Annotated in this window: 58 protein-coding genes and 5 pseudogenes (1 of these 63 running past the window's edge); 40 read left to right on the top strand and 23 right to left on the bottom strand. The window is 60.5% G+C overall.

What is annotated here, in order from left to right; all coding sequences use genetic code 11:
* The 13 genes from NKH28_RS26685 to NKH28_RS26625 form a co-directional block, all read left to right on the top strand.
* Positions 1–1550 carry the 3' portion of a hydantoinase/oxoprolinase family protein gene (locus tag NKH28_RS26685; protein ID WP_352980810.1) on the top strand. 553 nt of this gene lie to the left of the window's left edge, so 1550 of the gene's 2103 nt are visible here — the last part of the coding sequence; its start codon lies beyond the left edge, outside the window; its stop codon occupies positions 1548–1550.
* A gap of 14 nt (positions 1551–1564) precedes the next feature.
* Positions 1565–3379, top strand: coding sequence for a hydantoinase B/oxoprolinase family protein (locus NKH28_RS26680; RefSeq protein WP_352542296.1), 1815 nt, complete (start codon positions 1565–1567; stop codon positions 3377–3379).
* A gap of 75 nt (positions 3380–3454) precedes the next feature.
* Positions 3455–4363 carry an aminotransferase class IV gene (locus NKH28_RS26675; protein ID WP_352542297.1) on the top strand — a complete coding sequence of 303 codons (909 nt, stop codon included), beginning with the start codon at positions 3455–3457 and terminating at the stop codon, positions 4361–4363.
* Positions 4364–4381: 18 nt separating this feature from the next.
* Complete coding sequence (locus tag NKH28_RS26670; RefSeq protein ID WP_352542335.1) at positions 4382–5146, top strand: SDR family oxidoreductase; 765 nt, start codon at positions 4382–4384, stop codon at positions 5144–5146.
* Between the two features lie 71 nt (positions 5147–5217).
* Positions 5218–5964: an SDR family NAD(P)-dependent oxidoreductase gene (locus NKH28_RS26665; protein WP_352980809.1), complete on the top strand. Its 747-nt coding sequence runs from the start codon at positions 5218–5220 to the stop codon at positions 5962–5964.
* Positions 5965–6825: 861 nt separating this feature from the next.
* Positions 6826–7059 (top strand): DUF6894 family protein, encoded by a 234-nt coding sequence (locus tag NKH28_RS26660; RefSeq protein ID WP_352542299.1) that lies wholly within the window; start codon positions 6826–6828, stop codon positions 7057–7059.
* Positions 7060–7295: 236 nt separating this feature from the next.
* Complete coding sequence (locus NKH28_RS26655; RefSeq protein ID WP_352542300.1) at positions 7296–8510, top strand: ROK family transcriptional regulator; 1215 nt, start codon at positions 7296–7298, stop codon at positions 8508–8510.
* Positions 8507–9766, top strand: a complete 1260-nt coding sequence (locus NKH28_RS26650; RefSeq protein ID WP_352980808.1) for a M20 family metallopeptidase — start codon at positions 8507–8509, stop codon at positions 9764–9766. Before NKH28_RS26655 ends, NKH28_RS26650 begins: the two co-directional genes overlap by 4 nt.
* 33 nt (positions 9767–9799) lie before the next feature.
* Complete coding sequence (locus NKH28_RS26645) at positions 9800–10861, top strand: substrate-binding domain-containing protein (protein WP_352472940.1); 1062 nt, start codon at positions 9800–9802, stop codon at positions 10859–10861.
* A 60-nt stretch (positions 10862–10921) separates the two neighbouring features.
* Positions 10922–11983: a substrate-binding domain-containing protein gene (locus tag NKH28_RS26640; RefSeq protein WP_352980807.1), complete on the top strand. Its 1062-nt coding sequence runs from the start codon at positions 10922–10924 to the stop codon at positions 11981–11983.
* Between the two features lie 35 nt (positions 11984–12018).
* On the top strand, positions 12019–12993 hold the full coding sequence (locus NKH28_RS26635; RefSeq protein WP_352542303.1) for an ABC transporter permease: 975 nt from the start codon (positions 12019–12021) through the stop codon (positions 12991–12993).
* Between the two features lie 12 nt (positions 12994–13005).
* Positions 13006–14205, top strand: a complete 1200-nt coding sequence (locus NKH28_RS26630) for an alanine racemase (RefSeq protein WP_352980806.1) — start codon at positions 13006–13008, stop codon at positions 14203–14205.
* A gap of 9 nt (positions 14206–14214) precedes the next feature.
* Positions 14215–14967, top strand: coding sequence for an ATP-binding cassette domain-containing protein (locus NKH28_RS26625; RefSeq protein ID WP_352458022.1), 753 nt, complete (start codon positions 14215–14217; stop codon positions 14965–14967).
* 104 nt (positions 14968–15071) lie between these two features.
* Here NKH28_RS26625 and NKH28_RS26620 read toward each other — a convergent pair whose 3' ends face one another.
* Entirely contained in the window at positions 15072–17462 is a 2391-nt protein-coding gene (locus NKH28_RS26620; RefSeq protein ID WP_352980805.1) for a thiamine pyrophosphate-binding protein, read from the bottom strand.
* A 128-nt stretch (positions 17463–17590) separates the two neighbouring features.
* Here NKH28_RS26620 and NKH28_RS26615 point away from each other — a divergent pair, with 128 nt between their 5' ends.
* Positions 17591–18064 (top strand): Lrp/AsnC family transcriptional regulator, encoded by a 474-nt coding sequence (locus tag NKH28_RS26615; protein ID WP_352542306.1) that lies wholly within the window; start codon positions 17591–17593, stop codon positions 18062–18064.
* 134 nt (positions 18065–18198) lie between these two features.
* On the opposite strand, the gene NKH28_RS26610 is transcribed toward NKH28_RS26615, so the two are convergent.
* Positions 18199–18639 (bottom strand): hypothetical protein, encoded by a 441-nt coding sequence (locus tag NKH28_RS26610; RefSeq protein ID WP_352980817.1) that lies wholly within the window; start codon positions 18637–18639, stop codon positions 18199–18201.
* Here NKH28_RS26610 and NKH28_RS26605 point away from each other — a divergent pair.
* Entirely contained in the window at positions 18545–18814 is a 270-nt protein-coding gene (locus NKH28_RS26605; protein ID WP_352980816.1) for a carboxymuconolactone decarboxylase family protein, read from the top strand. The two genes, NKH28_RS26610 and NKH28_RS26605, sit on opposite strands and share 95 nt — an antisense overlap.
* Positions 18815–19232: 418 nt before the next feature.
* Here the strand turns inward: NKH28_RS26605 and NKH28_RS26600 are convergent.
* Positions 19233–19647 (bottom strand): annotated as a pseudogene (locus tag NKH28_RS26600) (ATP-binding protein); the annotation flags it as partial.
* A 69-nt stretch (positions 19648–19716) separates the two neighbouring features.
* Between NKH28_RS26600 and NKH28_RS26595 the strand changes: the two are divergent.
* The 3 genes from NKH28_RS26595 to NKH28_RS26585 all read left to right on the top strand — a co-directional run bounded on the left by NKH28_RS26595 (position 19717) and on the right by NKH28_RS26585 (position 22165).
* Positions 19717–20013: a hypothetical protein gene (locus tag NKH28_RS26595; protein ID WP_352542307.1), complete on the top strand. Its 297-nt coding sequence runs from the start codon at positions 19717–19719 to the stop codon at positions 20011–20013.
* Positions 20003–20593, top strand: a complete 591-nt coding sequence (locus NKH28_RS26590) for a type II toxin-antitoxin system VapC family toxin (protein WP_352542308.1) — start codon at positions 20003–20005, stop codon at positions 20591–20593. The genes NKH28_RS26595 and NKH28_RS26590 overlap by 11 nt, the downstream gene beginning before the upstream one ends.
* 699 nt (positions 20594–21292) lie before the next feature.
* Entirely contained in the window at positions 21293–22165 is an 873-nt protein-coding gene (locus tag NKH28_RS26585; protein ID WP_352980804.1) for a ferritin-like domain-containing protein, read from the top strand.
* A 368-nt stretch (positions 22166–22533) separates the two neighbouring features.
* On the opposite strand, the gene soxR is transcribed toward NKH28_RS26585, so the two are convergent.
* Positions 22534–22959, bottom strand: coding sequence for a redox-sensitive transcriptional activator SoxR (gene soxR, locus NKH28_RS26580; RefSeq protein ID WP_502906666.1), 426 nt, complete (start codon positions 22957–22959; stop codon positions 22534–22536).
* 94 nt (positions 22960–23053) lie between these two features.
* Here soxR and NKH28_RS26575 point away from each other — a divergent pair, with 94 nt between their 5' ends.
* The 3 genes and pseudogenes from NKH28_RS26575 to NKH28_RS26565 form a co-directional block, all read left to right on the top strand.
* A complete protein-coding gene (locus NKH28_RS26575) occupies positions 23054–23776 on the top strand; it encodes an SDR family NAD(P)-dependent oxidoreductase (protein ID WP_352980802.1) in 723 nt (240 codons plus the stop codon).
* Complete coding sequence (locus NKH28_RS26570) at positions 23773–24897, top strand: S-adenosylmethionine:tRNA ribosyltransferase-isomerase (protein ID WP_352816244.1); 1125 nt, start codon at positions 23773–23775, stop codon at positions 24895–24897. The genes NKH28_RS26575 and NKH28_RS26570 overlap by 4 nt, the downstream gene beginning before the upstream one ends.
* Positions 24831–25102: pseudogene (locus NKH28_RS26565) on the top strand (type IV secretory system conjugative DNA transfer family protein); the annotation flags it as partial. The gene NKH28_RS26570 and the pseudogene NKH28_RS26565, both read left to right, overlap by 67 nt.
* Positions 25103–25325: 223 nt before the next feature.
* On the opposite strand, the pseudogene NKH28_RS26560 reads toward NKH28_RS26565, so the two are convergent.
* A pseudogene (locus NKH28_RS26560) lies at positions 25326–25976 on the bottom strand (OB-fold nucleic acid binding domain-containing protein); the annotation flags it as partial.
* Here NKH28_RS26560 and NKH28_RS26555 point away from each other — a divergent pair.
* The 4 genes and pseudogenes from NKH28_RS26555 to NKH28_RS26540 all read left to right on the top strand — a co-directional run.
* A pseudogene (locus NKH28_RS26555) lies at positions 25977–26090 on the top strand (elongation factor P); the annotation flags it as partial.
* A gap of 232 nt (positions 26091–26322) precedes the next feature.
* The gene (locus NKH28_RS26550; protein WP_352473011.1) at positions 26323–27363 is read left to right on the top strand and encodes a glycosyltransferase family 2 protein; all 1041 of its coding nucleotides are present in this window, start codon (positions 26323–26325) and stop codon (positions 27361–27363) included.
* Positions 27338–28030 carry a class I SAM-dependent methyltransferase gene (locus tag NKH28_RS26545; RefSeq protein WP_352980801.1) on the top strand — a complete coding sequence of 231 codons (693 nt, stop codon included), beginning with the start codon at positions 27338–27340 and terminating at the stop codon, positions 28028–28030. The genes NKH28_RS26550 and NKH28_RS26545 overlap by 26 nt, the downstream gene beginning before the upstream one ends.
* Positions 28008–28463, top strand: coding sequence for a GtrA family protein (locus tag NKH28_RS26540; protein ID WP_352828465.1), 456 nt, complete (start codon positions 28008–28010; stop codon positions 28461–28463). The genes NKH28_RS26545 and NKH28_RS26540 overlap by 23 nt, the downstream gene beginning before the upstream one ends.
* Here the strand turns inward: NKH28_RS26540 and NKH28_RS26535 are convergent.
* From NKH28_RS26535 to NKH28_RS26520, 4 genes and pseudogenes are all read right to left on the bottom strand, one after another.
* Entirely contained in the window at positions 28460–29092 is a 633-nt protein-coding gene (locus NKH28_RS26535; RefSeq protein ID WP_352980800.1) for a hypothetical protein, read from the bottom strand. The genes NKH28_RS26540 and NKH28_RS26535 overlap by 4 nt on opposite strands.
* Positions 29079–30236, bottom strand: coding sequence for a putative hexosyltransferase (locus NKH28_RS26530; RefSeq protein WP_352980799.1), 1158 nt, complete (start codon positions 30234–30236; stop codon positions 29079–29081). Before NKH28_RS26530 ends, NKH28_RS26535 begins: the two co-directional genes overlap by 14 nt.
* Before the next feature lie 41 nt (positions 30237–30277).
* The gene (locus tag NKH28_RS26525; protein ID WP_352980798.1) at positions 30278–30430 is read right to left on the bottom strand and encodes a hypothetical protein; all 153 of its coding nucleotides are present in this window, start codon (positions 30428–30430) and stop codon (positions 30278–30280) included.
* A 2-nt stretch (positions 30431–30432) separates the two neighbouring features.
* Positions 30433–30552 (bottom strand): annotated as a pseudogene (locus NKH28_RS26520) (phosphatidate cytidylyltransferase); the annotation flags it as partial.
* Positions 30553–30576: 24 nt separating this feature from the next.
* On the opposite strand from NKH28_RS26520, the gene NKH28_RS26515 reads away from it, so the two are divergent.
* From NKH28_RS26515 to NKH28_RS26505, 3 genes are all read left to right on the top strand, one after another.
* Positions 30577–30780, top strand: a complete 204-nt coding sequence (locus tag NKH28_RS26515; RefSeq protein ID WP_502898610.1) for a DUF6074 family protein — start codon at positions 30577–30579, stop codon at positions 30778–30780.
* Between the two features lie 106 nt (positions 30781–30886).
* On the top strand, positions 30887–31492 hold the full coding sequence (locus tag NKH28_RS26510) for a cupin domain-containing protein (RefSeq protein WP_352835337.1): 606 nt from the start codon (positions 30887–30889) through the stop codon (positions 31490–31492).
* Positions 31482–31970: a hypothetical protein gene (locus NKH28_RS26505; RefSeq protein WP_352503494.1), complete on the top strand. Its 489-nt coding sequence runs from the start codon at positions 31482–31484 to the stop codon at positions 31968–31970. Before NKH28_RS26510 ends, NKH28_RS26505 begins: the two co-directional genes overlap by 11 nt.
* Positions 31971–32190: 220 nt before the next feature.
* On the opposite strand, the gene NKH28_RS26500 is transcribed toward NKH28_RS26505, so the two are convergent.
* Positions 32191–35616: an acyl-[ACP]--phospholipid O-acyltransferase gene (locus NKH28_RS26500; RefSeq protein WP_352980797.1), complete on the bottom strand. Its 3426-nt coding sequence runs from the start codon at positions 35614–35616 to the stop codon at positions 32191–32193.
* 894 nt (positions 35617–36510) lie between these two features.
* The gene (locus NKH28_RS26495) at positions 36511–36855 is read right to left on the bottom strand and encodes a hypothetical protein (protein WP_352980796.1); all 345 of its coding nucleotides are present in this window, start codon (positions 36853–36855) and stop codon (positions 36511–36513) included.
* A gap of 208 nt (positions 36856–37063) precedes the next feature.
* Between NKH28_RS26495 and NKH28_RS26490 the strand changes: the two genes are divergently transcribed.
* The 4 genes from NKH28_RS26490 (at position 37064) to NKH28_RS26475 (ending at position 39342) form a co-directional block, all read left to right on the top strand.
* On the top strand, positions 37064–37240 hold the full coding sequence (locus NKH28_RS26490) for a hypothetical protein (protein WP_352835348.1): 177 nt from the start codon (positions 37064–37066) through the stop codon (positions 37238–37240).
* A gap of 98 nt (positions 37241–37338) precedes the next feature.
* A complete protein-coding gene (locus NKH28_RS26485; RefSeq protein WP_352835350.1) occupies positions 37339–37614 on the top strand; it encodes a hypothetical protein in 276 nt (91 codons plus the stop codon).
* Between the two features lie 276 nt (positions 37615–37890).
* Positions 37891–38400 carry a ferritin-like domain-containing protein gene (locus NKH28_RS26480; protein ID WP_352612666.1) on the top strand — a complete coding sequence of 170 codons (510 nt, stop codon included), beginning with the start codon at positions 37891–37893 and terminating at the stop codon, positions 38398–38400.
* Between the two features lie 567 nt (positions 38401–38967).
* Positions 38968–39342, top strand: coding sequence for a hypothetical protein (locus NKH28_RS26475; RefSeq protein ID WP_352980795.1), 375 nt, complete (start codon positions 38968–38970; stop codon positions 39340–39342).
* Between the two features lie 261 nt (positions 39343–39603).
* Here the strand turns inward: NKH28_RS26475 and NKH28_RS26470 are convergent, their stop codons facing one another.
* Entirely contained in the window at positions 39604–40002 is a 399-nt protein-coding gene (locus NKH28_RS26470; RefSeq protein WP_352980794.1) for a hypothetical protein, read from the bottom strand.
* A 255-nt stretch (positions 40003–40257) separates the two neighbouring features.
* Between NKH28_RS26470 and NKH28_RS26465 the strand changes: the two genes are divergently transcribed.
* On the top strand, positions 40258–41844 hold the full coding sequence (locus NKH28_RS26465) for a serine hydrolase (RefSeq protein WP_352980793.1): 1587 nt from the start codon (positions 40258–40260) through the stop codon (positions 41842–41844).
* Between the two features lie 446 nt (positions 41845–42290).
* Here the strand turns inward: NKH28_RS26465 and NKH28_RS26460 are convergent, their stop codons facing one another.
* The 7 genes from NKH28_RS26460 to NKH28_RS26430 form a co-directional block, all read right to left on the bottom strand.
* Positions 42291–42629 carry an RES family NAD+ phosphorylase gene (locus NKH28_RS26460; protein ID WP_352927981.1) on the bottom strand — a complete coding sequence of 113 codons (339 nt, stop codon included), beginning with the start codon at positions 42627–42629 and terminating at the stop codon, positions 42291–42293.
* A 110-nt stretch (positions 42630–42739) separates the two neighbouring features.
* Positions 42740–43423 (bottom strand): XRE family transcriptional regulator, encoded by a 684-nt coding sequence (locus NKH28_RS26455; RefSeq protein ID WP_352980792.1) that lies wholly within the window; start codon positions 43421–43423, stop codon positions 42740–42742.
* A 93-nt stretch (positions 43424–43516) separates the two neighbouring features.
* On the bottom strand, positions 43517–43636 hold the full coding sequence (locus tag NKH28_RS26450) for a helix-turn-helix domain-containing protein (RefSeq protein ID WP_352980791.1): 120 nt from the start codon (positions 43634–43636) through the stop codon (positions 43517–43519).
* Positions 43633–43863, bottom strand: coding sequence for a DUF1612 domain-containing protein (locus tag NKH28_RS26445; protein ID WP_352980815.1), 231 nt, complete (start codon positions 43861–43863; stop codon positions 43633–43635). Before NKH28_RS26445 ends, NKH28_RS26450 begins: the two co-directional genes overlap by 4 nt.
* An 842-nt stretch (positions 43864–44705) precedes the next feature.
* Positions 44706–44933, bottom strand: a complete 228-nt coding sequence (locus NKH28_RS26440; RefSeq protein WP_352980790.1) for a hypothetical protein — start codon at positions 44931–44933, stop codon at positions 44706–44708.
* Between the two features lie 179 nt (positions 44934–45112).
* Positions 45113–45745, bottom strand: coding sequence for an acyl-homoserine-lactone synthase (locus NKH28_RS26435; protein ID WP_352772138.1), 633 nt, complete (start codon positions 45743–45745; stop codon positions 45113–45115).
* A 73-nt stretch (positions 45746–45818) separates the two neighbouring features.
* Positions 45819–46568, bottom strand: coding sequence for an autoinducer binding domain-containing protein (locus NKH28_RS26430; protein WP_352685964.1), 750 nt, complete (start codon positions 46566–46568; stop codon positions 45819–45821).
* 130 nt (positions 46569–46698) lie between these two features.
* Here NKH28_RS26430 and NKH28_RS26425 point away from each other — a divergent pair, with 130 nt between their 5' ends.
* A complete protein-coding gene (locus tag NKH28_RS26425) occupies positions 46699–46914 on the top strand; it encodes a helix-turn-helix domain-containing protein (protein WP_023679380.1) in 216 nt (71 codons plus the stop codon).
* A gap of 28 nt (positions 46915–46942) precedes the next feature.
* Here the strand turns inward: NKH28_RS26425 and NKH28_RS26420 are convergent, their stop codons facing one another.
* Positions 46943–47245: a helix-turn-helix domain-containing protein gene (locus tag NKH28_RS26420; RefSeq protein WP_352980789.1), complete on the bottom strand. Its 303-nt coding sequence runs from the start codon at positions 47243–47245 to the stop codon at positions 46943–46945.
* A 104-nt stretch (positions 47246–47349) separates the two neighbouring features.
* Here NKH28_RS26420 and NKH28_RS26415 point away from each other — a divergent pair, with 104 nt between their 5' ends.
* The 6 genes from NKH28_RS26415 (at position 47350) to NKH28_RS26390 (ending at position 53020) form a co-directional block, all read left to right on the top strand.
* The gene (locus tag NKH28_RS26415; protein WP_352472978.1) at positions 47350–48141 is read left to right on the top strand and encodes an IclR family transcriptional regulator; all 792 of its coding nucleotides are present in this window, start codon (positions 47350–47352) and stop codon (positions 48139–48141) included.
* A complete protein-coding gene (locus NKH28_RS26410) occupies positions 48131–49324 on the top strand; it encodes a M24 family metallopeptidase (RefSeq protein WP_352980788.1) in 1194 nt (397 codons plus the stop codon). The genes NKH28_RS26415 and NKH28_RS26410 overlap by 11 nt, the downstream gene beginning before the upstream one ends.
* Positions 49321–50613 carry a threonine synthase gene (locus NKH28_RS26405; protein WP_352980787.1) on the top strand — a complete coding sequence of 431 codons (1293 nt, stop codon included), beginning with the start codon at positions 49321–49323 and terminating at the stop codon, positions 50611–50613. Before NKH28_RS26410 ends, NKH28_RS26405 begins: the two co-directional genes overlap by 4 nt.
* 168 nt (positions 50614–50781) lie before the next feature.
* Positions 50782–51528 (top strand): substrate-binding periplasmic protein, encoded by a 747-nt coding sequence (locus NKH28_RS26400; protein WP_352472981.1) that lies wholly within the window; start codon positions 50782–50784, stop codon positions 51526–51528.
* A gap of 107 nt (positions 51529–51635) precedes the next feature.
* A complete protein-coding gene (locus NKH28_RS26395; RefSeq protein WP_352542328.1) occupies positions 51636–52292 on the top strand; it encodes an amino acid ABC transporter permease in 657 nt (218 codons plus the stop codon).
* The gene (locus NKH28_RS26390; RefSeq protein ID WP_352819435.1) at positions 52289–53020 is read left to right on the top strand and encodes an amino acid ABC transporter ATP-binding protein; all 732 of its coding nucleotides are present in this window, start codon (positions 52289–52291) and stop codon (positions 53018–53020) included. Before NKH28_RS26395 ends, NKH28_RS26390 begins: the two co-directional genes overlap by 4 nt.
* Before the next feature lie 40 nt (positions 53021–53060).
* Here NKH28_RS26390 and NKH28_RS26385 read toward each other — a convergent pair whose 3' ends face one another.
* From NKH28_RS26385 to NKH28_RS26375, 3 genes are all read right to left on the bottom strand, one after another.
* Complete coding sequence (locus tag NKH28_RS26385) at positions 53061–54116, bottom strand: PLP-dependent cysteine synthase family protein (protein ID WP_352980786.1); 1056 nt, start codon at positions 54114–54116, stop codon at positions 53061–53063.
* Complete coding sequence (locus tag NKH28_RS26380; protein WP_502906667.1) at positions 54113–55012, bottom strand: GHMP family kinase ATP-binding protein; 900 nt, start codon at positions 55010–55012, stop codon at positions 54113–54115. The genes NKH28_RS26385 and NKH28_RS26380 overlap by 4 nt, the downstream gene beginning before the upstream one ends.
* 439 nt (positions 55013–55451) lie before the next feature.
* Positions 55452–55691: a hypothetical protein gene (locus NKH28_RS26375; RefSeq protein WP_352980784.1), complete on the bottom strand. Its 240-nt coding sequence runs from the start codon at positions 55689–55691 to the stop codon at positions 55452–55454.
* Positions 55692–55826 lie beyond the last annotated feature (135 nt).

Genomic DNA, 55826 nt, shown 5'->3' with positions numbered 1-55826 from the left:
ATGAGCGGCGTATCGCAGAACTGCTTAAGGAGCATCTACCGGATGTTCCATACACGCTCTCGCATCAGTTGAATCCAACCCTGCGCGAGTATCGTCGAGCTTCCGCGACCGTCATTGACGCCTCGCTGAAACCGCTGATGTTTAAGTATCTCGATGGCTTGACCAACAGGTTGCAAGACGCCGGTTTCAACGGTCGAACACTGATGGTTACCTCAAGTGGCGGCATCATGGATGCGACGGCAGTTGCACGGGCTCCGATCCACTCGATCAATTCGGGACCGGCGATGGCGCCCATCGCCGGCCGCTACTACGCAGAGCGCGATTTTGGCAATGCCATCGCGATTGTCGCGGACACGGGTGGGACCACCTTTGATGTCAGCCTGGTGCGTGACGGGCGCATCCCCTGGAGCCGCGAAACATGGATTGGCCAGCGCACACGTGGCCATATGACCGGCTTTCCATCTGTCGATATCAAGAGTATCGGCGCCGGAGGCGGCTCGATCGCATGGGTCGACAATGGCGGAATTCTGCAGGTCGGTCCGCAGAGCGCGGGCTCGACGCCGGGGCCCGTCGCTTACGGCCGCGGAGGAACCGAGCCCACCGTCACGGACTGCGCCTTGATCCTGGGTTATATCGATCCGGACTTCTTCCTGGGCGGCGCCATGGTCCTCGACCGGGAGGGGGCGACCCGGCAATTGCAATTGAAAGTCGCCGAACCGCTCGGCATCAAAGTTGAGGAAGCCGCTGCCGCTGTGTTGAGGCTTTCAACCGAAAAGATGGTCGGAGCGATCGAGGAGATCACGGTCAATCAGGGCATTGATCCCCGCTCGGCCGTCATGATCGGCGGCGGCGGCGCCGCAGGACTTAATGCAGTCGCAGTTGCCAGGCGCCTTCAATGCGCTGGTGTCCTCATTCCCGAAGCAGGTGCCGTAATGAGCGCGGCCGGGGCCCTGATGTCGGAGCTTTCGTCGGACTATGCGCAACTGCAGTTTACAACCAGCGACAGATTTGCGGCTGACAAGATCAACGAAGTTCTGGCAGAGCTACGGAAGCGATGCCTTGAGTTCGCGGAAGGGCCCGGCGCCGGGGCACTCGACTGCCACATCGAGTATTCCGTAGAGGCGCGGTATCCGCATCAGATCTGGGAAATCGACGTTCCTCTCCCGCTTGATCAGGTGAAGAGCGAAGGCGATTTGAAGCAGGTCACGGATGCGTTCCATGACACCCACCAGCGTATTTTCGAGATCAGCGACCGCAATTCCAATGTCGAATTCGTGACCTGGCGCGCCAAGGTCAGATGCAGACTGACTGATCGGGCCACCGGCACGCTCCCTCCTGAGGGTGATTTTGCCGGTGGTCGCGCAAAGCGGCCGGTTTACTTCACCGAACTCGGCTGGAGCGACGTCTCGGTTCATCGCTACGAAGCCATGCAGCCGGGCGAACCGGTTGCCGGCCCGGCCATCATCGAATCGTCATTCACCACCGTCGTGGTCGATCCGGGCACAGTCGCAGAACGCACGGCCAGCGGTGGCCTGCGTGTGACATTCTAAGGAGGCGCTTACCCATGTCTGAGCAAGTTTTGAAAAAGGCGCCTGACGGCGTTCAGATGGCGATGATTTCCAGCCGTATGGAGACCATCGCACGCAAGATGCAAAACACGCTTTTCCGAACCGCCCGCTCCGGTATCCTCAACACGGCCCATGATTTCTCATGTGTTGTTCTGACTGCTGACTGCAAGCTTCTGGCGGCTGCGGAAAGTCTGCCGAACCACACGCTCATCGGCCCTGATTTGATGTGCCGGGCGGTCCTCAAACACCATCCGATGCTCAAGCGCGGCGACTGTTTCCTTCACAACAGTCCATACGAGGGAAACTCCCACGCGGCCGACCACTGCATGATCGTCCCGGTCATCGACGACGAAGGCATCCTGCGCTTCTTCGTGCTGGCCAAAGCACATCAGGCGGACTGCGGTAATTCCCGCCCTTCCAGCTATCTGGCGGACGTGAAGGATCTGTATGAAGAGGGTGCCCTGATTTTTTCTGCGACGAAGATACAGGAAGACTACAAGACCAACGACGACATCGTGCGCATGTGTCAGGCCCGCATCCGGGTTCCGGACCAATGGTGGGGCGATTTTCTTGCGAGCCTTGGATCCGTCCGCATCGGCGAACGCGAACTGCTCAACCTCGGCCGCGAGATCGGCTGGCATATGCTTGAAGGCTATGCCGACCGCTGGTTCGACTATTCCGAACAAAAGATGATTGAGGCAATCAGGAGATTGTCTTCAGGACATGTCGTTTTGGTGTCTGCTCACGACCCGTTCCCCGGTATCCCGGAGGGCATTCCCGTCAAGGTGGACGTTGAAGTTGATACGCACGAGGCCAGGATCATTGTCGATCTGCGCGATAATCCCGATTGCCAGCCCTGTGGCCTCAATCTTACTGAGGCAACCGCCAAAAGCGCAGCGATGATCGGGATTTTCAACGGCATCCTCGATCACCGCGTTACCGCCAATGCGGGCAGCTTTCGACGAATTGACATTCGGGTTCGCGAAAATTGTTGCGTCGGCATACCGAGGCATCCGGCCTCTTGCTCGGTGGCGACCACCAATCTCGCCGACCATGTCACCAATCCGGTACAGCGCGCAATAGCCGAGCTTTCGGCTGGCTTTGGGCAAGCCGCGACCGGTCCAATCCAACCACCAGGAATGGGTGTCATCTCCGGGCGCGATCCCTACAACAATGACGAGCCCTTCATCAATCAAGTCCACATCGGCATTAGCGGTGGCGCCGGCACGCCGGTCACCGACGGCTTTCTGACCATGATCCATGCCGGCAACGCGGGCATGTGCCATATCGACAGTGTCGAAGTCGATGAGCTCCACCATCCAATCATCGTCTACGATCGCCATATTCTCGACGACAGCGAGGGAGCGGGCACGTTTCGCGGCGCGCCGTCGGTCTACAGTGAGTACGGCCCGTGGGGCGGAAACTCCTTGACGGTCCTCTATACCGCAGATGGTACCATCACGCCTGCCGCAGGCGCTCGCGGCGGTGGCCCCGGCGGTCTGTCCAGAGCGGCAATGCGCAAGGCCGATGGTTCGGTCGTCGATCTTCCCCCCTGCTACGGGGTCACTCTGCAGCCGGGTGAGCACATGGTCTCTCACTCCGCAGGCGGCGGTGGATATGGTTCTCCACGGGAACGCGATCCCGCGCGCGTGCTGCACGATCTTGCAGAAGGGTGGATCAGCGTGCAGCGCGCACGAGACATCTACGGAGTAGCCGTCAAGGGATCTCCCGAAGACGACAATCTTCAATTGGACATCGTCCAAACACGCATCCTGCGCGCCAGCCGGAGCGAACTGGCGGTGGCCGTTTAGCCCGGCCGATACGCCGGGTGTTTCTTGTCAGGCTGCCCGACAACGGGCACGATTTTCAGGTCAAGGAGAACTACGATGACAGACGTCGATTGGTCCGCTGGCGCGGCCTACATTGATGGTGAATTCATGCCTCTCAAGGATGCCAAGCTCGGTATCACCGAATGGGGCTACCGCCGGTCCGACGTTACCTACGATGTCGCGGGCGTCTACTACGGCGCATTCTTCCGGCTCGACGATCATGTCAAACGCTTTCGCACCTCGATGACGAAATTGCGGATGAATCCGAAGGAAAGCGACGAAGAGATCAAGAATATTCTCGCCGAACTGGTGCGGCGTACCGGGTTGCGCGAGGCTTATGTGGCGATGGACTGTGTCCGCTCCCGCCCGCCGCGCGGCGTGCCGCTTCATCCCATAAACGGCCGCAGTTATTTGATTTGCCATGTCATGCCTTGGGTGTGGGTATTCACCCCCGAGCAGCAGGAACGCGGCGTGCACGCAATGATCGCGTCCCCCCAACGGATTGCGCCGGAATCACTCGACCCGACAATCAAGAATTTCCATTGGGGCGACCTGACGCGCGGGAATTTCGAGGCGCACGATCAAGGCGCCGAAACCTGCATTTTACTGGATCGTGATGGAAACGTCACGGAAGGACCGGGCTTCAATGTCTTCGCCGTCATAGATGGCAAGGTCATCACGCCGAAACGCGGTGCGCTGGAAGGTATCACTCGAAGAACAGTTCTGGAACTGTGCGACGAGTTTGGAATTCGCTGTGAGGTCCGGGATCTCTGCCGCGACGAATTCGAAGCCGCCGACGAAATCTTTTTCTCGACTACGGCTGGCGGCATTATGCCGGTAAGCCGTCTTGGAAAAAGGATCCTGGGGAACGACCGACCGGGTCCGATTTCCGCGCGGCTGAGAACAGCTTTTTGGGACAAGCGGAAGGACGGCTGGCATGCGACGCCAGTGTCTTACGCTTCCTGATCGAAGAGCGAAATGCAGATGCGATGGCTTTTCGACCTCAACGGCAAGATTGCCCTGGTTACAGGCTCGGGCCAGGGCATTGGCCTGGCGCTTGCCCGTGGCCTGGCGGAGTGTGGTGCCCTGGTTGTCCTGAACGGTCGTCGTGAACAGTTGTTGAAGGACGCTGCCACAGACCTGCTCAAGGACGGTCTGTCGGTGGAGGTGGCGGCCTTCGACGTCACGGATGCCCTGTCTGCGCGACACGGGGTCGAGCGGATTGAGACCTCGATCGGTTCGATTGACATTCTCATCAACAATGCCGGCATCCAGCATCGATCAGCATTGGAGGATTTCCCGGAAGAGAAATGGGACGATCTTGTTCGAACCAATCTCTCCAGCATTTTCTATGTGAGCAAAGCCGTCGCCAAAGGCATGATAGGCCGCGGTCGCGGAAAGATCATCAACATCGCCTCTGTTCAGAGCGAATTGGCTCGTCCGGGTATCGCGCCCTACACGGCGACAAAAGGGGCTGTCAGAAATCTGACTCGAGGCATGTGTGCGGATTGGGCAAAACATGGTTTGCAGATCAATGCCATCGCGCCTGGCTATTTCAAGACGCCGCTCAACGAAGCACTTGGTCGGGACCCCGAGTTCTCCACGTGGCTGGAACGGCGCACGCCGGCCGGTCGATGGGGCAATGTTGAAGAACTCATCGGGGCTGCAGTGTTTTTCGCCAGCGACGCCTCCTCATTCGTCAACGGGCACACGCTCTACGTGGACGGTGGCATGACAGTGACGGTGTGAATGACTGGCCATGCTTGGGGCAAGCATGTCCTTTCGCTTCTCCATCATCCACAAAGTGGACGCGGATTCTCATGCAGGGAAGACATTCTCGAAGAAACTCAGCCTGCTACCCTTCGCTCAAGGGCAAGGTCATCTTTGTCACCGGAGGCTGCTCTGGTATTGGCGCAGCGCTGGTCCAAGGATTTTCCTGGCAAGGAGCTAAGGTAGCCTTCGTGGATATCGAGAAATCTTTGGCTGAGGCGCTTGTGACGTCCCTGTGCGAGCACGTATTTCCCCCGGTGTTCATCGAATGTGACATCCGCAATATCGATGCGCTCCAGATGACGATAGAGCGCATCAGGAGAGACCTCGGTGATATTTCAGTTCTCATCAACTATGTCGCCAATGACAGACGCGACAACAGGATGGCAGTCAACCTGCGGCCGATGTTCTTCGCTGCACAGGCTATTATCCCGCAGATGAAGCGTCTCGGAGGCGGGTCGATCATCAACTTTGGATCGTTGAGCGCGCGTACAGCGTCGAACATCCCCACATACATGACCGCCAAGGCTGGCGTGCACGGCCTGACAAAGGGGCTGGCTCGAGAACTTGGTCCTTTCAACATCCGGGTCAACACGCTTCTTCCGGGATGGGTGATGACGGAGAAACAGAGGCGCGCACATCCGACTCTGGAAGGAGAAGCCCAGATTGACGCGATACAGTCCATTCGAGCGCGCATTCGGCCCGAAGATATTGCAGCGATGGCACTGTTCCTGGCCAGTGATGATAGTGCGCTCTGTTCGTCGCAAGAATTCGTCGCAAATGGCGGATGGAGCTAGCCCTCTGCGCGGCGACTTCACGGTTCCAGTGTTACAAATCTGACAGGCTGAATTGCCGCAAATCGGCATCAGAAAGGCTGAAGGGCCTTTGCGAGACTGGCTCCGGCCCGCACTAAATCGTCGAGGCGGTTTGTTGGCGTATCGTGCTCGAGCACGAGACAGTCGATCTCGCTGATCTTGCACCCGATAGGCCCTTGTCATTGAGCACCATGATTTCGCCGACGATGATGGCGTTCTCGACGTCTACCGTTTTTTGGCACTACGGGCGACGTCGCGGTATTTCGACGTCCAGTCGACGTCGCGGCGGGTGGAGATGCGAACGCCGCCGGCGTCTATAACAATCTGGAGCGATAGCCGTCGAACTTGACCTCGTGAGACCACCCGTCGTCCTTCGGGCGGCTTGGCGACGAGCTTGCGTTCCATCGGCGGAATGAACCGAGCGGGCCGGAGCCGGCACTTACAATTTACGCACTTCTTCGATTCTAGGCGACCTGATTATATTAGCCATAACTAACAAAGATGATTCCGCACGTCGCTAGCAACAAAACGTTCAGCATCGCGTTGCAAATGAGCCAAGCCTTTGGAGGCACAAAATGGGCGACGACAACAGCAAGCGAGACTTCAGTGACCGCAACCGTGTCGGCGGATGAGTAGCTACGAGGTCGAATATTTCGCGCGGGAAACGGCGCTTCGCCAAGCCAGGTGAGCAAGCGATCAAGGCCTACGGCAAATAATCGCACTCGCCTGACCCAAGCCGCCAAGTCTTTACTCGATGCGAATGAGGCGTCGCGGCGGGGGCGTCTCACATAGACGAGGACATTTCCGACCGAGACCGACCAACTGAAATCGGCGTTATCGGCAATGCCGCGATATTTTTTCGACTTCGCAGATGCGAACGAACTGTACCCCGACGATCAAGGTACCGATCTGCCGGACGTCGAATCCGCCAGGCTCGAGGCAGCAAAGGCTCTGGCGGCGATAGTAAAAGACAAGGCGGACGGATCTAGCCGCGACTTTACGATGATCGTTCGCACCGAGACGGGCCAGGTTTTGCTACACGCTAGGATCAAATTCGAAATAGAGATGGCGCATTAGGGGCGGGGCGTCATAGAAAATACGAACGAGCGACCGTGTACCCTGCCAATCGTAATAGCGAGAGCACATACAAAACCAAGACCAACGCAACCACAGACCTGCTTTTCAGCGGGACGTTAGATCGCCAGCGCTGCTGTTTTTCCCCGGTGTACAAACCCCCTTTTTGAGCGGCCAGTTGACGGCCGTCGAAAATGATTATTAAGTTCGGTCATAGAACGAATTAATCGGAGCTGCTGTTGAACGACCTGCCGCGCATTTCTCGTCAGTTCTCGCAGCGCTCCGTCATGGAGGCGATCGTGCAAGGTGGGCCGATCTCGCGCGCTTCGATCGCAAAGCAGACCGGCTTGTCCAAGCAGACAATCTCCGAGATCGTCAGGACACTCGAGCAGGAAGGCTGGGTGCAGGAGACAGGGCGCACGAGCGGACATGTCGGACGCACGGCTGTCACTTACGAACTCGTATTTGACGCGGCCTACATCGCGGCCGTCGACCTCGGCGGCGCCAAAGTCCGGGTCGCGCTCACCGATCTTGCCTGCCAGATATTCGCGGAGGAAACGGCGCCGACCGATCCTCGGGGCGGACAGTTCATCGTCGACCAGATCGTGGATCTAGCGCTTCAGGCGGCCGAGAGGCACCGAATCTCGCGTACAAAGATAAGGCTGGCGGTGATTGGTGTTCCCGGTGCACCCGACAAGAAGACGGGCCGCGTCCTGCTTGCCCCGAATATTGCCGGCTTTGGCACGATGAATGTCGTTGGCGCTTTCGAGCACGCATTCGGATTTCATGTGGTGATCGAGAACGATGTCAATCTGGCGGTGCTCGGCGAAAACTGGCAGGGGTGCGGCCGGGGTATCGACAACCTCGCCTTCATTGCGCTGGGTACCGGTATCGGCAGCGGCCTCATGGTTGGAGGCAATCTGGTGCGGGGCGCCAGCAATGCAGCCGGCGAGATGGGCTTTTTGCCGATTGGCGCCGATCCATTCGCGCCGACATCGTTGCGCGCCGGCGCTTTCGAGCGCGTGGTCGCAACCAGCGCCATGGTTGAACGCTACGCAACGCTGACGGGCAACATCGTCAACGTGCCGACGATTTTCCACTGTGCATCCGCTGGAGACAGGCATGCCGCGACGGTACTTGACGAAACCGCGCGCTACCTCGCACAAGGCATTGTGGCCATAGCGGCAATTGCCAATCCGCAAAAGGTCGTCCTAGGCGGCTCGATCGGGCTGCGGCCGGAAATCCTGTTGCGCGTTAGGGACCTGCTGCCGCGCTGCTTCCCCTACCCTATCGCCGTTGAGGCCAGCGAACTCGGGTCGCGGGCAGCGCTCATCGGCGCTGCCGCGATCGGGCTCGGCCAGTTGCACAACACACTGTTCGGCGTCGACGCGCCCGACGGACGCATTTCGCTTCCCCCAGCCAGTTCGGCCGTGCTGCGCGAGGCCACGCTATGACCGCCTCAAAGGACATCACCACCCGCTTGCGCGCCGCCCTCGATTGGGACGCAGCGGTTGAGCTTCTGCAGGGGGCAATCGGCCGCGAAAGCATAACCGGTCACGAAGAAAACTTTGTCGCCTTCCTTGAAGACCGCATGCGCGTGCTTGGCTTGAGCGAAATTCGGCGTGCGGAATTCGCGCCCGGCCGGCCCAACCTCTGGGGTGAGCGCAAAGGTGCCGGCGCCGGCAAGCGGCTGCTCTTCATCGGCCACACCGATACGGTCCATGTCGAGGGCTGGCGCGAGCACTGGGCTGGCACCGCCAGGCAGGATCCGTTTGCCGCGCCAATGATCGACGGGCAGATCTGGGGCCGCGGCGCCGGCGACCTCAAGGCCGGCATCTGCTCCGCGCTGTCGGCACTCTCTCTGCTCGACACCGCCGACATCCAACTGGCCGGCGACGTTGCCTTTGCCTTCGTCGGCGACGAGGAGAGCGGCCAGCCTGGAACCGGCGTCTCCGCCGGCATCAAGGACTTCGTCGGCCGCATCGAGAAAGGCGAAGTCGTGGCGCCCGATTTCGTCGTCTATGTGGAGCCTACCCGCCTTTCGGTTTATCCGGCCCAAATTGGCTTCTTCATTACCGACATCACCATCACCGGACGATCAGCCTATTTCGGCGTACCCGAACTCGGCAAGGATGCCTTGCGTGCAAGCCACGCCGTCATGAGCGCGCTGTGGAAGCATTCGGAAGATGTTGCAACAAGAGCCGAGCACCCGCTGATCGGGCGTGGCTTCCTGCTGATCACCGGGCTTGCGGGCGGCGGCTACATCGCGGTGCCCGAACGCTGCACGTTGTCGCTGATCCGCAAGCTGTTGCCGGGCGAGTCGCTGGACGAGGCCGCCGCCGAAATCGAGGCAGTGGTGCGCGGCGCCGTCACCGATCCCGAAATCATGTTGGCGTTCGCCTATCCGGCAGGCCGCGATCATCCGCTCGGGGGTGACGCCGCCGAGATTGCACCTGACAGGCCGGAGGTCGGCGCTCTTGCTGCCGCCATGGCCCGATCGATGGCTGGTCGCGGCGCCATCGAAGGCGCGCCATTCTGGTCAGAGTCATCATTTTTCACCAACCGGCTCGGCATCCCCGCCGTGTACTGCGCGCCAGGCGACATTCGCAACTGCCACACCTTCAACGAACACGTCGATGTCGAGGAATATCTGGCCGGCGTCGTCGGCTTCGCCCGGTTCATGGTGGAGTATTGCGGCGTTACGGAATGAAGGACAACTGAGAGCGAAAATGGGAGAACTATCATGCTGATAGACAGACTTGTTGCTACAGCACTTGCAGGTAGCCTGATGCTCATGGCCGGTGGAGCCGGCGCACAGACAGTGGGACCGAGCGGCGAGACGGCGACACCCAGCGCCGAGGTTAGATTGTCGGATGCAGACCTGGCCGCAGTAAAGGAGAAGGGCTACAAGGCCGCGCTGCTGTGGCACACCTCCTCCGACTTCACCAATGCGGTCACGTCCGGTGCCAAGGATGAATTTGCCCGTGCCGGCATTCAAATCGTCGCCACCACCGACGCGGGCTTTGACGCCGCGCGCCAGCGCAGCGACATCGAAACCGCGCTCGCGGCGAAGCCAAACGTCATCCTGTCACTGCCCCTCGATCCGGTCACTTCGGCCGAGGCGTTCCGTCAGGCGCTCACCGACGGCACCAAGCTGGTATTCCTTTCCAATCTGCCGAAAGGCTACAAGCACGGAACCGACTATGCAGCCATCGTCACTGACGACCTGTTCCAGATGGGCAAGCAGGCGGCCGATGCACTGGCCAAGGCGCTCGATGGCAAGGGCAAGGTCGGCTACATCTTCCACGACGCCAGTTACTATGTGACGAACCAGCGCGACCAGGCTTTCAAGACAACGATCGAGAAGGATTATCCCGGCATCAAGATCGTCGCCGAGCAGGGGATCTCCGATCCGGCGCGGGCAGAAGAGCTGGCCAGCGCGATGCTCGTGCAGCATCCCGATCTTGACGGCATCTACGTCACCTGGGCCGAACCGGCCGACGGCGTGCTGTCGGCCTTGCGGGCAAGCGGAAACACCAAGACCAAGATTGTCACGCTCGACCTCGCCGAACCGGTGGCGCTCGATATGGTCAAGGGCGGCAATGTGACCGCACTGGTGGCCGACAAGGCCTATGAGCTCGGCCGCGCCATGGCCGCTGTCGGCGTCAAGGCGCTGCTCGGCCAGGAGACCCCGGCCTTCGTCGTTGCCCCGGCGCTTACCGTGACCAAGCAGAACGTTGCGCAGGGCTGGAAGGATTCGTTGAACCGCGACGCGCCGCAATCGGTGCTCGACGCGGCCAAATGACAGGGCAATGCCCGGCGGCCAATCAGGGCCGCCGACATCATAAAAACAAGGGGAACCGACATGCGCATAGCAATTGGAATGTTCTCGGCACTGGTAGCACTCGTCGCTGCCAACGCCTTCGCAGCCGAGGGCACCACCACGGGACCGAACGGGGAAAAGCCGACGCCGGCAAAGAGCGTCGTGCTCACACCAGCTGAGGAGCAGCAGATCAAGGTCGGCAAATACACCGCCGCGCTGGTCTGGCATGAGATGAGCGAATACACCAACGCGGTGAACAGCGGCGCCCAGGACGAGTTGAAGCGGCTCGGCATCACGGTCGTCGCTCAGACCGACGCCGGCTTTGATGCGGCCCGTCAGAAATCCGACGTCGAGACAGTACTCGCCAAAAGGCCCTCTATTATACTGTCCCTACCGGTCGATCCCGCAAGTGCGGCCACCGTCTATGATCCTGCGCGCCAGGCCGGCGTGAAATTGGGATTCGTCGACAATTCGCCGGCAGGCTACGTTCACGACAAGGATTATGTGACCATCGTTTCGGACGACCTTTTCCAGATGGGCAACAAGGCCGGGATCGCAATGGCCGACGCGCTCGGCAAGCAGGGCAAGGTCGGCTACATCTTTCACGATGCCGATTTCTACGTCACCAACCAGCGTGACGGAGCATTCAAGCACACGATCGAGCAGGACTATCCCGACATGAAGATCGTGGCCGAGGCCGGAATGGCCGACCCCGCGCGCAGCGAGGAAATCGCGCAGGCGATGATCACACAGCACCCGGACCTCGACGGTATCTATGTCACCTGGGCTGAGCCGGCGCTTAGCGTGCTGTCCACTTTGCGGGCGGCCGGCAACAGCCACACCAAGATCGTCACGCTCGACCTGAACGAACCGGCGGCACTGGACATGGTGAAAGGCGGCAACGTTGCGGCACTCATCGCAGACGAAGCCTACGACATCGGCGTGACGCTGGCGCGCGCCACGGCCGCCTCGTTGATCGGCAAGAAAGCCGCGCCGTTCATCGTGGTCGATTCCCTCGCCGTCACCAAGGACACTGTCAAGGACGGGTGGAAGCGGTCCCTCAACAAGGACGTGCCCGCGACCATCGCGGCCGCCATGAAATAGCGGCGGACAATGGCGCCCCGCCGGAGGAAGTGAGAATGTCGAGTGTCAACACCAGCCCCGGCCGGGCAGCGAGCTTGGTCAGCCGCTTCAACCTGCAGCAATATGTCGTCTATCTCGGATTTCTGGCGATCTTTCTGTTCTTCGCGATCGTACTGAAGGACAGCGGTTTTCTGACGGTCCGCAACCTGTCGAACATCGTGCTGCAGACGGCACCCGTGACGATCATGGCGATCGGCCTTGTCTTTGTCATGTCGGCTGGCGAGATTGATCTTTCGATAGGTTCGATCGTTGCCGTGGCAGCCCTTGCCGCCGCGGTGGCGATAAACGCCTACGGCTTGGTGGCTGGGGTGCTGGCCGGCCTCGGCGCCGGCCTGCTGATCGGCCTTCTCAACGGCGCCCTCGTGGCTTACGTCAAGTTGCCTTCATTCCTGGTAACGCTGGCGACGCTCGGGCTGTTTGCCGGCGTATCTCGCTCGATGACCGATTTGCGGTCGATCCCGGTCACCAACGACGCCTTCACCGGTTTCTTCGGCTCGGGTTCTTTGCTGGGTGTTCCGTCTTTGATCTGGTGGACGGTAATTGCCGTTGCGATCGCGCATCTCATCTTTCGCGAGACGCGCTTCGGCGCCCATGTGCTGGCCACCGGCGACAACAGCCGTGCCGCCAGTGTTTCCGGCATCAGCGTGGCGCAGATAAGGCTTGCCGTTCTGACCACAAGCGGCGGGCTCGCCGGCCTTGCCGGGCTGCTCTATGCGGGCCGGCTGCAGGCTGCGAAATACACGCTCGGCGAAACCGACCTTATGACGGTGATAGCGGCCGTCATTGTCGGCGGAACCCTGCTTAACGGCGGCAAGGGATCGATTGTCGGTGCGCTGGTGGGCTCGCTGATGATGGGCATGCTGAACAACGGCCTCATCCTGATGGGCCTGTCCGTCTCCGACCAGATGATCGTGCGCGGCTTGATCATTCTTGCGGCCGTCGCCGTATCGCTGCGCGAAAAGTCCCGTTGAAGGAGTTTTGTCATGTTCCTCGATGTTCTGCGGCGCCGCAATCCGAGCTTTATAGAAAGCGCCATGCGCCTGCACCAGGAAGGAAAGCTGCCGGCTAATTCCTATGTGCTCGACCTCGATGCCGTCGAAAGCAATGCCCGGGTCCTGAAGCGCGAGGCCGACCGGTTCGGCCTGAAGATTTTCGCCATGACCAAGCAGGTCGGCCGCGCCAGTTCGTTCTGCCATGCGCTCAAGCGTGGTGGCATCGATCAGGCCGTCGCCGTCGACATGGCCTGCGCACGGGCAACGCACAGAGCAGGCCTGAGGCTCGGTCATCTTGGCCACCTGCAGCAGATCGCAAGGCACGAGGCCAATGCGGCGGCCAAAACGTTCAGGCCGGACTATTGGACCGTCTTCAACGACACCAAGGCTGAAGAAGCCGCTGCCGGCGCAAGACTCGCCGGGTACACGCAAAACCTGCTTGCCCGCATCCGCGCCGATGGTGACGTTTTCTACCGCGGCCACGAAGGTGGTTTTGAGGCGGCCGATATCGCCGCGGTCGCCGAAAAACTGGATGGTCTCGACGGCGCACGGTTCGCTGGTATCACCACCTTCCCGGCGCTGTTGTTCGACCAGACCACGCGAACGGTCCTGCCGACACACAATCTGGCGACACTGGGCAGAGCTGCCGAAGCGCTCGCCAAGTCCGGCCGCAGCGACATAGAGGTGAACGCGCCCGGCACAACGTCGAGTGTCCTGCTTGGCGCGCTGGCCGAAACCGGCGCCACGCAATGTGAACCGGGCAATGGGTTGGCCGGCACCACCGCGCTGCACGTCATGGAGGATCTGCCGGAGCTCCCTGCCGTTCTGTATTTGACTGAGGTCTCGCATTTGTCTGGCGGCAAAGCCTACTGCCTGGGTGGCGGCTTCTATATCGATCCGATCTTTCCGGACTATGAGGTGAAGGCAATCGTGTCCGCAGAACCCACCACGGCTGCCGCCGCGCTCAGAAGCGTCGAGGTGCCGCCGCCTGCGGCAATCGACTATTACGCAATGATTGACGCTAGCGGCGCCAATGCGCCACGCCCCGGCGACACGGCGGTGTTCGGCTTTCGCGGCCAGGCGTTCGTGACCCGCGCCTACGTGGTCGGCATCTCCGGTGTCTCAAAGGGGGCGCCCCAGGTCGAAACGATCGAAAACGGTTTTGGCGAAACCGCTGCTTGGCCTGTCTAGGAGCAAGTGATGAACGCGACCACGACCGGCACGCCCCCTGTTTTGCAGCTGCGCGACATCCGCAAGAATTTCGGTGGCCTCACGGCAATCGAAAATTTCTCGCTCGAGCTCTATCCCGGCGAGATAGTGGCGTTGGTCGGCGATAACGGTGCCGGCAAGTCGACGCTGGTCAAGATCGTGACGGGGGTGCATGCTCCGACATCCGGGACGATCATCATCGAGGGGCAGGCGGTGGCAATGTCGAGCGCCACCATGGCGCGCGCCCACGGAATTGAGGTGGTCTATCAGGACTTGGCGCTCGCCGATCAGCAGACCGTCTACATGAATATGTTTCTTGGCCGCGAGCCGGTGAACCGCTTCGGCCTGCTCGACCGACGCCGGATGATCGACGACACCGAAAAGCTGGTGAAGGATCTCGACGTTCGCATCCCATCGGCTCACGCCACCATCCGCGATCTTTCGGGCGGCCAGCGCCAGGGCGTGGCGATCGCGCGCGCCACGCACTGGGCAAGCAAGCTGATCCTGCTCGACGAGCCAACCGCCGCGCTCGGCGTTGCCGAGACCGCCAAGGTCGAGACGATTGTTCTGTCGCTGAAGCAGCGCAATATCGGCGTGCTGATCATCAGCCACAGCCTCGACCAGGTGTTCAGGCTCTCAGATCGGATCTGTGTTCTGCGACGTGGCAAACAGATCGGCGTGCGCAAGACCAGCGAGACCGACAAGAACGAGATCGTCGCCATGATCACCGGGCTTCAGCACTAGCCCGGTCCGACAGAGGCGCGCCGTTCAGATATTGCGTTACCCGAGCAGCGAGTGGCATGATTTCAGATCCACGATCAGGCCTCGGCCACAGAATGTCGTCAGCATCAATCCAGCGCGCGCAGATGGCGGATGGGGCGCCCACCAGCAATCCGGTCGGCGGCTGTGGCTATGGAATTGGCGTCGATGCCGAAGTGGCGGTAAAGGTCGCCGATAGTCCCTGACTGGCCAAAATGCTCGACGCCGAGACTGCGCGTGCGATGGCCGTACACCGAACCCAGCCAGCCGAGTACCGCCGGATGACCGTCGGTGACGGAGACGATGGTGCAATGCGCAGGGAGATCGGCAAACAGCCTTTCGATATGACTCCTGGCGTGAACGAGGCCGCGTTCGCGCGCGCGACTTGCCGCTGTCCAGCCTGCGTTCAAGCGATCGGCCGAAGTCACGGCCAAAAGACCGACGTCGCGACGGTCCTCTGCCATCATGCCGATAGCTTCGATGGCCTCCGGCGCAACCGCGCCGGTATAGGCAACAATCACTTCGGCATTGGGACCCGGAGCCCGCAGCCAGTAGCCCCCGTCGATGATGTCCTGCTCGAGCTGTGGCATCATGGGACGAATGATCTGCTCGACCGGGCGCGTCGAGAGCCGCAGATAGACCGAGCCGCCGGTCTCGTCGCGCAGCCAGGTGCGCTCCGACTGAACGGCGTCGCCGTCGCGCTGCATATAATCCAGCGCAAAGCGCATGATGACGGCGAGCTCGTCGACGAAGGCCGGCTCGTAGGCCGCAAGCCCGTCCTGTGCCATCCCGATCAACGGTGTGGCGATCGACTGATGCGCTCCACCTTCCGGAGCCAATGTGACCCCGGATGGCGTGGCGACCAGCAGGAAGCGCGCATCCTGATAGCAGGCATAGTTGAGCGCATCGAGACCGCGCTGGATGAACGGATCGTAGAGCGTGCCGATCGGCAGCAGCCGTTTGCCGAAAATCGAATGCGACAGCCCAAGTGCCGACAGCAGGATGAACAGATTGTTCTCGGCGATACCCAGTTCGATGTGCTGGCCGGAGGGGCCGAATTCCCATTTCTGCGCCGAGGCGATGCGTTCGCTGCGGAAAGTGTCCGCAAGTGACTGACGCGCGAACAGGCCGCGCCGGTTGACCCAGGGACCGAGATTGGTCGAGACCGTGACATCGGGCGATGCCGTGACGATCGCGTCGGCGAGCGGCCCGCCAGCGCGCGCAATCTCGTCCAGAATTCTGCCGAAGCCGACCTGCGTGGAGACGCTGCCTTTGGCTTCCGCAACGAGACGACCGGGGACCACGATGCGCTGGGCGTGCCGGCGCCGCTGGCCCTTTGCCGCGAACGGAACGGCGTCGAGGAACCGTTGCAGCTCCAGATCTCCAACAGCCAATCCCTCGAAGGCGTCCCACTCCCGCCCGTCGCCGACCGACATCGAGGCACGAAGGACCGCCATCTGATCCCTGGTCATCAAGCCGGCGTGGTTGTCCTTGTGGCCGGCGAGCGGCAGGCCGAAGCCCTTGATCGTATATGCAATGAAGCATGTCGGTCGATCGTTGCCGCGTGCCGTCCCGAAGGCCTCGATCAGGCATGGCAGGTCGTGGCCGCCGAGATTGGTCATCAGCGCGGCGAGCTCGGCATCGGAGCGCCGGTCGAGAAGCGATGCCAGGCCCGGCTTGTCTCCGATGTCGGCGACCAGGCGCTTGCGCCAGGCGCCGCCGCCTTGAAACGTCAGCGCCGCATAGAGCTGGTTCGGGCAGGCCTCGATCCAGGCCTTTAGCGCCTCGCCGCCGGGTTCGGTGAAGGAGGCTTCGAGCAGCGAGCCATATTTCAGGATCACGACGTTCCAGCCGAAATTCCGGAAAATGTTTTCGAAGCGTTCCCAAAGGCCTTCGCGAACCACGGCATCGAGGCTCTGTCGGTTGTAGTCGACGATCCACCAGCAGTTGCGCAGGCCGTGTTTCCACCCTTCGAGCAGCGCCTCGAAGATGTTGCCTTCGTCCATCTCGGCATCGCCGATCAGCGCCACCATGCGGCCCTCGGGCATGCTTTCGTCGCGGGCGCCGAGATAATCCTGCACAAGCGAGGCAAACAGTGTCTGCGCGACGCCGAGGCCAACTGAGCCGGTGGAGAAATCGACGTCGTCGACATCCTTGGTCCGCGACGGATAGCTTTGCGCGCCACCGAAGGCGCGAAACCCTTCGAGCTTCTCCCTCGTCTGATTGCCCAGAAGATACTGGATGGCGTGAAACACTGGCGAGGCATGCGGCTTCACCGCGACCCGGTCGTGTGGCCTCAGCACCGAGAAATAGAGCGCGGTCATGATCGTCACCAGCGACGCCGAGGATGCCTGGTGTCCGCCAACCTTCAAGCCGTCCGTATTTTCCCGCAGGTGATTGGCGTTATGGATCATCCATGTCGACAGCCAGAGCACCTTTTTCTCCAGTGCCGAAAGTGCCTCCAGTTTTTGTTTGTCCATGCTGCAAGACTCCCGGTTGCGATGTCTCAATCCTAGGGCTGAGCAAAAGCCAATTGTCGCTAAACTTGCATGAGATTGGCAGCCGCGTTAGCTGGTTGTGCCAATATCAGCCAATGGAGTAACGTTCGATGCCAAAAGGTCGACTGGACAATATCGACCGAAAGATCATTGCCGCGCTGCAGGTCGATGGCAGGATGACGGCGCAGCAGCTTGCCGAGCGGGTCGGCCTTTCGGCCTCGCCCTGCGCCCGCCGGGTCCGCCTGATGGAGGATATGGGGGTGATCACCGGCTATGCCGCACTGATCGACCAGGATATGGTCGATCTGCCGATCTCGGTGTTTGCCTCGATCAAGCTTGAGCGCCAGCGCGAGAGCGAGCTGAACCGGTTCAACGCGGCAATCGCGCGCTGGCCGGAGGTGGTCGATTGCTATCTGATGACTGGCCAGCGCGATTATTTGCTGCGTGTGGTGGTGCGCGACCTGCACGCCTATGAGCGCTTCCTGAAGGAAAAGCTGACGCGGCTCGATGGCGTCTCCTCGATCGAGTCCAGCTTCGCGCTTGCCCAGATCAAGCGATCGAACCGGTTGCCGGTAGAGCCATGATCTTTTGGACGGACCCGCGTGTCGCAGGTCTTGCAGCAAGTGGGCAATATGGGTTCGGCACGCCTCAATACTGACTGTGATTTCTGGTATTTCCGCCGGCTGCAATTGGAGCTTATGCGTCATGATTGCGGCGATTAGATAAAGAATTTTTGTTGCGCCTGGCGAGCATCGTCTGCCTTCCGGCGCATCAGCCGCCGCCGCGCGGATTGCTCAAGAACCTGGCTGACCGCCAAAGCCAACCAGGCTGCAATGGCGCGGGACGTCCACCATTTGGCGGTCCTCTTCCGGGAAAACCGGTCAGAGGCGATCAGAAAAGTGCCGGTGCTGCTCGACATAGCGCGCCATGGCACTGGAGGGGTCTGCAGATTTTGCGCAACGAAGAACGCCGTCTTTCCGGTGCGACGGCGGAACGTCAACCCGGAAGGGACAAGGACAATGCGAGTTGAACCCAAGAAAACGAACCAGGCAGCTTCTGACGCTATGAATGCGCTTTGGGCGCTTGAACACGCGATCTGCAACTGTTGCCTCGAACCGAGTCTGATCGCGCTCGTAAGGATGCGCGCATCCCAGATCAATGGCTGCGCCTACTGCATTCATATGCACACAAGGACGCTCGCGCGCTCGGCGAGACGGAAGAGCGGGCTCTATCTGCTCGATGGCTGGCGCAGGGCAGATTCGCTGTACAGCGAGCGCGAACGCCGCCCTCGCCTGGACAGCGGCCCTTTAGTGACGAAGAGCTCGCCCAGCTGACCTTTCTCACCGGCACCACCAATCTCTGGGACCGTCTCGCTGTCGGCTTCCGATTGGTCCACCCGGAACGCACGAGGCCTACCGACATCAGCCAGGCGCGTTCCTCGTTTGAGCCGGCGAGCGCCAAAGCCCTCTTCATTGCAAACCATTTTCGTCAGGAAAAGGAACTCCAGGAGGAGAGCTGAAATGATTTCAAATCCGCGCCAGCGGGGCATCGCTCATTTTGAACGGCTTTTCGGCGCCGGAGCCGTCCAGGCTTCGCACGGGCTGCCCAGCTTGGAGCTTTCGACTTGCCGGCGGAGGATGGGAATGCGTTCCCCGACGCCGGGCACTCGCCGTCCTTTCGCGGTGTGTTTCTGACGGCCCGGCCGTTTACTTCAGTTTGCAGCCTCAACTCATCCCACGCCGCAGCAGCCAACTACGTGAGCTCGTGAATTGTAACGCCGGGAACAACAGTCTTGGCGATCTCGCACAGGTGCTGGTGATGCGTCAGATAAATCACCTGGCCAGCGCTTGCCATCTGACCAAACAACCTGAAAACCTCCTCGGACCGGAAATGGTCGAAGGTCATGATCTCGTCGGCAATGAATGGCACAGAGGGGTCGAAACTGGGCGAACTCGTAATATCCGGCAAGCCGCAGGGCCAGCTAGAGCTGAAAACGCGCACCCTTTGAGAGCGCGTCGGCGACCTTGGACTGCCCGTCGCGCTGCAATGCGATGAGGACTTCTCCGCCCTTCACGGGTTGGGTCGCAAGCCCCGAATACTGACCGCGCGCGATAAGTGCGAAAGCATCAGATGTCCGTTTGATCATGCCGGAGCGATGGTCCCGACGGCCAGCGGCTACTAAGCCTTGCCTATGCGTTCAACGCAATCTATATTCTGTTCAACACAGGAGGTTCTCATGGCTGCGCAGACACGGACGGCTGCAGAAAGCGAAGCAACGGTCGCATCGACCCGCAATAAACTTGTACTGGAGCAAGCGAAAGCCGCCGGCCTCCTCGGCGCCGCGAAGAATACCCGTCTTTCGGCGCGGGTGCCCGCGGAGTTGATCGAGGCGGCCAAGAAGCGCGCCCATGTCACCTCGGACACCGAGCTGTTGGAACTGGCGCTGTCGCGCCTGGCCCTCGAAGATGACTTTGGCGCCCGCCTGGTCGGACGTAAGGGCAGTATCCCGGCGGACATAGATCTTGGGGTTTGATCTTTCCGAAACGCTCCGATCGCTAAAGCCCCAAAAGCACAACGGAACGCTGAAGCGCAGGGCCGACGACGATCTCCCATGGGTTGCTGACGAACCTGCGATCGGGGGACCGCTGTTTCTGGATACGAGCGTCTATCTGGATGTCCTGCAGGGACGATCGCCGGTTGAAGTCGATACGCTGCTTACCTATCGCCGATGCCACCATTCCGCTGCCTGCCTGTCTGAGCTGACCCAAGCCTTTGGTCGGCTGGACCCTAAGCATGCATCCACAAAAGCTGTCCTCGAGACGATTGAAGCCACGGTAGAGGACATTCCGGACTACCGACTTCATGCACCGGACGATGCGATCTGGGGACAGGCCGGGGTCTTGGCTGGCTTGCTCTTCCGGCTGAGCAATCTGCCCAAGAGGGAGGGGCACGAGCGGCGCTTCCTAAATGACGCCCTCGTGTTCCTGCAGGCGCGTCAGTTGGGTGCGAGCGTGCTGACCGGCAACGTCCGCGATTTTGATTTCCTCACCCAGGTTCTGCCGACGGGACGGATCATCCTCTATCGAGCTCGGCCGGAACGGCGGTCATCATGAACGTCACGGTTGGTCCTCCTGTCGATATTCTTCACGAACTGGAACAGCTGGATCGGGGGCCGGCGACTGAGGTCAATCATCTGCAGAATACGCCGGCCTTTCTGGGTGTTGTGAAGCTGGGTCAAACTCGATACCCACATTAGATCCGGCTCTATTTGGCGGTTTTCGCTTGCCTTGGCGGCCCGCCAGCTAGGCTTGCCTGTCTCGTCCGTGGCCAGGGTTCCGGTTTGGCGGCGAGTGCAACCGGGATCGCGGACCGGCTTGATAACGCGACGAAAAGTACAGCGTCGAGGCGACTGCACCTCTGCCCGCTTTATCTGGCATCACACCTTCCGGCAATCTCGTTCGGTCCAAACCAAGTGCAGCGCTTTTCTGCGATCGAGCTTGAGCAGCTTTTTGATGTTCCGCAGCTTCACCGCGCGAATGAAAAGTGGTCGTTCGATAGCGGACGTTTCTCCCAGTTCCGACGCGGGCGTAGCTTATCCGGCTCATAATGTGTCACCTCAATGTCTAGACTCGAGGCTTGGTCACAAATAGTCGATGCCAACTCCGACGTTACGCGCCCAAAAAGCCATTGATCCGGAGCACGACCCCTGCAAAGTCCGACCTTTACAGGAACATTTCGCCTATGGCGGAGTTGGGCGCGTTGCCCGCGATAAGGTGCCAACGGTGGTCCCGGCGGACTTTTGGGAGGAAGCCATGATACGTGCCATCCCTTCACTCCACCTTTCCCGTCGCCGCGCATTGCAATTTGGGCTGGGAGCCAGCCTCGCCGCCACGACGGGCCTGGCGCCGGTTTCGCGCGCCTATGCCAAGGAGGAAGTGCAGGATGAGGACATTTTCCGCTTTGCGCTCAACCTGGAATACATGGAGGCCGAATATTATCTTCGCGGCACCACCGGAAAAGGCATCGACGCCGAGGATGCCGGTTCGAAACCCGGCGATGTCGTCGGCGGAAAGAAAGTGTCCTTCGAAACGCCCGCCATCGGCGAATTCATGCAGGAGGTTGCTGAAAACGAACTCGCGCATGTCCGGTTCTACCGCAAGACGCTTGCAAAGAACGCAGTCGACAGGCCGGCCATCGATTTCGATGCGGGGTTCAAGGCGGTTGCGGAGGCAGCGGGCCTCGGGCGGGACTTCGATCCCTTCGGCAACGAAACGAACTTCGTTCTCGGCGGCATGCTGTTCGAGGATGTCGGCGTCACCGCCTATGCCGGTGCGGCGACGGTTCTGAAGAACAAGGACTTCCTCGCAGCCGCCGCCGGCATATTGGCGGTCGAGGCCTATCACATGGGAATGGCGCGCTCCACTCTATACCGGAAGGGAGAGAAAGCCTGGAAGGCCGCCAACGCCGTCTCCGATGCACGAGACAAGATCGACGGGCCGGAAGACAAGGACCAGGGCATCCAGGTGAATGGCAAGGCCAATTTCGTTCCTTCGACGCCCGACGCGATCGCGTTCACCAGGACGCCGCAGGAAGTGCTGCGGATCGTCTATCTCACCGACAAGGACGGAGTGAGCAAGGGCGGCTTCTATCCGGAAGGGATGAACGGGACCCTGAAGAGCACCTGAGTCGCTCGCGACAGGCGATCGGATCGCCGGAAGAGATGCAGCGGGCCTGCGGACGGCACTGCTGGTACGGCTGCGCGACGATCACCAATCAAATCCGCCGCAGGAGTCTTACGCTCCCGGTTTGTCCATCCTAACGATGCCAACCCCGGCGGAGCGGGAGCCTTCCATCGCGTCGATTTTGAGCAGCTCTTGTTCTGACCCTTTGTTGACCGCGGTTTTGAGACAAATGCAGGAGCTGTCCGGTTCAGCGCGATTCCTGAATTGACATCAGGGCCGCCGCGCCCTGACCTTACCGGGGCCGCAGCGTCTCGCACTTGGCGAAGTCTTGCGCTGCCGAGTTCTGCAATAGGGACAGGCAGGCTGTCAACTCACCCCAGCCAATACCTCGGCCCCGGCCCCTTGCGTCCTGCCATATCGGCAGGGTTCGCAAGGCTACACCGGTCCATCGACAGGCAGCCGCAACCGATGCACTCGGTAAGCCCCGACCTCAGGCGCTGCAACTCGGCGATGCGCTGGTCGATGCGCTTGGTCCACTGGCCCGACAACCGCGACCAATCCCGACGCGACGGCACGCGATCGGCCGGCAACTTGGCCAGCTCGGCGCCGATCTCCTCAAGTGTCAGCCCAATTCGCTGCGCGAAGACGATGAAGGCGATCCGGCGCAGCACGGATCGCGGGTAGCGTCTGTGTCCCGAGCCGGCCCGCTCGGACACGATCAGCCCGCGCTCCTCGTAGAAGCGCAGGGCCGATGAGGCGACGCCGCTGCGCCGTGACACGTCGGTGATGGTCAGCATGGAACCCATGCATGAACCAAAGCACAATTCCCGCTTGACTTCAAGTTAACTTTAACTTGTAGCAAGAGGCATACGGATTAAGGGAGCACTGGCAATGCAGACGAATATCGAACTTCAGGGACTTCGCGTGGCGGTCACGGGCGGCACGTCCGGTCTCGGACTGGCGCTTGTGCGGCAGCTTGCCGCACAGGGTGCGTGCGTCGCCTTCGTCGCCCGCACCGCCGCGAACGTCGCACGCATCGCTGACGAGACGGGCGCGCACGGCGTTGTCGGCGACGTCGGCAAGAAGGAGGACACCTACTCGATCGCGCTACAGGTAACCGCGAGCCTCGGCGGGCTCGACGTCCTGATCAACAATGCCTCGAGCCTCGGCCCTGTCCCTCTGGCGCTCCTCGCCGATACTGAGTGCGAGGAGCTGGAAACAGCGCTCGCCGTCAACCTGGTCGGCGCGTTCCGGCTGACGAAGGCTCTTTTCGGTGCGCTTGCGGCGTCCGCGCGCGGCGGCCGTGGCGCGATGGCGATCAACATTTCCAGCGACGCCGCGGTGAACGCCTATCCCGGCTGGGGAGCATACGGCGCGAGCAAGGCCGCTCTTGCCCATCTGACGGCGATTTGGGACGAGGAGGCGAAAGCAGACGGCATCCGGCTCCTCGCACTTGACCCCGGCGATATGGACACCCCACTGCACGCGCTCGCGATCCCTGATGCTGATCCGGCGACCTTGAAGCGCCCCGAGGAGGCAGCTGCCGAGATCATCGAAAAGATGCTCGACGCGTTGCCGGTCCGCTCTACGCGTCTCGCCGGAGCACATGCATGATTGCCGCCGATCGTCCCGATCAGCGCTCCGCCAGGCTGTTCGTCGTCGAGGCGGACGGCACGATGCGCGACCTGCCGCGAGCTGGACTCGCGACGCTGTTCAACCCCGGCGATCTGGTCGTCGCCAATGACGCCGCGACCTTGCCTGCCAGCTTGCACGGCACGCATGTCCCAAGCGGTGAGGCGATCGAGATCCGCCTGGCGGGCTGGCTATCACTTCCCGATCCAACCCGTTTCGTGGCGATTGCCTTCGGCTCGGGCGATCACCGCACGCGCACGGAAGACCGGCTGCCTCCACCTCCGCTGTCACCAGGCGATCGCCTCCGGCTCGGCTCGCTTGACGCCGTCGTCGAGCGCCTTCTCGACCATCCACGCCTTCTCGAATTGCACTTCCCAGGCAATCGCGCAGCGGTGCTTGCAGGACTGGCGCAGCACGGCCGGCCGATCCAATACGCGCATGTTCCCGAGCCGTTGGCACTGTGGGATGTTTGGACGAAGATTGCCGCCGGGCCGGTCGCGTTCGAGGCGCCATCGGCAGGCTTCGCGCTCGACTGGCGCACGCTCCAAGCCTGGCGTCGGCACGACATTGGCTTTGCAACACTCACGCATGCTGCGGGCGTCTCTTCTACCGGCGATCCCGCGCTCGACTCGCGCCTTCCCTTCGACGAGCCATACCGCATCCCTGGGCGCACCGCGGCGCAGGTCGCGTGGGCGAAGCTGCGCGGCGGCCGCATCATTGCGATCGGCACGAGCGTAGTGCGCGCACTTGAGGCAGCTGCCAATCCCGGCGGCAATGTGCGTGCCGGAAATGGCATTGCGACAGGGCGCATCGCGCGGGGCACGCGGCTTCGCGTGGTCGATGCGGTTCTCACGGGCGTCCACCAGCCCGGCGAAAGCCATTTCGAGCTCTTGCGCGCCTTTGCCGACGATGCTCTGCTCGCCAAGGCCTCCGCAGCCTTCATCGCGTATCGATACCGCGCGCATGAATTCGGCGATTCCATGCTGCTCAATCGCCAACCGCTGCTTCTATCGCGCGAACGGAACCGTGCCGAGGTGCTCCCGAGATGCGCGCCATGCGCAACTATGCGGGCCATCGGCTCTCGCCCTGGCTTGGCCATCTGATGGTGTCGCGCTCCGAGACCGCCAGACCGCTGCTAACCCGGGCGAGATCATGCAGCTCCCGCCCGCCGACGAGATCGTCATGGTGGCGGGCACGCCGCCGATCCGCGCGAAGAAGGCGCGCTACGAGGATCGCCGTTTCAAGGACCGGCTCATGGCGCCGCCAGTGCTTGCCAGGCCGGCACAGCCGGGCACGGACGACTGGAGCCCGGCTGCCGCTTCGGGCCAGGCCGGCGAGCATCGTGTGATCTCGTGAAGCCAATCGGCGCCGTCGGGCGCTTCGTCGACCAGGCGCGTCAGCTGAGGCTCGATCCATTTCGGCGGATGCGTTTTATTCGGCTGAGGGATCCACCGTCTTCCGCGTCAATTGAGATAAAGCGCCGTCATGCGGGCCAGACTACCACATGATGACGGTATATCCGCTGCAGCTTCTATCGGAAATTCCGCGTCTTCACCTTGATGCCGTCGATGTGCTCGTATGGATCGACGATGTTTCGGCCCTTCGACAGGCTCCGCGGATCGACACTCGGCGCGCCGTGATGGGCTTCGTCACCGCGGCCATGCGGCACGGGAAACGGCGTCTCGCGGTTTCCCAGGCTGGCCAGCTCGGGCGACAGGTCGGTCAACTGATGGGAGACGAGATGCACCACCTCCCCTTCCCGCTGGATGCGGCCGCGCACGCCGAGCATGGCCGACGAAAGAAGCACGCGACGGAATTTCTCGAATACCTTGACCCAGACGACGACGTTGGCGGCGCCCGTCTCATCCTCCACGGTGAGGAACATGAGGCCTTTGGCCGAGCCTGGCCGTTGCCGGACCAGAACCAGGCCGGCAGCCTCGAGCCAGCTTCTGTCTCGCGCCTGCATGGTCTCCTGACAGGTCACGATGCTGCGCCGGCGAAGATCGGCACGCAGAAACGACGCCGGATGGCTGCGCAAGGTCAGCCCAACATGGCCGTAATCCTCGACAACGTCGCGGCCGGCCGTCATGGGCCTGAACGCAACAACAGGCTGGTGGATCTCAGGCAAAGTCTTCTTCTCACGGCAAGCAGCGGCCGCAAACAGCGGCAGAGGTTCGTCGCGAAACCGGCAACGCTGTCCAACGGCGTGCGCACCCTGGTACCGCTATACATTAGCACCGGCACCCGCGTCGTGGTGATGACTGCGGATGGCGCCTACGTGGAGCGCGCGAAGGAGTGCGTGCAGCGATCTTCAGGGCGGTCAAACAGCTTTGTGCTGGCGTATCGCCAGACGAACCTCGCTGGCGACCTATCGAGTTCGCGCCTCGGTGCGGACGCTCATCTCTCACCGAGAACCGGCATTTAATCAAGAACTAGCTAAATTAGCAGTTTCTTGCACACCTTTGGAACTTTGTAGCTTTCGTTACATTTTCAACCGCATGCGAGACTCTGTGGTCCACGGCCCTGGAATGACGGTGAACAGATCACCGCCTCGCTACTCGCTCGTCCTGCCCATATACAATGAAGAACAGGTGCTGCCTCGGCTGATCGAGCGGATCAGTTCGCTTATCGACCGGCTGGACGGCGAAACCGAGGCCATCTTCGTCGATGACGGAAGCCTCGATGGAAGCGTCGAATACCTCCAAAAAGTGGTTGCCGCCGAGCCGCGCTTTCGGCTGATCGAATTTTCCCGCAATTTCGGCCACCAAGTGGCGATTACCGCCGGTATGGACGCCGCTGCGGGCGATGCCGTCATCGTCATGGATGCCGACCTGCAGGATCCGCCGGAAGTCGTTCTCGATCTGGTGGCCAAGTGGAAGGAAGGCTTCGAGATCGTCTATGCCCGCCGGGTCAAGCGCGAGGGCGAATCCTGGTTCAAGCGCTTTACGGCAAGTCTTTTCTATCGCCTGCTGGAGAAAATGACGTCGGTCGATATTCCGCGAGACGTCGGCGACTTCCGCCTGGTCGGCCGCAAGCCGCTGGAAACCTTCAAGCGTATGCCCGAACATGACCGCTTCGTCAGGGGCATGTTCGGCTGGATGGGCTTCAAGCAAACGACCGTGCCATTTGAGCGCCACGCGCGAACCCTGGGCCAGACCAAATACCCATTCTGGAAGATGGTGCACCTTGCGGTTCACGGCATCGTCAGTTTCTCCGAGAAGCCCTTACGCCTGGCGCTCTGGGGCGGATTGGCCATTTCCGCGCTTGCGGTGGTCTTTGGCGCCTATGCCATCTTTGCCTCGTTTTTTGAAACCGGCATCATTGCCGGGTGGACATCCACGGTGGTGATCGTGTCGCTCCTGTGCGGCATCAATCTTTTCATGACCGGTGTGGTAGGGCTCTACGTTGGCAGTATCCACGCCGAGGTGAAACGCCGCCCGCTTTATGTGATTAACCGGCTCACCGGCTTCGACGAGGCGATGCGTACCGTCTCTGGTGAGCGCCGCCTATCGTTTCACAAGCCCAGGAGTGGAGTCCCCGCCAATGGCCGAACTCTTCGACAGCTATAATTCCAACTATGGCGAGGCGGTCGAAGGGTCCATCCGATTTTCCGGACTCGGGCACGACTTCTTCCTTGTCGCCAAGGCGGACCTGCTGCGGCGTCTGGTGGTCGAGCGAAAGCTTCGGCGGGGTGGGGCGGCTGTAAGGGCGCTGGATATCGGCTGCGGCGTCGGTTCGCTCCACCCCTACCTCGACGGCGCTTTCGACAGCCTCGATGGCTGCGACGTGTCGGAGCAATCAATTTTGCGCGCCGGCCAGGACAATCCAGGTGTGACCTATAGGGCCTGCACGTCGCCGAGTCTGCCCTACGAGGATGGCGCGTTCGATCTGGCTTTCGCCAGTTGCGTCGTCCATCACGTTCCGCCCTCCTCCTGGTCCGATTTCTTGCTGGAATTGCGGCGTGTCGTGCGGCCAGGTGGCCTCGCCTGCATCATCGAGCACAATCCCTATAATCCCCTGACGCGTCTTGCGGTGTTCCGGTGTCCGTTCGACCACGACGCGGTCCTCCTCAACGCTGCCAACGCAGCGTCCCTCTTTCGGGAGACCGGGTTCCGGGACATCCGATCCGAGCATTTCCTGCTGCTGCCGTCGGCAAGGCCTTTCGCCAGAAGAGTCGAGCGCGTATTCGCGCCTTTGCCGCTTGGAGCGCAGTATGCGTGCAGTGCGCATGTCTGAGCGCCGTTCGACCGGCGACGCCGGGCTGAGGCTGCTGGCGCGCTTCGGGTCGGTCGGCATCGCTGCAACGATCCTATATGCAGTGATGGCCACCGCTTTGGTCGAATGGCAACGGTTCGGCCTCTCGCCGGTCGGTGCCTCGCTCGCAGCTTATACCGCTGCCGCCCTGTTTTCTTATCTCGCGCATAAGTTCGTGACCTTCGCGTCGAGCGGATCGCATCGATCGGAGGCTCCGCGTTTTCTCTTGCTGACGGCAACCGGCTTCGCGGTGGCTTACGCGGCGCCGGCGCTTTTGACTGCGAAACTCAGTCTGCCGCCGATCATTGCCATCCTGGTTACATGCTTGCTTGTTCCAGCGGTCAATCTCCTCATGCTCGACCGCTGGGTTTTTGCGCAGCGAAGACGCGGCCAGCAGCGCGATCGCCCGCCCTAATCCGCGTCAATGGGATCGAGCCGGAGCGACAACAATTTGATGGAGCGCTTATAGATGTTGCTGGCGGCAGGAGTTTGCGGAATGCCGTCGAGGTAGTCGAAGGCAATGTCGAGTGTCTTGGCCTCGCCGAGAGCCGCCGGTGGGATGACGAACGAGACGGTGCGTGGCTCTTTGCCGGACAGCGTCACCGCATGCACCCGAACGCCGTTCACCGAGATCACAATCCTTTGCGTGATCTGTGGCGGACGAATGACGGCGGCCATTTGCAGCGTGGCAGTCAGGCCGTCGCGAAGCGGCGGTATGTCCAGGCGAAGCCGCGAGGTCTCGCCCAGCGAATGGGTGCCGTCGGCTACCGGCCCCGACCAGCCACAGACCATCATGCCGGTTGCCTTTTTGGCTCCGTCGGACCGGAACGACACCGTCTCGCCAAGTGTGTAGCTGCCGACCGCATCGCGATTGAGGCAGGTCGTCGTCCGGTCGATGTAATAGGCGCGATAGTCGGCATTGACGTCTGGATTGAGAGCAAGCGCAAGCATGATGATTTCCGCCCCGGCCAGAACCGCCGCCAGCGTGTAGCCGCCAAGCGAGGCCGCGCGCCGATGCAGGCCCGGAGTGCTAGACCAGGGCAAGATAGCCCCCGATCCACGCGACGGTTATGAAATAGCAGGCGCCCAGGAAGAGACCCAGAGCCGCAAGAAAAGTCAGCTTCGACGCCGACAACAACGTGGTCAGCAACATTGTCAGAGGCGCAAGCCCAATGACGTATCTGACCATCGAGGCCAGGTTGGTGATCAGCGGCAGGATGATGCAGCAGGCGCAGAACAACGCGGCGCCATATTGCCTGCGAACCGCCAGAACCGCCGATAGTGCCAGTCCTATGAGTGCGGCGAGCGCGCTCCATTGCGGCGCCGTAGGCAGCCATCCAGTCGTCGGAACGGCCGAGAGTCCATCCCATATGAAGGCGAGCGGATTGCCCACCACCCGTCCAAACGCGCGCTGGACGTGCAGGAAGGCAAAGCCGTCCCCGACCGTCAGATAGAGGAACAGGATGTAGGCGAACAAGCCGGCAGGCGAGATGAGAATTGCAACGAGCAGATCCGGTCGGCCAAGCACCCAACGTGGGAAAGAAGGCGCCGATCCGCCCTTTGCGCGGTAATCCCTGAACATCTGAATGACGGTCGCAAATACAACAAGCACTCCGACGAGCCTGGTTGCCGACAGCAGAGCCGATGACAGCGCCGCGGTCAGATAGCTGGAGCGTTTGAGTGCCAGAAAAACGCACGACGTCAGGAGCACGAAAAGAGGTTCAGTCAGGAAAGTCGTAAAATGAAAGGAGAACGGCCCGCTGAGCAGAAAGGCGCAATACAGCACATAAGCGCGCATGTTCTTCTCGAGCAGCGGCCACGCCACCAGACACGCCGCATAGCTGCACACAATCGACGTGATCGATGCGAGCAGTATCGTCGGCAAAGGGAAAACAGACCGGATTGCCGCCACCACCATCGGATAGAGCGGGAAGAAGCCCCAGCGTCCGACATTGCTCTGGTTTGGGACGGGAAAGCGCTCATAACCATGTTCGGAAATGTCGACATACCACGCGCAATCCCACCGGCAGAGCGCTTGGGCATAGGACGCGAAGCCTGGTTCCGCCGAGACCGAACTGAATGCGGCATAGCGGATGGCCAGTCCACTCACGACGAACAACAGCGGCACCGCCGCGACCGCAATAAAGCGGCCGCCGGCGTTCGGACGCGCGACAGCTTCGAGCGCCAAAATCTGCCTCCACCCGTTCAAGTGGCTGGCGCCACTGAAAGCTAGATGACGCGCGCGCCGGCGAATTCAAGGCATGCAACGCGGCTCAGATGGCGATAGAGCTGCCCCGCGCTTCTGAGCCAGACCAGCATCTCGCCGGGGTCGCGATTGTCCCAGGTAAAGTACGGCACGGCGGTGAGTTTCGCTTCCGCCACCGCGCCAGGAGATGCCGGCCGAACAGCTTGCCGAAGATAAATTGCAGCACGTCGCTGCCTTGCACGGTGATGATCAGGAAAGCGATCAGCAACAGGTTGCGGCCTTCGAAGCTTGGGCGATCCGGTGAGGTGATCGATCATTCAACATAAGCGCGTTTCCGCTGAATCGGCGGCGGAAATTGGTCGAAGGTATCGCCCGGGTCCTGGAATCCAAAAACCTGGAGGACGCGAATGCCTTCTGGCGCAGCACCGCCAAGACAATTCTCGTTCAACTCCGGCAGGCACAAGCTGAGCGGCCGACATGCGGGCGCTTCTCTGAGTTTCAGTTCTCCTCACGGGCCGCAGCTTAATAGCGGCCATTCGGCAAAAGGAACAAAGTGCGGTGTCGCTGGTTGAGATTTGTTGAGACCAGAGCGGAGGCTTTCGCCGCTGTCTCATCCAGCGCAAGGATTCGCCGTGGGCATTCTCGAGAGCCTGAAGAAAGCTACCGAGCAGGCGACGGGTATCGCGCGACCGAGAAAGCAAGATCTCGCCGAATTTGTGAAGATGAAGAAGCCACTCGAATTTCGGTTCAAGGATGACGGCCTCGTGCCGAACCACCCCTTCTGGCCGTTTGTCGTCTATCGCGGCGCCGTAAGGTCGGTGGAACAATTTGATTCCGCAGCCGTGCCGGAAGAGCTTTTCGAGGCCAATGGCTGGTGTAGCGGCTGGCGGGACGGCATCTACCACTACGTCCATTACCATTCCCGCAAAAATGAAGTGCTTGGGGTTGCGGGCGGCACCGGCAAGGTTCGGTTCGGGGGCAACAGGGGCCGTACATTGTCCTGGAAGGCCGGCGACATGGCAGTTCTTCCGGCCGGCACCGGTCACCAATGTCTCTCCGAGTCTGCTGGTTTCCTGGTGGTCGGCGCTTATCCCGCATCCGAGGCTTATGACGAATGCACGACAGCCCAGGAACATGAGCGGGCATTACGAACGATTCCCAAGTTGGCCGTCAACGCAAGGATCCGGTCTATGGGAGCAAAATGCCGCTGGTGTCAGTGTGGAAAAAATGAAGCTTGAAGATGAAGTCCGCCACGTTTCCGAAGACTTGGACGATGATGTACTGAGTGACGCTGTGCGGGCGCTGCATCGTCGGGTGAAGATCGTTCATGATTTCGATATCCCCTACATTGCTGGATACAGCAAAGATGGCAGGACGATTTATATCGATCGCCATATGCCTCGCACTATGGATTGGAAATCGGCCAAGGTCCGGCTTGCCCCATTTCTGCTAACGCACGAAATCGTTGAAAAGGCGCTCCTAGACGAACTCGGGCTTCATTATCTGCACGCGCATCAAATCGCTCTTCGAGCCGAACGCGATGCAGTGAAGGCGGCGGGTGTTGGCTGGTCAGCTTACCAGGCCTTCAACAAAAAGAACGAAAAACCGATCTCCGAAGAGAAGCTCAAGAAGATCCCCAAGGATCTTGACCTGACGCCCTACCGCGACATGAGTGACTTTTCAACGCTAGAGCGTCTGCTGAAGGCGCAACGATAGTCGGACAAGCCAATGGTCCTCGCTTGCCAGTTCTGTGACCGCCGCCTCGACAGTTCAACATCGACGAGCTCGCGGCACATGTGCAAATGAGCGCATCGACCCTGCACCATCGTTTTCGCCAGCTGCAGCTCGTTCGCGTGGCGCTGCGTGCACCGAACTTTCGCGGTGGTCCCGTGTTCTCAACCGAGATACACAAAAGTTACCCGTAAAAGCGAGTCGTTCAAGCCGCTTGGGTTTTCATGTCTTCGCCGCTCACCATTTTGATCACAGCGGAGAAATCGAGCTTGCCTGAGCCGAGGACAGGCACTTTCGCAACGACGCGCACTTCGGCCGGCACCATCAGGTCCATGGCGCCGTTGGCCCTGGCGAAGGCCAGGAATTCGGCACGCGTGGCGTTGACAGCCTCGGTAATGAGGACCAGCTTTTCGCCCTTGCGCGCATCTGGCACGGCGGCGACTGCCGAGAGCGAGCCTTTCCACAATTCGCCCGCCAGTGCCTCGACGGCGGCCAGCGAAACCATCTCGCCACCGATCTTGGCAAAGCGCTTCGCGCGGCCTCGAATGGTGATGAAGCCGACGTCGTCGACGGCGACCACGTCACCGGTGTCATGCCAGCCGTCTTCGAGCGGCTCGAGCACGCCCGGCTTCTCGGTGCGCAGATAGCCCGCCATGACATTGGGCCCGCGCACGAAAAGCCGTCCGCCATCCTCGACGCCAGGCACCGGGTCCAGGCGGTACTCCATACCCGGCATGATTTTGCCGACACTGCCGGAGCGGTTGTACATCGGCGTGTTGATGGAGATCACGGGCGCGGTTTCGGTCACGCCATAGCCTTCGAGGATGCGCAGGCCGAACTTTTCCATATAGGTCGCGCGCGTAGAAGCCTTGACCGGTTCCGCGCCGGCAAAGCAATAGCGCACTGAGCGGAAGTCGTAAGGGTGTGCCGTACGCGCATAGCCGCTGAGGAACGTATCGGTGCCGAAGATGATCGTCGCGTTCGATGCGTAGACCAACTCCGGCACCATGCGATAGTGCAGCGGGGAGGGATAGAAATAGACCGGCACGCCCGATATCAGCGGCAGCACCGTACCTGCTGTCATGCCGAACGAGTGGAAGATCGGCAGCACGTTGAAGACCTTGTCGCCCGAATGGAAGTCGATACGCGAGGCGGCCTGGGCGGCATTAGCCAGGATGTTGCGATGGGTGAGCACCACGCCCTTAGGCGTGCCTTCAGAACCTGAGGTGAACAGGATCACCGCCGGTTGGCCGGGCTTGCGGGCGACCCGGGGTGTATTTTTGCGCAATAGGCCGAGCAGCTTGTCCTTGAGGCCAATGGTGGCCCTCAGATCATCAAGCCACACAATATCGACCGAGCGGCCGAGTTCCTCGACCACGGCGCCAAGTTTCGCTTGTTCGACAAAGGCGCGTGAAGTCAGCACGGTGCGCACCTCGGCGGCCTTGCAAGCGGAGAGGATGTTGGCCGCACCGGCAGTGAAGTTCATCATCGCCGGAACCTTGCCGGCGGACATGACGCCGAGCAGCGTCGCACAGGCGCCGTTGGCATTGGGCAGCATGATGCCGAGCGTCTGCTGGCCGGCATAGAGGTTCTTGAATTTCTCGCCAAGCACGGCGGCGGCTGTCAGCAGCTTGCCGTAGCTCAGCGAACCGGTGACGGGGTCCTGCACGGCCAGTTGCTTCATGCCGCGTTCGCTCGCCGTCTGGATGATCTTCTCCAGCACAGTCTTGTCGATGTCCTGGGTGCGGAAGACGAGATCCGACATGACCTGGTAGAGGGCAGCACCCGCCGCTGCGCGGCGCTTCCGGCCCTTGAGGTCCGGCGGTACTTCAAGTTTGGCCGGTTCTAGTATCGTCACCCTGACCTTTGGGAACAGCTGGCGGCGCACATGCAGCGAACTCAGCCGCGAAAAATAGCTCTTCTCCAGGCCGTCGATGCGCACTGGCACGATCATCGAGCCGGTCTTGTCGGCCACCATGGCGCCACCGTCATAGACCTTCATTAGGCCGCCGGTCACGGTGATCCGGCCTTCGGGGAAGATGACAAGCGGATCGCCGCCTTGCACGGCCTTGATAAGCGTGCGGGTCGACATCGGCTTGGCCGGATTGAGCGGCAGGGCGCGCGCAAGTTTCATGAACGGCTTCATCCACCAGGCTTGGGCGATGGTGTAGTCGATGGCAAACACCGGCTCCTCATCCGTCAGCGTCAAAGCCAATGGGCCGTCGAGGAAACTGACATGGTTGAGCGCCAGGATGGGTGCCGGGCCGGCCGCCTTAAGGTTTTCCAGCCCCTCCACCTCCAGACGATGGAAGGCTCGGAACAGAATGGAAACGAAGTCGCGGAAGGCGTTGGTTGGCAGATATCTCAGCATCAGCCAGGCGGCGACCACGTTGAGTGCGGCGAGGCCGAACAGGATACCTCCAGTGGAGACGCCCACTGCTTGAATCGCGGCGACAAGTATGCCGCCCACCGTCATGAAGCCTGCATTGACGATGCTCACCGCGGCGACGACGCGAGCGCGGCTGGCTTCGGGCGCCCAGGCTTGTACGGCGGCGAAGGTTGGTACGACAAGAAAGGCGCTGGCAATAGCCATGCCGGCAAGGTCGATCGCAACATGGACCGTGTTTGGCCCGGCGAAGAATATTGCGAGCGTTTCGGCCCCGATCGAAGGCTGCATGCTCCAGATGATCCAGGCCAGGTCCAAGCCGAACAGTGCCATCAACGCAGTGCCAACCGGGGCTGGCAAGAGCACGATGCGGCCCTGCGACATCCATGCGGCTATGGCAGAGCCAATGGCGATCGACACGGCGAACACCGCGAGATAGGCGGTGACAGCGATTTCTCCGCCACCGAGCGAATCCTTGACCAGTGTAGGCAGGATCGAAAGGACAATGGCCCCGATCAGCCAGAACCACGACGTCATCAGTCCGGCGCGCCAGATCCGCTTGTCGGCACGCAAACCGTTCACCTGTCGCCAGGTCGAGCGAAAGATGTTTTTGTCGATGACTAGGTCGGGAGCCGCAGAACCGGTGGACGGGATGTAGCGGCTGACAAACCAACAGGCCACGGCAAGGACCATCATGATCGGCCCGAATACCGAGACCCCAATGCCATCGGCCGAGACGACGCCTCCGGCGATAGTGCCGCCGAGGATGGCGGCGAAGGTTGCCGATTCGATCCAGGCATTGGCGCGGGGCAATTCCTTGCGCTCGAGATGATCCGGCAGGATGCCGTACTTGATCGGTCCGAACAGTGCCGAGATGATGCCGAACATGAGCAACGCGATCATCAGCACCGGGATCGACGACAGGGTGATTCCAACGACAGCGACAGCCGCAGCGGCGATCTCGGTGAATTTCAGCCGACGGGCGATGAGCGCCTTGTCGAACCGGTCGGCGATCTCGCCACCAACGGCGGACAGGAGCAGGAAAGGAGCCATGAAGACGGCACCCGCCAGCGTCACCAGTGATGCAGCCTTGTCCGCCGCCAGGGTGAACAGAATAAGGAACACCAGCGTGTTCTTGAGGAAATTGTCGTTGAAGGCGGAAAGGAACTGCGTCCAGAAGAGAGGCGCAAAGCGCCGTGACCTCATCAGATGGCTAGTTGTATGGCCGTTCGTGGCGATTTCCATTGGGGCGGCTTCCATTGGGCAAGACCGTTGAAGATCGTGGCCGTATCGATCAGCGGTCTTGCGCGGTTTGAGCTTCTTGTAGTGGGAACCCGGTTACACTTCGTTACTGCGGCTCAAATCGATCAGCGGCTTTTGGGTTTGGGGTCTTCTAGCCGCTTCATGCGGCTCGCCTCTTCTGCGTCTCGCAGGGTCTTGGTGATGGTGATCGAGGTATGCACGAGCCTGATCGCCGCCATCGGGCAGAACCCCTTGGCGGCAAAGCTTGCTCCATGAAATTGATGGCGCCGTCATTATCGAAGCGGCGATGGCGAAATTGGCATGGTGAATGTTTGCAGGCGCTTGAACCCTTGGGAGCATAGCTGTTGAAGGTCATCGATATTATCTTTTGGTTTCAGGGTGAGGTTGCGCCGGCGTTTGTCTGTCTCCAGGCCGGATACAATCAAGCGGTCTTGCGACGGTCCGGACGAACGCAGCGTCAGCGCTGCTCCGCAGCAGCGGGCTGCAGACGGCGGTTGCCAGCCAGTTTGAGGCGCAGTTGCCGCAACCACTCGCCATCCTCTCCGAGCGGATCGCAGGACAGCTACGCGATTCTGAGCATTGCCAAATCGGCCTAATTTTCCACTGCCGAATGGACGATGAGACGCGTAAGCGAGTTTCCGGACCGGAAGCTATGCGTTGGGTTGCCCAAACGATGCAGAGGCGCTGCTGTGTTGGCGCGACTCGCTCGACCGCAGGTGCGGACGGCATAAGAATTTTGGAGAGGCCCGTGGTGACTGGGGATTGCGCCGGTATTGACGACGCGCGAAGACTGGGTCGATATCTGGGCGAAGGCAGCCCCTGCGACGCAGCTTCATACCGGAGAATGGAGGCCGCGCTGGGAGGTTGTTGCTTCGGCTACCAACTCAAAGTGATTGTCTGGGAGAGTTCGGCGATGTCGCCATAGATCATCGAACCTGTGACGAGAAAACATTTATCACCGAGGACTTCGAAGAGTGAGCTTGCCGCTGTACAAACCGGCAAGTTCTTCGAATTGGCATACGTGCCGAGGGTCGCGGTTTCGACCTTACGGTGGGTCGCCGTTTCGACCTTACGGTCCTTGGCTTCGGCACAGCCGACACTGATCGAGAGGATTGCGATAGCAATGAGAGTCGTCTTGCTCATATTTTGCCCCTGGAGCCAGCTCTTGTCGGGTAAGGCGCGCGATGCATCAAAGTAGCACCGGCCCACGATCGGCTTCATCCATCGATTGGAGGAAGCGGGCTCATCCATAATTAGCAATATCTTGAGTAAGGCGCCGAGCGCACCAGACTCATGGAACGGCGCGCGGAATTTCCATTCGTGACGAGGTGGCGATCCCGGCCGCGTTCGCAAACGGGTCACCCAGCACTGCGTAAACGTCTCGATTCCGAGCTATAGCTTTCCGCATTCGATCATCGATCATACCAAGGTGAAGAAGGGGCAGCAGATCGAGCTTACCGGAGAGATCACGCGCGTAGACGAGGAAGGCGGCAGGGTGACTATCGATCTGGGACCGCTGGTGACGATCGACATCGACAAGGTCAGGCTGGTCGAGAAGTACAGGACGCCAAAGCGCAAGAAGCCGCTGCGCGACATGGTGGATTAGCTCGCGGACCGCCGCTTATCCACGCGACATCGGTACCACTCAAACGAATGGCAATTTTCTGTCTGAATGCGTTTAGGGTCCATGCTCGGAGACCACGCATGGCTATCGCGCGGGAGACAGGTGACTCCCCGTTTCAAGGCTTCGAGATGATACGAGCACCGAAAAGTCAGTTCCTTAGACCAAAAGATCGGGCGATCTGCCAGCGGGTGGTCGACCAGGTAACCGCCGATGCCAAATGGTACAGCACCCCGATGGACGGTCAGATTCTGGCCTCGACCACGCTGAATCTCTTTCAATCAGGGGTCGTAAACGAAACGAATTTGCTGGCACATGTTCGCGCGCGCCGCCACGACTTCACTAAACTGACAGGCTAGATCCTTCGCCCTCCCAGTGCCAGTTGGACTTTGTAATGGAACGCGCAGCAGCGAGCACGTGTGGTTGATCGGCGCGTCTCGCGTCCATGGCCCGTTTTCCTGGCGCCGATCTTCCGCGATCTTGGCCCTCACCCGCATTGCTGAGGATTTCGTGAGGTGAATTGAGATCCGCCGACGGCGCCGATCCTCTGGAAGGATCAAGCCTGTTCCGCGGCTTTGCTCCGGAACAATGTCTTCTTCTGAAAGTTTTTCCTTAAATAGCAAAGGAGATTCGAAATGTCAGAAAGCCGGGAATGGTTTGTCCAATGGCTTAGAGACGCTCATGCCATGGAAGAGCAGGCAGAAACGATGTTGAACGGGCAGTTGAGCCGTATCGAGAATTATCCCGAACTGAGCGACCGGATCCGACAGCACCTCGACGAGACCAAGCAGCAGGCTGCCCGGCTGAAGACTTGTCTAGATCAGATGGACGAGGGTTCATCCATGATGAAGGATGCTGGCGGTAAGCTGACGGCGATGGCGCAATCGCTGAGCGGCGTCTTCGCTGGAGACGAGGTGATGAAAGGATCGCTCGCGAGCTACACGTTCGAGCACATGGAAATCGCCTCCTACACGATCCTGATTGCCGCCGCTCGATCGCTCGGCGAAACCGAGGTTCTTCGGGCTTGCGAAGAGAACCTGCAAGAGGAAGTCGCGATGGCGGATTGGCTGAAATCCCGTCTTCCCTCCACGACCGAGCAGTTCCTTGTGCGGGCCGAAGCCGACAGTGACAGCGCCAAGCGGTGAGCGGGTGGGACGCAGTCATCGTGAACTGGGTGATGGGGGATTCGTCCGCCAGCGCGTCCCCTTCGTGAAGGCTGGACGACGAACACGCCTGGCTGGCAGGCGGTTGTCGAGTTGCGCATTTCCAGAAATTGCTACGACGAGTGATGCTAACATTGCGGCGTCGTGACTTTTGAGTTGAAGCGTTCGTCTGCGCAAGCCTGGTCGAATACGCATTGGCAATAGCCAAGATCGGAAGGGCTAGTGCAGCGCTCGGCGAGATCAAGCTTGAGGGGGCGTGTTAAAACGTTCGAAACGAGGTCGCGATAGTGGAATGCCCGAGAACACTCCTCCCTGATCACTGAGCAGTGCGTGCGCAGGCACCGGCAGCGCCAAGCCGGATGGAAGAAAGTTCGTCCCGACAGCGGCAGGGCGCACCAGCGACGGGGAGAGGTTTCTGTCAGCGTTCCAGTCAGCCCAGCCCAACGAGGGAACTTACATGGCGCGACGCGGCGTATCTGATGCCTCCGACGGGGCGTTCGGCGACAATTCATGCATTCATGATGCTCAAATCTCGCGTGGAAGCTTGCCATGGTCATGCGTCGAGAAGCGGGCTCTGCCCTGCCTGACAGCTACGACACCGAGCGTCGGCCCCTTATTCACGGCACCCTCGCACAAGCACTCGCGCGGCTTCAGAAATGGTTCAAAAATCCGGCAAAAAGCCTGCCTCCGCAGGTCGATCTGGTCGAGGGATTGCGAGGCCGTCAGGTAGCGCTGGCCCAACACAACGCCTTCCGCAGTCATCGTGAACACCGCAGCCGGGGCGTTGGCGCTGGCCTCGCTTGTTGCGCAGGTTTCGCCATCGACCCGCACCTCGGACACCCGTCCGTGCACCCGAAACTCAAATGTCTCCCCCAGCCGTGCCCGTTCGGGCCGGAACCGTGGAAATGCGTTACGCCGACGTGACCTTGCCTTTCACGAGGCGGTCACCGCGCGGCGTCTTTTGGCGAAAGGCGTCGCGAAGTTGATACTCGCAAAATCGTCTAAATCGCGCTCGCGAACTGGTCGATGCAGCGACTAGAAGACGGCAGCTGCCGCCGTAGAAATGCGAGCAGTTTCAAATCGAAGGGTGGCCGATGGCGCTTGCTCCGCGGTGTCGACTCCATCAGGCTTTCAAGCTAGCGATCCTGGCGGTGTCTGCCTTCGAAACATCCGGCAATCTGGCGTTCACTTGACACCAAGGGCGTCCTTGAGTTCTGCCAATTTTTTCAAGCAGCCTTGCTCGTCGCCAGCTTGGGACATCTTGTGAGCTTCCGCCATTAGCTGGCTAGGATGTTCGGCATTCTGGGCGCTACGGTTGCCAATCACTTGCTCCTGATGAGGTGTGGTTGGCTTCACATTTCCCGCCGTTGATCCGGTGATTTCAGGATTACCCCCCTGCTGCTTGCCGGCCATGACCTCCTCTTGGTGCTTCGTCGCCGGGATGCCTGATTTATTTGGGCTCGCGCCCGTTTCGGCGGTGATGACGTTCGGCTCAAGCACTTTCAACTCTTGGCCGCAGTCGGCAAAGCCCGGCGACGCGAAAGCAAGGACGAGCGCCGACGCGCTTGCTATTCGTATAAACATGTGAACCTCCGATAGGCTTTTCCGTATGTCGAGGAAACGGCCACATATCCAAAGAGTTCCTGGCGGGGCCGGTCCATAACAAGGTAATGAGGATATATTCCATCGACCCTGATAGTGATCCCACAGGTGCTTTCGCATGTCGCCCTGAAGCCGCCCAGCACGGAGGTTAAACATACCGTTGGAAAATACCGCAACCATCTTTCATCTTGCCGCGTATGGTCCGATCATCTGCCGGTGCAAGTTTGAGGACATGCAATGAAGAAGGTCGCTGCTCTCCTGGTACTTTCCCTCGTTACCATGCTGCCCGCTGTGGCAGCCGCGCAGTCCTACGTGCCGGAGCTTGGGCCATCGCCGCCGCAGGATGCTATGCAGCTGTATCCCGGCGGTGTCGAGAAGGCGCTGGCCGCGCTGCCGGACATCGTCAAGAAAGTCAAGGAAGCATCCGACGTTCCCGGCTTCGCCGTGGCGGTGGTGCATGGCGGCAAAATGATCTTTGACGAGGGCTATGGCCTTCGCGACAACCGGGACGACACTTCTAAGGTCAGCAGCACCACCATTTTCCAGGTCGCCTCGGTGTCGAAGTCGATCTCGGCCACGGTGGCCGCGATCGCCATGACGAAGGACCACAGCTTCGACTGGGATACCCCGGTCGGCAAGGTCTGGGACGGCTTTCGCCTCAATCTCGACTATGTCTCGGGCAACGCCACCATCGGCGATTTCTTCGCCCATCGCTCGGGCCTGCCGATGGCGGCGGGCGACGAACTCGAGGATCTCGGCTTCCAGCGCAAGCAGATCGTCGGGAGCCTGTGGATGGTGCCCCTCGATCCCTTCCGCATCTCCTATCACTACGCCAATTTCGGCACGACGATCGGCGCCGAGGCAGTGGCCCACGCCGAGAAACAGCCTTGGGAGCTGCTGGCCAAGAGCCTGTTGTTCGATCCGCTCGGTATGCGCTCGAGCAGCTATCGGCACGAGGACTTCATTGCCGCCGGCAAGAACCGCGCCGTGCTGCATGCGCGCGTGGCGGAGAATGTGTTCGAGCCGCTCTATGACCGCGACCCCGACCAGCAGGCGCCGGCCGGCGGCGTCTCCTCCAGCGCCCAGGATCTTGCCAAGTGGATGATCCTGCTGCTTGGCGACGGCACCTATAGCGGCCAGCCCATGATCGATCCCAAGATCCTGCAGCCCGCCATCACATCGCAGAGCGTGACCTACCGCGGCGAGACGCCCGATACGCGGGCCAGCTCCTATGGCTATGGCTTCAATGTGGGGGTGAACGCCAATGGCCGCACCACCATGGGCCATTCCGGCGCCTTCCTGCTCGGCGCCGGCACCACCTTCCAGATCTTGCCCTCGGCCGATGTCGGCATCGTCGTGCTCACCAACGGCTCCCCCGTCGGCGCCGCCGAGGCGGTCGCCGCCAGCTTCATGGACATCGTGCAATATGGCCAGGTCACCCGCGACTGGTATCCCTACATCAAGCCGCGGTTCATGGCCTACTACAAGCCGGTGGGCGACCTCGCCGGCAAGGTCAAGCCGACGAACCCCGCCAAGGCGCGCAGTCCATCCTTCTACGAGGGCCAATATACGAGCAACTATTTCGACACCGCCACCGTGCGGGCCGATGGCGACAAGCTGATGCTCGAACTCGGCCCCAAGCCCATGCAGTTCACGCTCGAGCACTGGGACGGCGACACCTACGCCCTCACGCCCCGCGGAGAGAACGCGCCGACCGGCTCGCTGTCATCGGTGAAGTTCGTTGGTTCCCCCGGCGGCATTCGCGCGCGGGTGATGACGGTGGACTATCTCAATGAGAACGGGTTGGGGCATTTTCAGAGGTAGGGGTGGGGCGTCGGGTGCTCCATGCACCCTATGCCGTCGAAATGGCGAACCGGCCGTCTGCAAGGTGATGCCTGAGATGCGGATTTGTGTGACGGTTCGCTTCCGGGCGTGGAAATCAGCAAGCCGGCATTTGCTCGCGAGCTTCCGACGAGCTACGTCGGCTTTGGCCAGCCGCTGATCCGAAGCAGACCGACGGCTCCCGGTCGGTCGTTCCGTTGCTCCGGCTTAGTGGACGCTTCTGGCGCTACAGCCATCTTCGCCAAGCGATACGGATACGTGCTGCATCTTCACACCAACCCCACCCTGAATCCTCCAGAACCTGAGCCAGTCCTGGCGCGCCGAGAAGGGTCATAACACGCTTCGCCTGAAGTTTCGGTACCGCGCGATCGTAAATGGCAAGATTGGTCGCCTCGTTGAGGCGCGAGGGATAAATGATCCCGTCGGGCTCAGATGGGTGCTCGTGAAACGCCAGTGACCACCGGCGTGCCAGGTTCTGGCGCTGTGCCCGAACGACATCGGTCGGCACACCCATCCGAATGGGCATTGTCGCCTGTGAGGTGGACCAGGCGTAGGTCCGCTGTGGTCGTGATCTGCGCATAGCGCCGTCGGGTCAGTTCCACCTCCTCTATTGGAAGATCGGCAAGGATTGCTTCGCGGCGGTCGCGGAGCACGGTCTCGAGGAAGCACACCTTCAGAGAGTCACCGAGGTACAGAACGCCAAACCGGTTGGCATCAAGACGGCGTCGAGGATCGCTGAACCGGCTCGGCGACTTCCCGTACCCCAATGGATCAGGATAGGTGCTCCAGTAGATCCGGCCGAATGGCCGTCCGGCGATACGGTCTCGATTTCGAGCTTTGCGCGCCCGAAATCGGCTGGAGGTGGAACGCCGGGCACTCAGTCGAAATCGCCGCTGGCCATGCCTTCCGCTGCGGCCAACACCGAGGCATCGTCGCCTTGTTGAAGGGCTCGAAGGCCCGTCCGGCCATCGAGGACGCCATGGCGCGAAACCAGAAATCGATAGACGGCCCAGGCACTGTTGCCCAACATGGCATGCAGCGCCGGCAATGCGCCGAAGGGACGACCGTCCTTGTCGAGTTGCCAGACAGGAAAGCGGAAACCGCGTTTGGCGCCATCGATGCCGAGCACCTGCCCGCTCTGCCGCCTGGCGTTGACGGTCACCCGCGACGTGCCGAGCAGCTTGGCGAAGTCTTCAGCGCTCAGCATCTCCTCGCCGGCGACAATTTCGGCGACACGCTTGTGGCCACGCGCGCGCGCTTCGGCGAGAGCCGCCTCGAGTTCGGCATCGGGCATGCCTGTATCCTCGACGGGAAACACATCCGAAGCGATCGGTTGCTCTTCGACCGGCGTGATCGTCTGCGCATCGGCCGCCGGATCGACCTCTACCCGGAATGATACGCGGTGGCCGATCTTGCGGCTGCGTGCGATCGCTTCCTGATGGCGTTCGAGCAATACCTTCTTGAAGTCTGCCTGTGCCGGCAGCTTTGTGGTGAAGCTCAGGGCGGCGACTCCCGCATGCGATGCGGTCCCGCTATGATTGATGCGTTTTGGAGCGGCCATGATGAGAACCTCCTGCTGTCACCAATATGGTTACAGAACGAAAGTTCGTAAAGTTAGATAATTCCGTAAAGTTCGTGTGGTCGTTTCAGCCAGCTACATCACACGACGCCCCATGCCCGAAACCTTCCCCCTCCCTATGATCTCGCGCTGCCCAAGCTCGCCGACCAGATTGAGCGCCCCTGTTTTTGTTACCTTTAGCCGCTCCTGGATCATGCCTCCCGAGACAAGTGGCCGCGACAGCACGAGTTCGACCACGTCGGACAGTTTGGAGCTGGCGCGGCGATCGCGGAGTTTCGCTCCATCTGGCTTTTCGCCATCACCAGCCGGTCGTGCTCCTTCAGCCCCACGAGTGCGGCGTCATGGATCGCATCGAGGGAGGCCAGCAACCGGTCACTGCGATTGTGTGCTCGCCGACGCTCGCGCGGAATGTTTTTTGGCACCGAGATGCCGGCAGGCGAGATGGTTGGCGGCAAGACCTTCCTGCCGCAGCAGCGCACCCCGGGCGGCCAGCGCCAAAAAAACCGTCGCGGCTGAGCGCCCAGTCCGGTCGGTGACGTGGTTGCGATCCCGGCCGCGTTACGGAGGGGGGTCACCGACGACCGTATCAGCGATACACGCACTTCCTTAGCAGGCGGCCCAGCAGCTTGGGTTAGGGGGCCGCTGAGCCTGACCAGCGAGCCTTCGGGAATGCCCGACTGGCTGGTTAGTACATTAGATAAATATAATGTATTCGAACAATGTGAACGAAGTACTCGGCGGTAAGAAATTGACTGGCACGATTCACTTACCGCGCGCTTTTGCCTTGGGTTCTGGCGAGCTTTCGGACGGGTTTGCAGCCAATTTTGCAGATCGCCGATCTGTTACCCACAGGGACTTTTTCCTCGCCACCAAATCGTCACGATCGCCCTCAGGGGTCGCTCGGCTATGCATGGCAGCTATGGCGAAGTCGGCTCTGTTGGTTCGATAGTCTTCTTTTTGGACAGTCATCGTTTTCTCCCAGTTTCATAGCCCCTCTTTTGCCCTTGCGGGGAGATTAACTGCCTGTGCATTACGCGAGTCAATCGATGGAACGACCACTCCGCAGTCGCGAGGGCGGGAAGCAAGCCGACAATTTTAACGTTGGAGCGGCCTACAGAGTGCCGGCAACACAGCCGCCCTTTCGTCGGGCTGCGTTGATCGCGTCCATGTTGCCCTTCAGCTCGCCGATCTTGGCTTCACCTGCCTTGATGTCTGTGTTGTCCATCATGGCGATCGAGCACTGCCGCACCGCGACCCTTGGCGGTCACGTGGAGGCCTGCGAGGATGCGGCCAGTGGGTCCCAAGCCAGTCCGCACGATAACAGCGACGCATCGGGAAATTTGGCCAGGCCCTCAAGAATTGTGTCCGTCGCCTTCACCAGGCTCTCGGGCGTGAACTGCCCAAAAAAAGAAATTGGATCGAAGAAGAAGTCGTACTCTCCAAGATCCGGTGTGTCCTTTTCCCAGACCTTCGTCTTCGATTTCGATGCCAAGGCTGGTACCGCTTGCCCCGCCTGAGCGCGCGCCCGTCTTTGGACACCTCCGCCTTTGAATGGCTGTTATGGCGCGAGGCAGACAGCCGATTTGCACGCGATAGTACATCGCCGTCCTCTGCGAGTGCCAGGCAGCATGTTCGTTCGAGGTGTGACGCCCAAAAGCGGACGGCCCGCGGTCAGGCCAGCCGCTTGAATGGCGTTTCGGCCCAAAGCACAGGCTCCGTTATGCGGTAGAATTGTCGCGTCGCGATCAAGGCTGACGGGCTGACATCAACCATCAGACCGATGATCGTCATATCGCCATGTGCGAGCGCAGGCCCAAGCTGCTTCGGATTCCAGCCAATCGATGCGAGGCGGTCGAACCAGTACTCCTCGCACACGATTGTCAGATTGCTGATATGTCGCTGGATACAGAATTCCAAAATTCCGCAGTAGATCACGCCGGCTGCCTGGCAAGGCCGGCCGGGCTCACGAAGATCCCGCGCCACGAAGAACCTGGTCCATTCAAAGATATTGGGTCGGCGCGGAACGCCGCCCTCGGCGAGTTGCGGAAAGGTTTCGCTCATCAGATGGGGCCGAAGGCTCGGCACGAAACGGGATCCGGCAACGACGCCTCTTCCTGGCTGGATGCCGAGCAGATGAATCGCTTCTGGAGTATCGAACGCGTCGATCTCGCGACCGTCGGGACGGCTCAGGTCCTGCCATCCACGTTCATCGACATAGATTTCATGCCGCAGGCGGAAGTAGCTGTCGAGATCCCCTCGATAGGCAAAGCTGTTTGACGCGTCGACGACATGGACCTGAATCATTGCGGTTCCTCGAGATGGAACCCCATCCGACCACGCGACGATTGCCCGGGAAATACCCAGATCTGGGGATGGATCAAAGTTCGATTTCGTGCCTGCGAAACGCCTCGACGATCGCGTGCACGACGTTGGCGGTGCTGAGCTTCTGCTTGATGTTGCGCAGGTGGGTCGTCACAGTGTTTTCCGAGATGCCAAGTATGCGGGAAACCTCCCATGCGGTCTTTCCTCCCGCGACCCACTGCAGGATTTCACGCTCTCGTTGGGAAAGCTTTTGTCTCGGCCGCCTGCGCGAGTTATCAACGAGGCGTTCGGCAGCCGAATAGGCATGGCGCGCAAGGGCATGAATGGTGCAGCGCACCGTCGGCGCCAAATCAATTTCATTTCCGGCAACCGTTACACAGGCCGGATCGCCAAACGCGGGCTGGATCGGGATACAGATCCCGTCGCAAAGCCCAAACTCTTTCGCTTCATCCATCACCCTCCTGGCATTTCGGTCCGTCAAGCCATGATGGACGTCCCGCCAGAGGAAGGGCCCGATCGCGCCACGGCACACAGCAACACAAGGGTCATGGCGATAGTGTCCGGCAGCCATATAGCGATCGTACCATTCCTGCGGCCAACCGTTGACAAGGATGTGTCCATCCAGTGATCCGGTGTCCTGGCGTGGCAATTCGGTGACGAGACAGGCTGCGTAGCCGTGACATTCGATGCTCTTGCGCAGTTGCCGAATGATCTCGGGGGCGCTGGTTGCACGGTCAATCTGTGCGGTTGCTTCAAAGATTTGTATTAGCTGGTCCTGTAAGACGCCCCCGTGAACCGCCGCCATTGTAGGCCCTTTCAATGTACTGAGACAAAGAAAACAAAATAAATAACTTAGGTCCGACCGCAACGTCCGTCATGACTTTTGACTACTATAGTAGGTGGCACTAAAGGGCGCGTTCTGACTGCCTCGCCGCATGAGGCTGAGGTCTGTTTTTGCTCGCAATCTGAGGTTGCTTCGCCAGGGCACCGGCCTGTCGCAGGAGCAGCTCGCGGACCTTGCCGGCCTCGACCGCAACTATGTCGGCAAGCTCGAGCGGGAGGAAAACTCACCGACCGTCGACACGCTGGAGGTACTGGCGTTGGCATTGCAAGTTGACGTGGAGCAGCTCATCCGTCGAAACTCGCCGTGATGCGCTGGTCAGCAAGCCGCCGAGAGCATCAGGATTTTCCCTTGCGCCGCTCACGCGGCCCCACAGCACAATCACCAGCTGGGGCTCGGGCGTTTTTGCCGGGCCGTTTCGTCAGCTCCTCGATGTCGACGCTCAATGCGGTGGCAAGCTTTGCGAGCGACAGGAGTGTGGGATTGCGACGGCCGGCCTCGAGACCACTCAGATAGGCGCGCGTGAATCCTGAACGGAACGACAGTTCCTCTTGAGAGAGGGCCTGTGCGCGCCGAATCCTCTGTACGTTGAGGCCGACAACCAACCGTAGGTCCATGACGGCATGGTCGTCGCTGGGCACACTTTAGGACGACACACTATAATGAACATTCGTCATTGACAGGCGCGGCCATTGCTGCTTTTCTCATCATATTAAGGAACGCCATTCCGAAATAAGGAACGCCAGTGACAGGAAATCTTTCGTTGGAACGTGGGCTTGCGGTTCTCAATGTCCTCAAGGAAGCGGACGAAGCTGTCGGGGTGCGCGAACTCGCCCGCCGGCTTGAGCAGAGTGCTCCCGCCGTGCAGCGAATTCTGAATACCCTGGCAGAGCAGGGCTATGTCGAGCAGTCGCCAGACTCGCGACGCTACCGGCTGGGTCACTCCGTGCTGGCGCTGGCGCGGAAGGTCCTGGGCAGAGATCGCCTGGTTGGTTTGGCTGAAATCGAACTGCAGGCGCTGGCCGCCGAAGGGTGCTTCAACGCATTCCTCGGTATCAGGCGGGGCAACTGCGGAATTTATCTCCTGACCGTGCAGAGCAAGAGTCCGGTCGTCATTCGTTCTTCACCTGGCGAGACCTTCCCCTTGCATTCCACCGCGTTGGGCAAGGCGCTCCTGATGGAGCTGAGCGGCGAGGCGGTCATTGGGATTCTTGGCCGAGGTCCACTGGAGCAGGTTGCCGTACGCACAGTCACCGATCCGCACAAGCTCATTGCTCAAATCAGAGCGTCCGAGCCCATTGGTTACACAACATCCCTGGACGAGAACTTTACCGGGCTGATTGCGGTCGGCGCACCGCTTCGCGATGCATCAGGCACAATCATCGCGGCCATAAGTGCGGCCTACCCCCGGTCAGTGGGACCGCATGTGGAGATCGCTGAGATTGGAGAGGCAGTAATGGCGGCTGCGGCGCGCATTTCCACCGGCCTCGGCTTTCTGGAAGCAAAACAGGCTCGGGATTCCCATCATGCTGCTTAACGAAGCGCGCCTGAAACAATGCATGACGGCAGCCGGGCTTGACGCAATTATAGCGACTGCCCCGGAAAACGTGACCTATATGAGCGGCTTCTGGGCTCTGCCGCAATGGATCCGTCGCGGCCCGCAGGCTTATGTGGTGTGGCCGGCTCCTGACAAGGGCACGCCTGAAATCATCGCCAGCTCCAGCACGCTCGACCTCGTTGCCGATCAGGAACTGTGGGTAAGCAAGGTCCGGCGCTACGGCGACTTTTACGCCGATGTCGGTTCCTCGACGACCGTGGACCTCGCCAATGAACGGCACCTCCAGCTTCGAGACCTGCCGAGGCATGGCGATGCCATCGCGGCTTTGGTCGCCGCATTGGAAGAAGCTCAGCTCGGCCGTGGGCGGATCGGCATAGACGAGGCCGGGCTCGCACCAGGATACCAGGAAGCCCTCAGAGCCCATTTTCCCAATGCGTCGTTCCTACCAGCCACCGCATTGCTTCGCGAGGTTCGTGCCGTAAAAACGGCAGATGAAATCGAACGGCTCGGCCAAGTTGCCCAGATTGCCGAACGCTCCATTCAAGCAGCACTCGGCGTTGCTCAGGAAGGCGCCGCCGAAGCAGATCTGGCGCGCGCTTTTCATGTCAGGACGGTCGAGGAAGGCGCCCTGCCCGTACTGGGATGCATCGGCTTTGGCGAGCGCAGCGCGCTCATGAACGTCCAGCCGTCTGACCGCAGGTTGCGCGCTGGAGAAATCATCCGCTTCGACGTCGGTGGCCGGTTCCGGCACTACCGCGCCGACATTGCCCGCATCGCCACGCTGGGGGAGCCGCCGCCGCAGGCGCATCGACTTCAGCAAGCGCTGCTGCGCGGCGTTCAGCATGCCTGCGACATTATCCGTCCGGGCATGGCAGCAGCACAGCTCTTCGAGACGGTCGTGCGTGTGGTGAGGCGCGAAGGAATTGCCCGCTACGAGCGCGATCACGTCGGACATGGCATCGGCCTTGATGGTTATGATGCGCCGACGCTCTCGGCGCGCAGTACAGACATCCTTGAAGAAGGAATGGTGCTGTGCGTGGAGACCCCCTACTACGAAATCGGCCGCTGGGGACTCCAGGTGGAGGACATGGTGGTTGTTCGCGAGCGCGGAGTGGAGCGGCTGACGCAGACGCACGATGCAATCACGCGGGTGCCGTTATGAGCCGCGCGGCAGGGTTTTCCTGTATTCGATGCGGCGCCTTGTTCCGGATCGATACCAAAATCGACTCACGCGGCTGCCCGAAATGCTGTGCCGAAGCACCGGCCAATCTTAAGGTCGTCTACGATCCGTCCGGAGCTACATCGGCCGCTTCCGCAGTGGGTGCCGCCCTGCCCTCGCTCTGGCGCTATGCCGACATGCTTCCTTGTGGACTCAGCGATGCAATCTCCTTGGGCGAGGGCCTGACGCCGTTGCTGAGCGCCGAGAAGCTGGGAAAGCAGCTCGGCGTCCCCAAGCTGCTTATCAAGGACGAGGGCGCAAACCCTACCTGGTCCCACAAGGACCGCTTCTCGACGGTGGCGGTGTCGATGGCACGTTTGAGTGGCGCACGCGTGGTGGCGACTGCTTCGTCGGGGAACGCCGGGGCCTCACTTGCCGCCTATGCTGCACGGGCGGGCCTGAAATGCGTCGTTGTCACATTCTCAGGCACCGCCGGCGCAATGTTGGCGCAGATCCGCAAATACGGCGCAAGCGTCGTATCCCTGGCCGACAAGTCCCATCGCTGGCCATTGCTTGCCGCTGGTACCGAGCGCCTCGGATGGTTTGCAACATCACCGTTTCACAGCCCCGTGGTGGGCAGTCATCCTGTCGGGATCGAGGGCTACAAGACCCTGGCTTACGAAATCGTCGAACAAATGCACGGTGCAGTGCCGGACTGGTGCGCCTTGCCTGTTTGCTACGGGGACGCGCTTGCCGGGCTGTGGGCCGGATTCAAGGATCTTCTCAGCCAAGGCAAGATCGAGCGGTTGCCGAGACTCGTGGCGGCGGAAGTGCATGGATCTTTGGCCAGAGCCCTTGCCGGCGAGGGAGATCTGGTTGCCGAAGTCCCCGCAAGCTTCGACACGCTTGCCATCTCGATCGGCACCACACGAAGCACGTTTCAGGCGCTCAACGCCCTGCGTGAATCTGGCGGCACGGCAATGCCGGTCGGCAATATCGGCTTGATAGCGATGCAGCAGCAGCTTGCGGCCACCGAGGGTGTTTTTGCCGAGCTAGCCTCGGTGACGCCATTTGCAGCTATCGAATCCTTGAGGCGAGAAGGCACCATCGCGCGGTCGGACAGCGTCGTTGCCATCGTGACAGCGAGCGGCCTCAAGGATTTGGATCGTTCGACCGGTCCGAACAAAGCACAACCATCGTTTCAGTCAGTTGCCGAAGCGTGGGAATACGTTGCCGAGGGCCGTGACTATTTTACGCCCTCACTTGAACGGCGCGCGACCAAGATGTCCTGAAGAGAAGATAGAGGCGATCATGAACGGATGCGATTTTTTCTGATCGATTGATGATCTCGTCCACCATTGGACGGTATTGCGACTTTTCTAAAAGCTATCCAGGAGAGGCAAATTCAACTCGCTTAGCGAGCGGAATCTCGATTCAAACATGATGTAAGGGGAATGTTCATGCTTCGCAAAACGCTCATCGGCTGGCTCGCAGCCCTCAGTGTCGCAATGGCAACTCAGACGATGGCTGAGGAAACGCTCAGAGTCGGCGTCACGCCAACCGGAGTGCCGTTCACGTTTGTCGACACCGCAACCCAAAAGCCGACAGGCGCGATGGTCGATCTGGCAAGTGCGATTGCCGCGAGCCTTGGCACGACCGCCGATTTTCAAATAAACGCTTTTCCAGCCCTGATCCCGGCATTGACGACCGACAAAATCAATCTGATTTCCGCCAGCATGTTCATAACGGACAAACGAAAGCAGGTAATCGATTTCAGCACGCCGGTTTACGCCTATGGCGAGGCGATGTTTGTTGCTGCCGGCGATAGCAAAAACTACACGATCGAGGAACTCAGAGGTGCGACCGTCGGGGCGCAGATCGGCTCGACCTACGCTGATGCTCTGGAAGCGCTTGGCGTCTTCGGTCAAGTCAAGCTCTACGACTCAATCGCTGACATGATGCGCGATGTGGTTCTGGGCCGCATCAAGGCCGGTTTCGGTGACGCCCCGATCGTCGCATATCAGCTTTCAAAGAATCCCGGCCTGGGTGTTCGCCTCGTCGACGGCTATCAGCCGATGAAAAAAGGCGAGGTCGCGTTGGCAGTTGCCAAGGAAAATCCACTGCTTCTCGAAAAGGTGAATGCCTCCATCGCCAAGCTGAAGGAAAGCGGCGAATTAAGCCGAATATTTGCCAAATATGGCCTTTGAGGCCGACCCGCACTGACCTCGACAGAAGCGCCGGCTGGCAGGACCAAAGGATCGCATCGGAATGACCGGCTTTGACGGCCGGGGTACGTGCCAAGAGGAAGCCGGCCATGACCAAATTCATCGCGCATGCAACGGAATATCTGCCGCTTCTTCTTAACGGCGTTTGGCTGACCGTCATGATAACCCTTCTTGCGCTGTGTCTTGCGACGGCGCTCGGCCTTGTCTGGGCGCTGTTCAGGACATCGGGGATACGCTGTCTCGCCGTGCCGACGCGGCTCCTTGTCGACTTCGTGCGCGGCATACCATTGTTGGTGGTTCTCTTTTATATCTACTTCGTCGCGCCCGAGATCGGCATCAACCTGACTGCGCTCCAGGCTGGCACGATCGGGCTGGGGCTGGCGCACTCCTGCTATCTCGGGGAAACCTTCCGGGCTGGCATCGAGGCGGTCGATAAGGGTCAGGTCGAAGCGGCAAAATCGATCGGCATGAAGCGTCCGTTGATGATGCGCCGCGTCGTGCTGCCGCAGGCATTCAAGATCATCCTGCCGCCTTACGCCAACAATATGGTCATGCTGCTGAAGGACTCCTCGCTTGTCTCGGTGATTTCGGTTCAGGAGTTGACCATGCAGGGCAAGATGCTTGCGTCGTCCACATTCGACAACATGACAGTTTTTACCTTGGTGGCACTGCTTTACCTGTGCCTGACGGTTCCGCTGAACCTGTTTATGCGTAGAATCGAAAGCTATCTTGGGGCGGCGGGATGATCACCTTTGAAAACGTGCACAAGTCCTTCGGCTCCCACGAAGTCCTCAAGGGAATCAACGCCGAGATCGCCAAAGGACAGGTCGTATGTCTGATTGGGCCCTCGGGTTCCGGCAAATCGACGCTTCTGCGATGTGTGAACGGGCTTGAGACCTATCAGCGCGGTCGCATCAGTATCGACGGCACCGTGGTCGATGCCGCCTCGCCCCAGGTTCACGCCATCTGCACCCGCGTTTCCATGGTTTTCCAACGTTTCAACCTGTTTCCGCACCGCACAGCCCTGGAAAATGTCATGGAAGGGCCGCTCTACGTGCTGAAGGAAAATAGGAACCAGGTCCGGGAGCGGGCCACGGCATTGCTCAATCGCGTCGGGTTGGCCGACAAGACGAATGCCTATCCCGCGTCATTGTCGGGGGGTCAACAGCAGCGCGTGGCCATCGCCCGTGCCCTGGCGATGCGCCCACAGGCCATTCTTTTCGACGAGCCCACCTCCGCACTTGACCCGGAAACGGTCGGCGAGGTCCTGCAGGTCATGCGCGCGCTCGCATACGAGAACATGACCATGCTCGTGGTTACGCACGAAATTCAGTTCGCCCGCGAGGTTTCCGACAGCGTCCTCTTTCTCGACGGCGGCCGGATCGTTGAGCAAGGTCCGGCCAAGGAACTGCTTCGAAATCCGAGACACGAACGCACTAAGGACTTTCTTCATCGGGTTATGCACCCCGTCTGAGTGTTGGCCAGCGCTGCCTTGTCGCGTCAAGGCTCCGAATTCAGACCTGTCGCTCCGCAGGGGACGGGCCCTCAAACTCTGCGAGAACGCCGCTTAGAGTTCTACGGTCCCAAGGAAATCTGGTCCAGGCCGTCTCCTCGGCCGGATGAATTCGCTTGAGAACCGTTGGGTCAAGTGGAATTGAAATTGGCCAGTCCTTCAAGCCGGCGAGCCAATCCGGGTTATAGACTGTGTCGGAATGACGATGCCCTTCATCTGGCATTATCACGACGGTCGAGGCTTCGGGATTTTGCTTGGCGAACCATGCGCCGACCAGGGCTGCGGCGCCGCTGGTCGGCCCCATGAACAGCCCGTGATCGCGAAACAGCCCATGCGCCATGGCGTAAGCTGGTAATGCGCCCACCCAATGAATATCGTCGATCATCTCATGTCGAACATTGTCCGGCAAAACACTGTTGCCAAGCCCGCGCAGCAGGCGCCTTCCGACAGGCTGGCCGAAGAGCATGCTTCTGTGAGTATCGACAGCAATCATCCTGAGATCTGGAAAGAGCTCACGAAGGAAGCCTCCGGTTCCACACAGCGATCCACCTGTCCCCACGCAGCCGACGAGGCAGTCGACGCGGCCGATTGAACGAACAACGAGATCCGCCAGGCGCGCGTAGGCAAGGCGGTTGTCCGGACTGTCGTACTGTCGTGGCCAATACGTGTCCGGGTTATCTTGCAAGGTCTTCTGAAGGTACTCGAGCCGACCACGCTGATTGCCGTCTCCCTGAGGATCATCGATGGCCATCACTTTGGCACCGAGCTGTTCCAGCCGTCTCTTGAGTTTCAGGTCGATGAGGCTGGAGGCCGTGACGAGCGTAAGCCCATAGCCACGGGCGGCAGCCAGCATGGCGATGGCCAGGCCGAACGTGCCCGACGTCGTTTCGATGATGTGACCTTCCCGCCTGAGGCGCCCTGACGCTTCCGCCTGATCGACCATGAATCGGGCGGGCATCAGCTTCATAAGGGAAAAGCAGGCGGCGTTGAGGTTAGGTGCGAGTTGGGCAAAACGCGGCGTCTCGTAGGCGCGTAAATAGTCTTGCGCCGCGCTCACTGGATTAGCCTCGTTTCGCCATTAAGGGCAAACGTATGGACGCCTTGGAGACCTGTGCCGCTCACCTGCCTTGCGAGCTCAGCAGCGCGCATGGCCGCCCTGGGCGCAGTCGCATCCAGAAGGATGCCAATCAACGTGCCACTGTGGGCCACCTGCACACCGCACGCGTCATGCGCCCGCGCTATATCCAAAACGGTGTTGAAGGATGCCTTCGGCAGGTGCTTCTGACTGATACTGGCGCTGATGGTTGCGACACGTCCAAGCAAGCGGGGATCTTGTTGCCGGATTGAGCGATACGCCAATCCGCGCAGAACACGGAACAGCCCGATTTCCTCACTATCATAGCGTGCTCGTCGCATGCCTAGCGTGTCGATGGGCCGGGCATTGCCGTCCCTGAAACCCACCACGAGAAAGGGCGGGAACTCGCCTCCGAAATGTTCGATTGTACGGCCTTCCCGGTGAGCGAAGAGGAGAGCTTGATCGCAGTAAGCGATGGGGTCGCTTGCGGTTTCCGCGGCAACGGCCAGTCGCGCAACAGTTGACTGGCGCAGCGTGACGCGCGCCGAAGCCGCGACCGCGCGGATCGAGGCAATGACGTCTGCCGTGGAGGAACCGTAGCCGTGCCCTACCGGGATAGAGCTTTCGATCGTCAATTCTCCCCCTCTTCCAGCTACCCCGACATGCTCGAGCGTGAGGGCCGCCGCGCGCGCCGCTTTGATCCGGTTTGCGGGTCGCGGCCGAATGCCATCTTGTTCATCCGGCCAGAAGGTCGCTAGCGACCCTTGCGACGTCAGCGGGAGCGTGACGAGTCCGCGACAAAGCCGTCCGTTGTCCGCTTCAAAGACGCCTTGGAGGAATTCCCCGTGGTGGGCGTGTGCCCGACCGACTCCTACCACCAGAGGCCATGCGACAGTCTCGTTTTTGATGTTGCTCGAATGTGTCTGCTGGCCGGATCTCGGTGTGCTTGTCTGTGTCACCGCATCATCTCCTCAGCATGGCATTGGGCGATGATGCGTGCGACTGACCCGTGCTGTCACTCGCCAAATCTTGGTAGTGCCATTGGCAAGCACATCATGCAAAGATACGGACAAGATTGCCCCACCAATTGGAGCCTCCAATACTGGAGTAGACACAGCCGCACTCGTTTCGGGAACGGTTGGCCTTGCGGCCAACCATTCCGAAACGAGTGCGGCCATGCACGGTGTTTTCAGTATTGCTCTTGTAAGGAGGGTTGGATTGCTCAGCCTGAGTCAATACTGAGATCTGGCGATAGCCCACAGCGGCCTCACCCAGGCGTCGGCGCTTTTAGCTCCTTGCCTCTGCGCGTCTTGCCCGCTAGGCTGCGGGTGTCCTTGCAAAACTGGAACTATACTCCATAATTGCAAGGATGATTGAACGTCGCATCAGCACTGAACTGACCGAGATGCTGGACAGCATGCCCGCTGTGGTGACCTTGCCCAGATCTGCCAGAATAGCGTCCATCGGCGTGCTGGCGAGCTCGGGCCAAAGCGGCACGAGTTGATTGCATTCACATAAGCGGCGTGATGACGGTCGTGATGGATCATCGATCGCCATTGCAGACCATACCCTACTCCAGACCCTACTCCAGTGACGTTGCCCCCAGTTTCTATCCAGTTTTGAGTTCGTTTCCGGCGTGGGTTGTGCCCTGCTGGGCGGGTGAAGCGACGGGCGCTGGCGCGGAGCCTTTGG

This window comes from Mesorhizobium sp. M1227, assembly GCF_040318315.1.
Classification (GTDB): Bacteria; Pseudomonadota; Alphaproteobacteria; order Rhizobiales; family Rhizobiaceae; genus Mesorhizobium.
Note: the sequence above shows the minus strand (reverse complement) of the source record. Positions and strands in the feature narration are given on the sequence as shown.

What these genes read in the sequence shown, in the direction of transcription:
- NKH28_RS26680 (WP_352542296.1), top strand. Translation starts at nt 1,565, where the DNA reads ATGTCTGAGCAAGTTTTGAAAAAGGCGCCTGACGGCGTTCAGATGGCG.
- NKH28_RS26675 (WP_352542297.1), top strand. Translation starts at nt 3,455, where the DNA reads ATGACAGACGTCGATTGGTCCGCTGGCGCGGCCTACATTGATGGTGAA.
- NKH28_RS26670 (WP_352542335.1), top strand. Translation starts at nt 4,382, where the DNA reads ATGCGATGGCTTTTCGACCTCAACGGCAAGATTGCCCTGGTTACAGGC.
- NKH28_RS26665 (WP_352980809.1), top strand. Translation starts at nt 5,218, where the DNA reads ATGCAGGGAAGACATTCTCGAAGAAACTCAGCCTGCTACCCTTCGCTC.
- NKH28_RS26660 (WP_352542299.1), top strand. Translation starts at nt 6,826, where the DNA reads ATGCCGCGATATTTTTTCGACTTCGCAGATGCGAACGAACTGTACCCC.
- NKH28_RS26650 (WP_352980808.1), top strand. Translation starts at nt 8,507, where the DNA reads ATGACCGCCTCAAAGGACATCACCACCCGCTTGCGCGCCGCCCTCGAT.
- NKH28_RS26645 (WP_352472940.1), top strand. Translation starts at nt 9,800, where the DNA reads ATGCTGATAGACAGACTTGTTGCTACAGCACTTGCAGGTAGCCTGATG.
- NKH28_RS26640 (WP_352980807.1), top strand. Translation starts at nt 10,922, where the DNA reads ATGCGCATAGCAATTGGAATGTTCTCGGCACTGGTAGCACTCGTCGCT.
- NKH28_RS26635 (WP_352542303.1), top strand. Translation starts at nt 12,019, where the DNA reads ATGTCGAGTGTCAACACCAGCCCCGGCCGGGCAGCGAGCTTGGTCAGC.
- NKH28_RS26630 (WP_352980806.1), top strand. Translation starts at nt 13,006, where the DNA reads ATGTTCCTCGATGTTCTGCGGCGCCGCAATCCGAGCTTTATAGAAAGC.
- NKH28_RS26625 (WP_352458022.1), top strand. Translation starts at nt 14,215, where the DNA reads ATGAACGCGACCACGACCGGCACGCCCCCTGTTTTGCAGCTGCGCGAC.
- NKH28_RS26620 (WP_352980805.1), bottom strand. Translation starts at nt 17,462, where the DNA reads ATGGACAAACAAAAACTGGAGGCACTTTCGGCACTGGAGAAAAAGGTG.
- NKH28_RS26615 (WP_352542306.1), top strand. Translation starts at nt 17,591, where the DNA reads ATGCCAAAAGGTCGACTGGACAATATCGACCGAAAGATCATTGCCGCG.
- NKH28_RS26605 (WP_352980816.1), top strand. Translation starts at nt 18,545, where the DNA reads ATGAATGCGCTTTGGGCGCTTGAACACGCGATCTGCAACTGTTGCCTC.
- NKH28_RS26595 (WP_352542307.1), top strand. Translation starts at nt 19,717, where the DNA reads ATGGCTGCGCAGACACGGACGGCTGCAGAAAGCGAAGCAACGGTCGCA.
- NKH28_RS26585 (WP_352980804.1), top strand. Translation starts at nt 21,293, where the DNA reads ATGATACGTGCCATCCCTTCACTCCACCTTTCCCGTCGCCGCGCATTG.
- soxR (WP_502906666.1), bottom strand. Translation starts at nt 22,959, where the DNA reads ATGCTGACCATCACCGACGTGTCACGGCGCAGCGGCGTCGCCTCATCG.
- NKH28_RS26575 (WP_352980802.1), top strand. Translation starts at nt 23,054, where the DNA reads ATGCAGACGAATATCGAACTTCAGGGACTTCGCGTGGCGGTCACGGGC.
- NKH28_RS26570 (WP_352816244.1), top strand. Translation starts at nt 23,773, where the DNA reads ATGATTGCCGCCGATCGTCCCGATCAGCGCTCCGCCAGGCTGTTCGTC.
- NKH28_RS26550 (WP_352473011.1), top strand. Translation starts at nt 26,323, where the DNA reads ATGACGGTGAACAGATCACCGCCTCGCTACTCGCTCGTCCTGCCCATA.
- NKH28_RS26545 (WP_352980801.1), top strand. Translation starts at nt 27,338, where the DNA reads ATGGCCGAACTCTTCGACAGCTATAATTCCAACTATGGCGAGGCGGTC.
- NKH28_RS26540 (WP_352828465.1), top strand. Translation starts at nt 28,008, where the DNA reads ATGCGTGCAGTGCGCATGTCTGAGCGCCGTTCGACCGGCGACGCCGGG.
- NKH28_RS26505 (WP_352503494.1), top strand. Translation starts at nt 31,482, where the DNA reads ATGAAGCTTGAAGATGAAGTCCGCCACGTTTCCGAAGACTTGGACGAT.
- NKH28_RS26500 (WP_352980797.1), bottom strand. Translation starts at nt 35,616, where the DNA reads ATGGAAATCGCCACGAACGGCCATACAACTAGCCATCTGATGAGGTCA.
- NKH28_RS26495 (WP_352980796.1), bottom strand. Translation starts at nt 36,855, where the DNA reads ATGAAGCCGATCGTGGGCCGGTGCTACTTTGATGCATCGCGCGCCTTA.
- NKH28_RS26485 (WP_352835350.1), top strand. Translation starts at nt 37,339, where the DNA reads ATGGCTATCGCGCGGGAGACAGGTGACTCCCCGTTTCAAGGCTTCGAG.
- NKH28_RS26480 (WP_352612666.1), top strand. Translation starts at nt 37,891, where the DNA reads ATGTCAGAAAGCCGGGAATGGTTTGTCCAATGGCTTAGAGACGCTCAT.
- NKH28_RS26475 (WP_352980795.1), top strand. Translation starts at nt 38,968, where the DNA reads ATGGTCATGCGTCGAGAAGCGGGCTCTGCCCTGCCTGACAGCTACGAC.
- NKH28_RS26470 (WP_352980794.1), bottom strand. Translation starts at nt 40,002, where the DNA reads ATGTTTATACGAATAGCAAGCGCGTCGGCGCTCGTCCTTGCTTTCGCG.
- NKH28_RS26465 (WP_352980793.1), top strand. Translation starts at nt 40,258, where the DNA reads ATGAAGAAGGTCGCTGCTCTCCTGGTACTTTCCCTCGTTACCATGCTG.
- NKH28_RS26455 (WP_352980792.1), bottom strand. Translation starts at nt 43,423, where the DNA reads ATGGCCGCTCCAAAACGCATCAATCATAGCGGGACCGCATCGCATGCG.
- NKH28_RS26450 (WP_352980791.1), bottom strand. Translation starts at nt 43,636, where the DNA reads ATGATCCAGGAGCGGCTAAAGGTAACAAAAACAGGGGCGCTCAATCTG.
- NKH28_RS26435 (WP_352772138.1), bottom strand. Translation starts at nt 45,745, where the DNA reads ATGATTCAGGTCCATGTCGTCGACGCGTCAAACAGCTTTGCCTATCGA.
- NKH28_RS26430 (WP_352685964.1), bottom strand. Translation starts at nt 46,568, where the DNA reads ATGGCGGCGGTTCACGGGGGCGTCTTACAGGACCAGCTAATACAAATC.
- NKH28_RS26425 (WP_023679380.1), top strand. Translation starts at nt 46,699, where the DNA reads ATGAGGCTGAGGTCTGTTTTTGCTCGCAATCTGAGGTTGCTTCGCCAG.
- NKH28_RS26410 (WP_352980788.1), top strand. Translation starts at nt 48,131, where the DNA reads ATGCTGCTTAACGAAGCGCGCCTGAAACAATGCATGACGGCAGCCGGG.
- NKH28_RS26405 (WP_352980787.1), top strand. Translation starts at nt 49,321, where the DNA reads ATGAGCCGCGCGGCAGGGTTTTCCTGTATTCGATGCGGCGCCTTGTTC.
- NKH28_RS26400 (WP_352472981.1), top strand. Translation starts at nt 50,782, where the DNA reads ATGCTTCGCAAAACGCTCATCGGCTGGCTCGCAGCCCTCAGTGTCGCA.
- NKH28_RS26395 (WP_352542328.1), top strand. Translation starts at nt 51,636, where the DNA reads ATGACCAAATTCATCGCGCATGCAACGGAATATCTGCCGCTTCTTCTT.
- NKH28_RS26390 (WP_352819435.1), top strand. Translation starts at nt 52,289, where the DNA reads ATGATCACCTTTGAAAACGTGCACAAGTCCTTCGGCTCCCACGAAGTC.
- NKH28_RS26375 (WP_352980784.1), bottom strand. Translation starts at nt 55,691, where the DNA reads ATGGCGATCGATGATCCATCACGACCGTCATCACGCCGCTTATGTGAA.